We start from the raw sequence: 57,671 nt of genomic DNA, 5'->3' as shown, positions 1-57,671 counted from the left end.
TTTTGTCGGTCTCTCTTTCGCTGTCTCATTACCTCATACGACAAAAGAGTCGCCGATATTGCAGCGTTCAGCGATTCGACTTTGCCCTCCATCGGAATCCTGAGAAGTCTGTCGGCTCTGCACGCCACCTCATCCGTCAGGCCATTTCCCTCATTTCCTATGAGGAACGCCACCCTGTCCGGGAATACTATGTCGTAGAGATCGTCGCCGTCCAGATGTGCTCCGTACACCACAACACCTGACCGTCTCAGCTCCTCCACGGTCCCGGGCAGGTCATCGCACATGACAAATGGCACCCTGAATATGGCCCCCATCGTCGATCTGACTACCTTCGGATTGTACGGATCGCATGAACCTTTTCCTATAAGCACGGCGGTCACACCTGCTGCCTCGGCGCTTCTGAATATAGTTCCCATATTTCCGGGATCCTGGAGCGTATCCAGCACAAGAAATGTCTCTCTGTCATTCCTGCCGAGCACGGAATCAAGCTGATAATGCATGCATTTCACCACAGCCATGCACCCCTGTGGAGTCTTGGTCTGTGACACCCCTGCGAACACTCCGTCGCTGAGTATCCAGGTATTCCTGCCATCAAGCACACCCATGCTCTTGAATTCATCACTGTATTCCTTAAGCGCACTCTCCGACAGATACACCTCCTGAACATTCTGAAGCGGAAGCTCCCTGAACATGCGTATCCCCTCGACCACGAACACGTCTCTGCCCTTCCTGAGCTTTGCATCCTTGTTCAGCTTATTAAGTTCTTTTATCCTCGGATTACTGTTTGCTGTAATTACTTCCACTTTTTTCTCCTTTTACAGTGTCTTATCACACTTTTCTGAGCAATACCCTGTCTTTGCCGTATTCCATCTGAAGTGCATATACAACGCCGGAATTCTCATCCACACAGAATCCCCGGCCCATATTCTTCGCCTGTCTGGACTTCTTGAGCTGCACGTACACCGGACATGTGCCCTTGTACTCCTCAAGGATCGACATAAATGCAGATTCGTTCTTCATATATTCGTCCACATCCTCGAACAATACCCAGAGCTGGCTGTTGCTCTGAACAGGCTTCTGTCTGTTGTTCCATGGCTTTCCCGACTGAAAGCTCTTGCCACCTTCTGCCTCCTCAAAGCTTATCATATCCGACAATATGAGCTTGTTTTCCTTCTCGCCGAGATTCGCCCTGCCCCTGACAAACACTCTGGAATCCACCAGAAGTCTGTCCCTGAACTTCTCGAAATCCCTCGGGAATACTATAACCTCGACCTGTCCGACCAGATCCTCTATAGTCACATACGCCATATTCTGATTGTTCTTGGTGAGCTTCACCGTCACCCTTGATATGAGTCCGCCGATGACATACATTGCATTGTCCTGAAGCTTCTGTCCATCTCCGTCACCCTGATCCTGGCTCATCTCATCGTCATCCTCGGTGTCCACCACGAAATCCGTCGCCTGGGCCGTGCATGTTCTCTGCATAAGCTCGATGTATTTGCCAAGCGGATGTCCCGATATATACACTCCGAGCACAGACTTCTCAAGCGCCAGCTTCTCCTGATCTGAATACTCCTCCACATCAGGGTAAGGCACGAGATTGCTCTGCACAAAATCGTCTCCCATCAGGTCAAACAGAGACATCTGCCCTGACTCCCTGCTCTTTCTCTCCCTTGCGGCTTCCTCCGCTATGGCCGGCAGAGCCATCATCATCTGCTTTCTGTTTGCTCCCATATCATCAAATGCACCGCTGAGTATCAGAGCCTCAACAGTTTTCTTATTTGTGTCCTTTGAAGGCATCCTTGTGAGGAAATCCCTGAGATCCTTAAACGGTCCATTCTTGGTCCTCTCCGCCTCTATCCTGTCGACAACAGCACCGCCGACACTCTTTATACCGGAGAGTCCGTATCTTATCTTGCCGTTGCTTATGGAGAACTTTGCCACTCCCTCATTTATATCCGGAGGGAGCACCTCAACTCCCATCTGCTTACACACACTTATATACTTTGCAACCTTGCCATTGTTGTCAATTACCGATGACATCAGCGCAGCCATGAACTCCACCGGATAGTAATACTTAAGGTACGCTGTCTGTGCCGCAAGTACCGCATATGCCACGGAGTGGGACTTGTTAAATGCGTACTCCGCGAACTTCATCATCTCGTCAAATATCTTATTTGCCACAGTCTCCGAGATTCCATTTGCCACGCATCCTGGAACATTGAGCTCCTTGTTGCCGTACACAAAGTTATGACGCTCCTTCTCCATCTCCTCAGGCTTCTTCTTCGCCATGGCTCGGCGCACAAGGTCACTTCTTCCCAGCGTATAGCCCGCCAGCTTCATAACGATCTGCATTACCTGCTCCTGGTAAATGATACATCCATAAGTCGGCTCAAGTATCTCCTCGAGCTCAGGAGTATCATAGTGAACCAGCTCACGGTTCTCCTTGCCCCTGATGTAGTCGTCTATGAACTGCATAGGACCCGGTCTGAACAGAGCAACACCGGCAATTACATCGTCCAGACTCTGTGGCTTCAGCTTCATCATGAAGTTTCTCATGCCCTCACTTTCGAGCTGGAACATACCCTCGGTCTTTCCCTGTCCCATGAGTCCAAGTATATTCGGATCATCGTAATCTATATTGTCTATGTCTATATCCTTGCCTGTTGTCTGCTTGACAAGCTTGACTGTATCCTGCACAACGGTCGCCGTTCGGAGTCCCAGGAAGTCCATCTTGAGCATTCCCAGATGCTCCACCGTGTTCTTCTCAAACTGGGTTACCACCGCGCCCTCGGCTCCAACTGACAAAGGCGCATACTCCTCTATCGCCTCACGGCCTATAACCACTCCCGCCGCATGCATTCCTGCATTTCTAGGGAGTCCCTCAAGCTTTCTGGCTATGTCCACGAGCTCCTTGATCTCGTCCGAGCCCTCGTACATATCCCTGAAATCCTTGCTCGTCTTGAGTGCTATATCTATGGTCATATCCTTCTCTGCAGGTATTGCCTTTGCAAGGGAATCACACACCGCATACGGGAGATCCATGGCTCTTCCAACGTCCCTTATGACGTTTCTTGCGCCCATGGTCTGATATGCTATTATCTGTGTCACGCACTCCTCGCCATATTTCCTTACGCAGTAGTCGATGACCTCCTGACGTCTGATATAGCAGAAATCTATATCAATATCCGGCATGGATACTCGCTCCGGGTTCAGGAATCTCTCAAAGAGAAGGTTGTACTGCAAAGGCTCAATGGTCGTGATGTCCAGACAGTAAGCAACCACACTTCCAACCGCCGAACCTCTTCCAGGTCCAACCGCAATTCCCTGCGATTTTGCAAAATGAATGAAATCCCACACTATCAGGAAATAATCCACAAATCCCATGCTCTTTATGACAGACAGCTCATAATCTATTCTCTGTCTGACCTCGTAGCCGTGGGTTCCCTCGGCCATCTTACCGGACTCCTCATATGTAAATCCGTACTTTTTCTCCATACCCTCATATACCAGATGATCCAGATATTCCTCCGCGGTATATCCCTCCGGCACATCGAATCTCGGAACCTTCTGCTCGCCAAATACGATATTCACATTACACCGCTCTGCGATCTTATGTGTATTCTCCAGAGCCTCCAGGGCATATGGGAACAGCTCAGCCATCTCCTCCTTTGATTTGAGGTAGAACTGACCTCCCTCATAGCGCATTCTGTTCTCGTCCTGAACCTTGTGATTAGTCTGTATACACAGGAGAACATCATGTGCCTCCCAGTCCTCGGCATAGATGTAGTGCGAGTCATTTGTCACTACCATAGGAATCCCCAGTTCCTTTGACAGACGCATGATACCCGCATTCACGGTTGCCTGCTCAGGTATTCCGTGATCCTGCATCTCCAGAAAATAGTTGTCCTCTCCAAATATATTCCTGTATCTTATCGCAGTCTCCTTCGCACCGTCGTAGTCGCCCTTTCTGAGCTTTGTCGCAACCTCACCGGCAAGACACGCGCTGAGCGCTATAATTCCCTCGTGGTACTTCTCCAGCACCTCCATATCGACCCTCGGCTTATAGTAAAAGCCCTCGGTAAATCCTCTGGTCACGATCTTGGACAGATTATGATATCCCAGATCATTCTCCGCCAGAAGGACGAGGTGATAATATCTGTCATCACCCTTTCCAACTTCCCTGTCAAATCGTGATCCCGGACTGACATACACCTCACATCCGAGAATAGGTTTTATCCCCTCTCTGAGACAAGTCTCATAGAACTCTATAACACCGTACATGACGCCGTGATCCGTTATTGCGAGGGAATCATATCCCAGTTCCTTTGCCCTGCGCACAAGTCCGTCTATCTTCGCCGCGCCGTCCAGCAGACTGTAGCCTGTATGCACATGCAGATGTGTAAACTCCATATGTCTCCTCCTTATTTGTTATGCAGTATCTCCCGCCTTATATAGTCAAATGTATAATCTTCGCCCTTCTCAGCCAGAGTCGTTAGCATGTCCTCCAGCAGATCCGCCGATTCAGGGTGCAGATGATGTCTGGATCTGCCCCTCAGATAATACTCAAGCGGAAATGAATCCGTATACTTATCACCATTATAATTCTTGCTGGCAGCCACCCTGTCGCAGAACATCTCCACAACGTACTTCTCCGGCATGCGCATTCCCACCAGCTCCACACAGTTCCTGTCAACACTGTAGTCTACCCAGTATTCCAGATGGTGCTTGTTTCTTCCCTTGTGGTGCAGCCATGCGCTTGAATACCCCTTGCTCTCGCGCTCCGCATCATTCGGGCTTCTTGTTCCCTGATAATACTTTGCCCCGACTGAGAACTCAGTCCACGAATACTTTGACAGATCGTGCACAAGCCCCTGCCAGTATAATCCGCACTTAAAGCAGTTATGCATGACCATTCTCTTATGTCTGTTTATGGTTTTCAAATGTCTGTACCATTTTGGAGCATCCATATCATCCCGTCCTTTCCCACTGAGTACAAAAGGCTGCCGCAAAAACTTTTGCAGGCAGCCTTCCTCAATATTGAAGCCGAAAAAGGGACTCGAACCCTCGACCCACGCATTACGAATGCGTTGCTCTACCAACTGAGCTATTTCGGCATCTATAAATTACTACCATACGCTATCGGTTAGAAACACCAGATACCATATAGCGGTATATTTACCAATCCTTTATCGACAAACATGTCATCTGTAGATATCCTCACTGAAGTCTGATTGTCATATCTCTGTTTGAATACTCTGGAGCTCTGGGCCTTGGTGTGCGGACTTGTCTGAACATCCACTGGAATGACCTCTCCATCGCCCTCATACACGAAATCAACCTTCGCTGTGGCCGATGAGATCCAGAAATACAGATCCCCGATACTCCTGTTCACATACAGCTCTGCAAGAGCGTACTGCTCTGCTATAACTCCATCCATCATATCAAGAACATTATCTGTGTCAATATCCTGAACCAGAATACCAGCCATGACCCTGAGCAGACCATGATCAAGATGATACAGCTCAAATGACTTGTCATCCTTCTGGTTTGCCAGAGGAAGCACTCCATTCCTGACTCTGTACACCTGACGCACAACGCCCATCCTGACGATCTGATCAACTGACGCCTCGTACTCCCTGGCACGGGCCTTCGGATCAACGTATCCATACATGAACTTCTTGTTCTCCTTGGTAAGCTGAACCGGAATACTGTTCCATATCGCCATGACCTTGGTAAGATATCTCTTCGGAGTGGAGTTTATCAGATATTCAGTAGTTCTGTCAAGTATAGACTTCAAAACCACATCAACTCTTCTGAGATCTCCTGTCTTATAATATTCATCCACCGCCTCCGGCATTCCTCCGGTCACGAAGAAAGTCTCAAGCATTGTCTGGACGCTGTCCCTGACCTCATCCGGCATCGGTGTGATCTTCTGGTTCTCTATAAATGCACAGAGCTTTCTGCCCTTTCCCGCTTTCAGGAATTCCTCAAAGTTCATAGGCATCATCTCATATACGCATATGTCATCCTGGCACTCTTCCTCTCCCGGGATTGGCCCACAGGATGTCGCAATGACACAGATCCTGCAGTCAGTATTGTATCTGCTATACTCAACAAGGTTGCCGAGCAGTCCCACACAGTTCTGCGCATTGTCAAATATAAGAAGCTTATCCTTGAAATCATACTTGTCAAGCGACGTTGTAAGCTTGGCATGAAGCTTCTCCGGCCTCCTCTCCTTTGCTGCATATGCGGCAAAGTCCGGATACTTGTCCATGTCTATTATTATATGATCCTCAAAAAATCCCATGGCAAAATCAGCCACAGCCCATGTCTTGCCAACAAACTTGCCACCACGGACAACTGCAATCTTATCCGCTCCGGTCTCATACCATGTTGCAAGGTCATTCATAACATTTCTAAACAAGCATCTCACCTCGATTCGACCACTTTTTCCAAATCTATTATAGGATACCACTAAAAATTTGCAATGTAAATAGTTAAACCCATATCATTGCACTCTCTGATTTTTTATCACTTTATACTATTCATATAGGAATTTTTCCCTGAAATACGTCTTAAGTGCTGGTTCATCGATATCCATATACTTCATCACAACCTCATACAGGAACTCCTTATAATATTCCCAGTCTTTTCCCGACATATCCAGCTCCTGTACATCCTCATAGAATATCTCTCCAAGCTTATTGCGAAGTCTTATAGTCGCTACATATAAGTTGATATTACCATTTGCATTCTCTGACTTCATCACATCCACCGTCATGTCTCCATACTTCAGATGGGTCTCTCCACGCATGATCCTTACTTCCTTCTCAATGCGCGAAAGGCATTTCTCCTCAACCATATCCCGCAGGAAATACCCACGATTTTCAAAGAGATATTTCTTTATGGACATGAGAATGATCTCATTCTGAGAATAACCGGTATAATCAGATAATCTCTCCAAATCCCTCGCCATTCTGGAATCCATTCTCAAAGGCTTGCTCGTGAGCTCTCTCTTGTTAAGTCCCGGCATAATATGCTCCCTTTCTCTATCCCTATGGGGTAAAAAACCCGGAGGAGATATGTCCTCCGGGATCATTCTGATCTAATTGATATCCTGTTGTATTACTCGCCCTTGCCGATCGACAGGAATCCACTCTCATTAGCCTTCAGCAGGAATGCAAGACCGATGTTCTTCTTGCCCTCCTCTGTCGCCTTGTAGATCTCACCTGTCTCAACAAGAGACTTGGCTATTGCAACTACGACATCCTTGAACTGCATCATCTGACGTCTGTCCTTAGAACTCAACTTAAATATGTACTGGTTCTTGGAGCTTATCAGAAGGATGCTGAATGTATGTACGTTATCCTTTGAAGCCCTTATTGCAGATCCGATCATTCTTGAGTTGGCAATGATGACATCCGCATTCTCATCAGGCAGATACTCTGAAACTATCAGCTTGTAGATCTTCAGGTAATCCTGCTCTGCCGTAGCATTGACAGGCATCTCGGCAACTGCAAACTCAACGACGGAATCAGCCATCTTGATAGTACCGCCATCATCATTGATGACTGCGTTACACTCCTTTGGAACACAGAGTCTGAAGAACTTGTTCTCCACAACTTTCTGTCCCTTGGCAGGTTCTCTGAGTATGAGATCTACATAGTTCATCTCCAGCTTGTTCATCGCAACTATCGCTGACTCATCGCCGGTCTCAGCAAGATCGATAAGAGCGTCGTACAGGCTCCATATCTGCTGAGTAGTTGTAGGAACGAGCTCCATGAGCTTCTCAATAGCAGGAACATATCCCATACTTGCATTCTCTATGTACAGCTTGACCGCCTCATCGCTGGCCAGGCCCTTCTCAACCTTGTAATTAATAACCTTAAATAAGTTCTCCTTATCCCAGTCATCGAAGTTCGCATTGAACGCCTTCTCGAAATACTTGATACTCTTGATCTCGCCCTTGTAGTTATCCTGCTTCTCCTGTACCTGATAGATTCTTCCGAGCTCATATCCGGCACGGGCGCTTCCAAGACCAAGTGCCTCAAGATAAGCCTTCTCAATCTCATATGGTGTTGCAATGTAGAAGATCTGTCTCTGCTTCATCATGGCTATCTTGATAGCCGCTGACTCGCTTCCGGCCTCCACTGCACGCTCCCACTTCTCAACAGCCGTCTGAAGGTCCTCTCCCTTGAGATCCTCAAGATCCTTGATATAGCCCTCAGCCTCCTGAATACCGTTCTCTCTGGCCTTCTTGAAGTAAGACAGTGCCTTGACTCCGTCTCTCTTCGTTCTGAGCAGACCGTAATAATATATTCTTCCAAGATAGAATGCAACTCTCTTGTGTCCAAGACGCTCTGCATTCTCATACCAGTTAACTGCCTTCACATAATCCTTGAGCTGCTGGTCATATACGATTCCAAGAAGGAATGCAAGCTCAGGATCCTTAGTTGCCTCAAACAACTGCTTTGCATAACTTATAGTCTTCTCAACATCCCTGTATGGGCTGTCCTCATCGTAGTACAGCTCTATCAGAAGGTAACTTGCCTTTATGCTTCCAAGCTTAAGAGCCTGCTTTGCGGCTCTCATGGCGCCCTCATAATCCTCAAGGTAGTAGCAGTATATAGCCTCGTTATAATACTGCATATCCTTTCTGTTGGCACTGTGGTCACTGGCCAGCGTAGGATCTACAAACGCAAATGAGTTGGCTGTCTCAAATATGATCTCCTCGTACTGCTCTATGATCTCCATTGTAGCACACACGAATCTCATACATGCCAGTCTACGTCCATGATAGAAGGCAAATGACACGATTCCCTTCTCCATGTCCTTGTGATAGTAAGTTGTACATATTCCATCTGCATACTCTGTGACATACGCCTTGAGCTGCAGCTCTTCGTCAAACGCATCGTTACAGTATCTCAGGTAATTCTCAAGAGTCATCTTGGAATCCTTTGGCACACTGTCATAATATACATACATTGCAAAATCCTTATATGTAAGACTTGGTGCGTAATACTCCTCACCTGTTGACTCGTTGATCGTCTTCACCCAGCCCTTTGGAAGCTTGTGGATGAATCCCTCAACCTGATCATGTACATATGTGTACTGATACTGAAGTCTTGAAGCCTCGATAACCTTGTAACGTGGCTCCTTTCCCTTTGCCTTTCTGGCCTCTGCTATATCCGTGTACAGCTTGTCCTTCTCCTCGAACTCAAGGCTGTCACCGTGGGTACTAATGTACTCAACTCTCTCGTATGAAGCCTTCGCCTTGGCATCGCCGGTATCAGCGAGCTTCTTGTACCACATCATGGCCTTGTCCAGATCGATAGGTACGACATAATCACTCTTGTTGCCATACTCATCCACTCTGTTAAGTCCGCTCTCATATATCGAACCAAGGCTCATATACGCTGCCTTTATACCGTAATCTGTGGCTGCAAGCTCATAATACTTGATGGCCTTTGAGAAGTTCTGGACTTCCAGAAGCATCTTGGCAAGCTTGAATATAACATCGCCGTCATGGTTCTGATTCACATACTTCTCGTAATACTTGGTAGCCTTGTTCAGATCCACATCCACAACTGCGTTGCGGTACTTTCCCTTCTCATAAAACTCTGCAAGTGCAAGAAGAGCATCATCCCCATATGACTTATACTGCGCATCCATTATTCCTATGTCTGCAACCTGTTCAAGTATGTTTACTGATTCCTCAGCATCTCCGTTGTCCATAAGGTTCATGGCTTTGTTGAACTGGAGCTCCACATTGTTGACCGGTTCCTTCTTTTTGGAAAATCTGGATACGAATGGTATCTTCTTTAATAATCCGTCAAAAAATCCCATATCCTGTTCCTCCGACAAATGTCCATTGATAAATTTATTTTACCACATACACATCCGAGGTGCAATAAATCATCCAAATTACTTATTGTTTTTTGTCAGATATTCTGAAAGTGCATTGACTGCTGCCTCTTCGTCGGCGCCGTCTGCAACTATAGTGAGCTCACTGCCATTCTCGAAGCTCATGCTCATCATACCCATAATGCTCTTAGCATTGATTCTCTTATCTCCGGTAACAAGGTGAACCTTGCTGTCATACTGACTTGCAACCTGTACAAGAACTGCAACAGGTCTTTCCTCTGCCTCTCCCATCATTGATACAACAACTGTCTTTTCGATCATTACATCCTCCTTGGGCTCATCAACAGCCCCGCATTTCTTCTGCGATCTCACTTATTTTTCTTAATCTATGATTAACCCCCGACTTACCGATCGGCGGCGTCATCATCTCACCAAGCTCCTTAAGGGAAGCATCCTCATTCTCCAGTCTGGCAAGCGCCAGCTCCTGAAGGTTATCGGGCAGATATCCTATGCCCTTTGTCTCTATTATGTAATTAATGTCATTCATCTGCTTTACGGCAGCGCTCACGGTCTTGTTGAGGTTTGCAGCCTCACAGTTGACCCTGCGGTTGATATTGTTACGGATATCCTTCCTGATCCTTATGTTCTCCATATTCATCAGGGATATGTGTGCGCCCATTATCCCAAGCATATCAACTATCATCTCCCCATCCTTCAGATAGACGACGTAGTATTTCTTCCGCTGTATTATGCGGGCTTCCACTCCAAATCCTTTTATTATCTCCTGTATGAACTGTGCCCTTCCCTCGTTCTCGCACACCACCTCCATGTGGTAGCCCTTGTTCGGATCACTGATCGATCCCGAGGTCATGAACACTCCTTTTATATATGCTCTCCTGCAGCAATCCTGCTGAACATCCATCCTGCTGACCTTCATGAGCTGACACTGTATCAGTCCCTCATATTCATGTTCGTTTTCTATCTTCAAGGTCATCAGTATCGTATTGACAATCTCTGGAGAATTGATCTCCATCCTGTATACTCTGCTGTCAGCTCCGGTCCTTCTTACACTTGAGTCCGGAATATATCTGAACAGCCTCTTTATCAGGGAAGCTATCTCCTTTGCGATAACACTTCTCTCTGTAACTATCACCAGCCCGGCCGGTCTGCCAGCCCAATATCTCACATATGCCACCATTGAAATCATCGCAGCCAGCTCAGCTATCTGACAATGCCTCGCTCCCGGAACATTCCCTGCCAGCTCCATCTTAACGTCTGAAGAAAATGACATATTCCACCTGCTATACTATCTGTTATTACATGCTACAACTTCTTGACTATTGAATCCTTCAAAATATCCCTGTGAACTATCCTCACTGTATACTTTGACTTCTGCAAACGGGCATAGACAGCATTGGCTATCGTGACGGATCTGTGTTTTCCGCCTGTGCAGCCGATGGAAATGACCAACTGATTTTTGCCTTCCTTGATATAATTCGGTATCAAAAATGTTATCAGATCTATAAACTTTTCCAGATACTCAGGACCCTCCTTGCAGTTCATAACATAGTCCTGTATCTCTTTGTCGTTTCCCGTTTTCTCCCTGAGTTCAAGGTCATAGTACGGATTGGGCAGAAATCTCACATCCTGAACTATATCAGAATCCCTCGGTATTCCATACTTAAAGCCAAATGACATGACCGTAATTATGAAATTCGAATACTCCTCATTCTGCACAAATATCTTGTCAAGCTCCGCCTTAAACTCTCTCACAAGGAGGTTGGTAGTATCGATTATATAATCAGCCTCCTCCTTGAGGAAGCCGATAAGCTCACGCTCCTTGTTTATTCCATCTATTATTCGCCCACCCTTGACCGAAAGAGGATGGTTTCTTCTAGTCTCTTTATAACGCTTTACCAGAGTTGCATTGGAACACTCAATGAACAGAATCTCATAATTCATGCCCTCTCTTCTGATATCCGCCAGGCACGAATTTAGCTGTGACAAAGCCCTTCCACTTCTGATATCAACACTGATAGCAACATCATCCACCTGGATCTGCTCATCATAAGCGATCTCGGCAAATCTTTTTATGAGCTGGATAGGCAGATTATCAACACAGAAAAATCCGGCATCCTCAAGCGTCTTAAGCGCCGTTGCCTTTCCTGCTCCACTCATTCCTGTCACAATAACAAATCTCATGCTCTGTTCTCCCTGTCTCACTGAATGCTAGAAATCGCCAAGCATCTTCACCTCGGGCTCCAGCATCACGCCAAACTGATCCATAACCTTCTTCTGTACATCACGGATCAGGCCTGTCACATCAGCAGCGGTTGCACCGCCCCTGTTCACAACAAATCCGCAGTGCTTCTCGGACACCTGTGCTCCTCCCACAGAATATCCCCTGAGTCCTGCATCCATTATAAGTTTACCCGCAAAATATCCCTCAGGTCTCTTGAATGTAGAGCCCGCCGACGGATACTCAAGCGGCTGCTTTGTTCTTCTGGAATCCGACAATTCCTTCATTCTGTCATCTATATCCTGCTGCACACCTGCTGCCAGCTTCATGGTAACCTCAAGAACTATGAGCCCCTCAGCCTCCACAGCACTGTGTCTGTACGAAAAATCCAGTTCATCCGACGACATATCATATATATGTCCATCGGAATCCATCACCTTGACACTGGTGACAACGTCCTTCATCTCACCGCCATAAGCTCCCGCATTCATATACACCGCACCGCCTATAGTACCGGGAATCCCGGAAGCAAACTCAAGACCGGTCAGCGAATTATCCCTTGCCAGTCTGCTGACTCTCACCAGCTTTGCCCCGGCCTGGGCTGTTATCACATCACCATCAACTGTTATCCCATTCATATTGTCCATTATATTGATTATCATGCCCCTGTAGCCAGCATCCGACACAAGCAGATTACTGCCATTACCAAGGACAAAATACGGTATCTCACATTTCCGACAAAGTTCTATAATCCCCGCAACCTGATCTGCATCAGAAGGACTCGCAAAATAGTCGGCAGGACCGCCCACCCTGAAGGTAGTGTGTGCGCTCATCACCTCATCTGCGCTTGCATTCTTCTCTCCGGTTATCTCTCGAATACTGTTCAATATATCTAAATCTGACATGTCAACCTCATACAATCTGTCTTCTATATTTTATTCACATGTGCATGTATTTTAAAACAAAAGTAAAAGCACCCCCTGTCACAGAAAACTGCTTTTTTCTTAACATACACAATAAAAGTCTTTAATATATTGGATTTTACGGCACTATTCATCACCATTAAATTCATCATACATTAAAGACTTTTATAATTCAATATTAAAATTTAATATAAATTTACCATCTTTCGCAAAACCTTTGGATATTTTCACAAATTCTACTGGTAAATTTTACCGAAATTACATTCAGGTCAATTACCTTCCAAGCATGCTGCATGCACTTCCATAAATACCTGCATCATTGCCAAGCTGTGCAAGTGCGAACTTTGTCTGTCTGCATGCATGGAATGCATAATGCTCGAAATACTTCTTTACTGAATCTGTAAGTATGGAGCCCGCCTTTGACACGCCTCCACCGATTACAAATATCTCAGGATCAACTACACATGCTATCTGTGCAAGAGCACGACCCAGGATACGTGCCTGTGTATCAACTATCTCAAGTGCAAGCTCGTCTCCTGCCTTTGCTGCGTCAAATACATCCTTTGCAGTAACAGCCTCGAGCTCACGGAGAGTTGACTTCTTATCTGAAGCTGCCATAGCTCTGCCCGCAAGTCTTACCACGCCTGTTGCAGATGTGTACTGCTCCAGACATCCCTTGTTTCCGCATCCACATGTCTCAGTCTCTGAATCGTCAACACATATATGTCCGATCTCACCGCCGGCACCATTCACGCCGAACAGCATCTTGCCGTTGAGTATGATTCCGCCGCCAACACCTGTTCCAAGTGTTACCATTACCAGATTACTGTGGCCCTTGCCACCGCCCTGCCACATCTCTCCGAGCGCAGCGACATTTGCGTCATTTCCAGCCTTTACGGGATATCCGACCAGCTTCTCCAGCTCGTCCTCAACATTCAGTATTCCCCATCCGAGGTTTACACACTTGAGAACCGTTCCATCCTCCTTGACAGGTCCCGGAACTCCGATTCCAACGCCCTCAACATCTTCCTTTGCAAGCTTCTTATTGTCTATAACTTCCTTTATAGAAGCAGCAATGTCCGGAAGAACATTCTTTCCACCGTCCTCTGTGCGGGTCTTGATCTCCCACTTGTCGAGCAGTTCGCCCTCAACGGTAAAAAGTCCCATCTTTACTGTAGTTCCTCCAACATCAACTCCAAATACATACTTAGCCATGTCTTTTCTCCTTCCACATCTCCGCTTTTATTGTAATATCACGGCCGGCAGTCATCTACTGCTTGTCTCCACCGCCGTTGCCCTTCATAATATTCTGTGTAACTCTGTTGTAAAGCTCCTGAGCTGCATTGTATCCCATCTTCTTCTGTCTGTGGTTTACAGCCGCCGACTCAACTATGATCGCGATATTTCTTCCCGGTCTGATTGGTATGTTGTGACTTACCACCTTATTTCCCAGGAACTCCATATAATTGTCCTCAAGTCCGAGTCTGTCGTATTCTGTATCTTTGCTCCACTCCTCCAGGTTGATGACAAGATCGATATTCTGATCTATCTTAACGCACTCAACACCAAACAGTGATTTCACATCTATTATTCCAATTCCTCTGAGCTCAATAAAATGCCTCGTTATGTCAGGAGCTCTTCCTACAAGAGTCGCATCGCTGACCTTCTTGATCTCAACCACATCGTCCGCAACAAGTCTGTGTCCTCTCTTCAGAAGCTCCAGCGCCGCCTCCGACTTACCGATTCCGCTCTCACCCATGATCAGTACGCCCTCGCCGTATACATCGACAAGAACCGCATGCACCGATATTCTTGGAGCCAGCTCCACATGCAGCCATCTGTCCACCTCATGTACAAATGCAGATGTGACCGCATCGGATGTGAGTACCGGAACCCCGTGCTTCTTCGCCATCTCTATGATAAATGGATATGGCTCAAGACCTCGGCAGAATATAAGGCATGGCGGCTTGTATGAGAAGAACTCATCCATAATGCGCTTGTTTTCCTCCTCAGTATGCATAGCTGCCACATAGGCATGCTCAACATTACCACAAATCTGTATTCTTCCTGCATCAAAGTGCTCGAAGAATCCACCAAACTGTACTGCCGGTCTGTTCATACCCGGATCCTGGATAAGTATCTTATCCGTATCAATCTCCGGAGTATGGTTCTTGAGATCCATCTTCTCTATAAGCTGTGTAACCGTAACACTGTAAACCATATAAACCCTCTGCAACACCGAAACCGATGTTTTTCCTTTCCTAATATAGTCAATATGACTTATTTTATCGCAATTAATTATACTTATGTACGCTCTCTGTTGTCAAGCAGACATGCACAATTACACAGCCAAATATGCAACTCATTTGCGGTCTATTTATTCAGGAATCTCTCCTCATCCTGAACCATGCTGACCTCACTTCCATCCCTCGCATCTATCAGTACAAGCTGTATCGGGTAAGTGTCGGAATGATCCGAATCCAACTGTGCAAATGAGTACACAGGTATAGCCTCATACTCGCCGTCCCCTGTCTTTATCCTGAAATATGTGAGTCTCACATCGTTGAACTCCACCGAATTATATCCGGTATAATCCGCAAAGTGGCTCTCCATGACTCCCTTGAGGCTTGTCACCGCAGAATCCCAGGTGATCAGTGTCCCTGCATCCTGAATATCCCCCGCGGACTTCATCGGCCAGGTGCATGTAAATCCCGTAAGTTTCTCTCCTGTAAATGCGATACTGTATGTGGACTGCTCCGTGTAGTAGTATTTCTCTGCAGAAAACGAACCACTGTCCTCCGCCTTCTTCTGGTTTGAGATGGTGTCTATGCCAAATGCATCCGGCTGATATAGCGGCTGTCCATTCACGGACGCCTGAAATGTCACAGAGTATCCATCCTTCTCATATCCTACAACCTCTCCATACTCATCACTATATTGACGGTAAAGCTCCGACTGCGATGTTGGAACCACATCCTTAAAGCCCCATTTGTCCATGTAGTCCAGTGCTTTTACCATTCCGGCATCCTCGTCCATGCCACTCATATTGGTTTCATCATTCTGAACATCCGACGGATTACCTTCATTTGCAGTTATTAAGTCTGCGGGATCCCATGAAGTATACTCTGTGAATGTCGCACCCTTGTCCGCCATATCTTCAGGGACAGGATCCGTCACCGCAAGCTGGATAGAAAATCCCTCATCTGATATCCACGACAGATCATAAAAATACAGTATGTATTCAACTCCATCTATCTTCCCAATAAAATAATCCTTGCTATAATCCACATCGGCACCCTTATGAGCGAACAGTTCATCTCTCTGCTCCTGTGTCACACTGTCCTTCATATCATATGGATACTCGAAAACTCCATCCTCCTCGTCAAATATGCTTTTGAGTATCGTCTCCCTGTCTTCAGCTCCTATGCTGCCCATGGTGAACTTCTTCGTATACATCTTATCGGCATCCGGAGTCTTGATCTCCGACGCTTTGATGCTTGCAGACTCCAAAGTTCCGCAATTTTCAACAGGAATATCAACATTTACACTGGTCGGAATGCTGAGTGTTCTGGCAAGTCCGCCCACACTGTCATCATAATCTGCATCCTTCTCGGTGTCCCCGGACGTGTCCGTTCCGCTGCTGTATTCCTTGATATCATCGCCCTCTATGACCGCCGTGTTTGCTTCCTTTTTCTTATCCGCGCAGCCACCGCACGCCATCGCAAGGCAAACCAAAGCTGCACATATCATCCATCTTCTCTTCCTCATATTTACTCTCCTTCACCAAGATATATTGTCATATACTCATAATAACCTGCCATTGAACTGCTCGGACTTACCTGCATGTAACAATCCTCAAGCTCACTCTCGTCAACAAGGAAATACACCGTCAGCAAATGTTCTTCGCCATCCCTCTTCAGGCAGCAGTAGCCATCCACGCTCTTTTCAGCAATCTCTGTGCCGTCATCTACTACATACGCAGGTACTCCATATGTCATCCGTCTTCCATAACTCGCACGAGGCTCACCATCTCCGCAATAATAATTCGTGTCAACCGGTGGCGCCAGCTTGTCCCCCGAGAGTTTTTCTCCCCTCTCAAGATCTATAACTATATCGTCATACGGATATGCTCTGTAGTCCGCTTTATATGTGATATCCACCGCAACCATCCGCAAGCTGCTGTTATTATAATCTCCCCAGCTTGTAAAGCTGTTATCTGTCGCTTCGTTCATCCTCCGACATCTGACATCCACAAAGTTTCCGTCCGTATCCACCAGACCTTTCTCCTCGAGATCTCCCACAACACAGAGCATATCCGCAGGATCTATTCCCTGGGTGTCATCGTATACGTTCACACTGTTTACCGTCATCTCTACGCCATCCACAACAAACAACTCGTCCAATCCTATAAATGTGTACTTGTCATCCACCTGGATCGTATCAACATTATCCGGATTGTCATCATAAAATGTTGAGTCAACTCCGACCCAATTAGATGGATCATCACCCTCAGCATCCTTGACATTTATTCCGGTCACGATCTTGTCCAGTTCCTCATCCGTTATATCGCAGCCGATATACACAGTCAGAATAACGGACTCTTCTTTTATCGGAACGTACAGCACTCTATCAAATCCCCAATCAACTCCTCCCCTCTCAAACATCAGGTACTCATAACTTCCCGCCTGTCTGACTGTGGCATCCTCGATGCTTCGGTTTATCACAGTATTCGACTGTCCATTCCACTGGGTTGCCGCTATGGATATTCCCATATATCCTTCCCTGTCCGGGCTGTCATACTTACATTCCTCGACCTGAACCACGCCTTCCGGCAGATAATCAAGAGTGATCTCCACGTATCTTTTGCCAGAATTTATCATGTATGAATTACCATCGCTTCCTTTCATTATGCTCTTTGTTCCATTTTCTTCCTCCTCCGCCATTCTCTTTTTCATCGCGTCCAGAGTCTCCGTGCTCTCGGTGTCATCTGCAGCTGTGGCAACACCATCGTCATTGAGCTCTATCGTTCCACTTGCATAACCACCATTCTTCTCGATCGTAAATCTATACACGCTGACCGCAGCATGGATCGATACCGGTATAAGGATCACACCACACAGCAGCAGTGCTGCAACCTTGATAAATCTCTCCATTCCTCCATGTCTTTTCCTGAGGCCTGTCGATCTGCCGGACTCCTCCATATCTCTCATTCCGGCGAGCAGACTTTCCTTTTTAGCTTTGTATTCTGCCGAAAATTCATGTTCAGACAGCTTGTCCATATTATCCGTATTGTCCGTGTTATCAACATTCTCCATATTCCTATTCTCCATCCAGCATCATCTCCTTCATCAGCAGTTTTCGCGCTCTCTTTACCGCCCGCTCATATTTCTTCCGGACCGCAGCCTCTGTCAGCCGCATCAGATCAGCCGTCTCTCTTACACTGAGCTGCCGCACTATCCTTAGCTGGAGCACCAGGGCATCATCATCAGATAATCTACCAAGTATGCCTGTTATCAACTGCCTGTTCTCCACCTCATCAGCCATATTGCTCTTCACCGATGGATCGGCATGACTCCACAGGATGTTGTCTGCAAGTTCCGCGGAATCGTCATCCCCCTGCAGACTGCACACAGCCTCTTTATCTCTTTTATTTTTCCTGTACATATCAACAGCGATATTTCTTGCAGTCTTGGTTATGTACGCCGACCTCTTCTCCTCCGGCATCCTTTTTATCATGTCCCTGTATCTTATGACTTTCAGAAATGTCTCCTGTACAGCCTCCTCCGCCTGCCATATATCTCCCAATACGGCATACGACAGCCTGTATAACTTCTGTTCGTACTTGTCATAATATTCTGCTATCAATTCGCTGTCTTTCTTATCATTATGCATAATTTCCCTATCCTTTTTCATGTGTTCCCCGCCATAAACACCCCTTGATATTCTGTCTTTTTTGAACGTTCACTATATATAACGATTACATTATCATAAATGTGACACTTTTTCATAAAAAAAGAGGTTAAAGATTTCTCTTTAACCTCTTTTATGGGAAATATCACTATCTTCATGCTTCATGCCTGTTCCGAATCCAAGTCTTCTTTATTCCCTGTATCCTCTTTATCCTTTTCTTCAGCTTCAGCCTCGGCTTCTAACAGTTTCGCAGCAGCTTCAGCCTCCTCCTTTGCCTTCTTTGCCTCTTCCTCGGCTTTTCGGGCGGTTTCCTCCAGTTTCTTCTCGTTGAGTCTGAATATCTTCCTCATCGTCGTACTGGTTCCGTATGCAATCGCACCAAATATGAATAAAACCCACAGGTACCATATATTCACAAATATAATAGGGTATCTCACGCATATAAATATAGGTGCAAACCATGCGATAAATACTTTTAACCATGATCCCTTATATGTGATAGCCAAAGCCAGTGAGTTTCTCACCGTGGTTCCCAGCTTATTGTTGTATCTGGCTATCAACGGGAACAAAAACGGAACAATAAGTCCCATAAATATAAGTTCTGTCACAAGAATTCCTGTGTAGAATGTAGATATGAATCCCGTCACTCTCTTGACAAGCAGGAATTCAAAATACATTACAAATATCGCAAGCAGAATAAAGAAATACGCTATGGTCGACTGTTTAAAGCTTCTCTTAAACTCATGGATAAATCCGGCGACAACCGTCTCTTCCTCATCCTCCTGCAGTCTTATACACATAGCATAAAGAGCTGACAGCGATGCCCCCACTGTAAATATAGGTATACAGCCAACTACAAAGCACACATTAAGTGCAAATATAGTTCCAAACGCATCCATTGCCCGTCTCAGAAGTGGTTCTTTCTCTTTTCCCCTGTCATTCTCTCTGCTCTCTTCCCTGTTGTTTGATATCTCGCTCATTCAAAATGTCCTCTTCGCTTATTGTCTCGTTAGAAAAAAAAATAATATAATGCGGGTATCGATCAACCCGAGAGTCATCGATACCTACATTATATTTAATTGATTACAATATATATTACTCCTTTACACCACCAAGTGCAACACCTGCAATAATATACTTAGAAAGGAAGAAGTACATTACGAGAATTGGAAGAACTGTTGTGAAAAGTCCACAATAGATCTGACCCCAATCTCTTGACTTATCATTTGCCTTTAACGCCTGAACGTACATTGGCATTGTCTGCTTCTTTCTCTCTGTAGCAAGTATGATAGAAGGTGTATACAGGTTATTCCATGATGCAACGAATCCGAAGATTGCCTGAGTTGCCATAGCCGGCTTCAGAAGAGGAAGTACGATCGTGTTGAACGTATGAATTTCTCCTGATCCATCAATTCTGGCAGCCTCTACGATCTCTGTCGAGAGACCTGTCTCCATGTACTGCTTCATAAAGTAAACAGTTGTTGGTGCTGCGATCGCTGGAATGATCATTGCAAGATATGAACCATAAATATGTGTGAGGTTACATACCTTGATAAAACCTACGATAGATACCTGCTGAGGAATCATCATGATAGCATATATGAAGCCCCATGCAAACTTCTTTGCCTTGAAATTGTAAACTGTAACTGCGTAAGCTGTCAGAGAACCGAAGTAGATCTGAAGAGCTGTTGCAGGTACTGTGATAATCAATGAATTGAGCATAGCCTGAAGTACGTTTACTCCACTCGTCTTAGCACTACCCTCTAAAAGTCCCTTGAAGTTAGTGATGAACTGTGATCCAGGAACAAGCTTTATTCCTGTAAGAATATCACTGGACTTAAGTGTTGAGTTTATTACCAAAATATAAAACGGTATGATTGACAGGAAACAAAGTATGATACAAATGACATATCTAAAAACTCTCGTTCCTGTTGCTTTTGATTCTGTCTGATCCAACTTTGTTCACCTACTTTCCTTGTTTTGCTGTTTTCTCTGATGTCAGCTTATAGAACAGTAAGCTTATTATCAATGTGAATGCGAAAAGCATTACTGAGTAAGCTGCAGCTTTACCATAATCCTGTGTAGGACCTGCACTTACATACTTCTTGATAAGCATAACTACTGTTGTTGTAGAATTGACATCTGATCCACCTACTCTTACAACTGGGTTACCTTCGTTGAACAGCTGTGGAATATCGTACATCTGCAGACCACCGATAGCTGATGTTACGAGTGTGTACTGTAAGATCGGCTTGAGCAGTGGAAGTGTTATTTTGAAGAACTGCTGCTTTGATGTAGCACCATCAACACTGGCTGCCTCGTAAAGTGATGGATTGATACCGAGAATACCTGCACAAAGGACAATCATTGTATTACCATACCACATCCAGAACTGGATGAAAGCAATGATTATAAGTGATGCCCAGCCGTGATTCAGGATACCACCATCATCACACCATCCCCAACTTCTGAACAGGCTCGTGATAGGTCCCTGAACCTCGAACATACTGTAGAAGAGAACGGCGATTGTAGCTGCTGTAATGATGTTAGGCATGTACATGATTACCTTGAATGCACCCTGACCCTTTAACTTAACCTTGATGTCTGTGAACCAGGCAGCAAGAACAAGTGCGAGAAGGATCTGAGGGATGAAGTTTACTATCCACAGAACAACTGTTATAGCAAGTGCCTGCCAGAACTCACTTCCGGTCTTTGCAAACACATAATTGGTAAAGTTACCGAGTCCTACGCTTGTTGTCACATATCTACCATTCTTAGCTGAGTAGACAAGTGAATTGTAGAACGTATAGATAAGTGGATACAGCTGAAAGATAAGGAAAACAAGGAAGAACGGAATGAGGAACATCAAACCATACTTGCCGTATTCAACTGTCTTGTTCTTTTTCATAGTGTGATACGCCCCCCTTAAAATATTGGTCTATAGTACACACGCACCAGCAACTTTCATTACTGATGCGTGCATTTTGTTACTTTATAGTTTTATCCTTTATTTTAGGGATAGATTACTTTGAGATACCAAGCTCTGAAGCACACTTGTCCTCGATGTACTTAACAGCATCATCAACTGATGTGTATGTACCTGAGTTGTAAGCTGTAGCTGCCTCATCGATGAATCCCTTGATTGAAGCGTCATTGTATGTTACGTTGCTGAGGTTGATTCCCTCTGCTGCTGCTGCCCATACCTCGATTGGGTTCTGTCCGCCAAGGAATTTCTGAGCTGCATTGTCGCTTGAAAGCTCACCATTGATAAGTCTCTCGTTAGCTGCCTTGTTGTTTACACAGTCACCTGTCTTGTTTGTGATCTCAACACCAACATCTGGATCACATGTTAACTCGTAAAGAAGGAATGCACAAAGCTCTGGGTTTGGTGTATCCTTACCAACCATTACGTATGTACCGCCCCAGTGGTATGATGTAGGGCCTGTAACAGCTCCCCAGTTACCATCTACAGCGCCGTTACCCTGCATTGAACCGATGAACCAAGGACATCCGAAGTAGCAGAATACCTTTGAATCATTTGTCATATCAGCAGCCCATGATGAATCCCAAAGGGCTGTGTTGTTTGAATATCCACCATCATAGATCTTCTTACCTGTCTCAAGGTACTCTGTAACTGCACCATCAAGTGTAAGCTTCTCTGATGAACCGTCATCTGTTACCCAAGGCTGTGACTGAGTATCCCAGATAGCGTACTTAACATCTGAAGGACCAGATACGATCTTGTATCCAGCATCCTTTAACTTGTCTGCTGTCTCGAAGAACTTGTCCCAATCAGCAAGAGCTGCCTGAACTGTCTCAGGATCATCTGATCCAAGAACTTCCTTAGCAATGTCTCTTCTGTAGAATACAGAACCTGCTGTAGCCTGCCATGTAACGCACTTAAGCTGTCCATCTTTTGTTCCATACTGCTTAGCGAAGTCGTATGAATTAGCCATAACATCATCTGTAAATCCAAGATCTGTAAGGTTTGCTGTTGCGTCTGTCTCTGACCAGTACTTAGCTACATCGTTATCAGCTGGGATAAGTGAAGGATACTTGTCTCCACTTTTAAGAGCTGTGTCGATAGCTGTCTTGTACTCATCTGATGTTCCACCAACACCAAGTGTTACGAACTCAACATAATCCTTGTACTCTGGGAACTTGTCAAGAACGACGTTCATCTTCTTTGAGAAATCCTCATCCCATGAGTAAGCGTAGATCTTCTTGCTGTCATCCCAGCCATCTGTGCTAGGTGCTGCAATTGCTCCTGTTGCTGAAGCGTCTGCCTCTGTTGCCTCTGTAGCATCATCTGATGCTGCGTCTGTTGCCTCTGTTGCCTCTGTCTTAGCCTCTGTCTTAGCCTCTGTTGTAGCATCATCATTTCCGCCACATGCAACGAGTGATAATCCCATTGCCATAGCTAATGAAAGTGCTAACGCCTTTTTGATTTTTCTCACAAAAAAACCCTCCTTTTAAATATGTGTGCTATTCCAATGTTATGCTCTAAAATCGCCTTATCGAGCATATCCGGAATGCCGTGTCATGCTTTTCCATGACCTCTGTTGTGATTTTATTGACAACGTCCTTGTCAACATAGGCTTATTATAGGGCATATTATCTAATTTGGCAACCCCTTTTTTGAGCTTTTTTATCTTTTTTGCACATTTGCCTTTTTTTAAGCTAAAAAAATAACTAATTAAACTTTATCTATAAGGCGTGTATTTTATCATTTTTGTCAAATAGTCTATTTTTCGTACATTCCATGCGCCTTTCCGGCTAATATGGCAACTGTACTTTATATATATAAAACAGCTTATTTACAGGGTTTTCTTTTAGTCATTATGTATAGTGCATGCAAAACCGGTCTGTTTTATTGTGCAATTTTAAATTTTAGACTTTTTTCACTATTGGAGGGGTTCTGTTCTCCTCTTCTATATGTTAGTATACTATTATTAAATATATTTGACGCGGAAGACCGGACGCCCTCCGGCTCTTTTCGTGCAGAGGAGTTTTGAATGAGCAAAAAAGATAATACACAGGAAGAGGTGCTGGAAAGCACACAGAAGGATGCCCCGGATGACATTTTGATCCAGCCAAGGGGTGTCAAGCGTGAGGTGGCCGACGGTTTCTCAGATCCTAGATCTGCAGCGCCCAAAGCGGACCTTGCGACCGAAAACAGTCTTGAACTTCACGCCATGACGAGATCAGAGCGCCGCAGATACAGACGGGCGCAAAAAAAGGCTGAGACAGCGGACATGACACGCTCACAGCGTTTTCATTATTTTATAGACTGCAACAAATGGAAGATCATAGGAATACTGATGATCGTAGTGTCACTGGCCTGGATCTCACTGGCGGTATATTCCAATACCCGGCCGACGGTATTTGCATATGCGGTGGTCAACAGTCCTGATCCATGGAGCGTGGACACATCCGTTATAGACGACTATAAGAGCTACTATAATTATAAAGACTCGGACAAGATTAAATATATGCAGAACCTGCATTACGATCCGACTACATTTGACGCTGACTACGATGCAAATGGAACGGAATACTCTTCCTTCCCGCTGCTGTGCGAGGACAATGTATATGATGTGCTGATATCCGACAAGGCCGGAGTTGAGTGCTGCAGTTGGATAAATCTGATACATCCGCTTGATACATATGATGGCACTCTCAAAACTCTCTTCGAGGGAGAGCTCAAGGATCGTGTAGTAACGGCGCAGGATTCCGCAAATCACACTTCCGCATACGCAATAAACATCAGCGGAACGGATTTTGCCAACCGCATGAACCTGGGATACAACGATGTGTATCTCTCATTCCCGGGCAACAGCGAGGAGAATGTTGACCACATTATCAAGCTGTTGAATTACATTTTTGATCTTGGTATAGAATAAGAAAAAATGGCTGTGACATATTGTTGTGTCACAGCCATTTTTTCTGTCATGATCTGTATTCAGGTGATCATATATCAATATATCAGTCCTCAGAATCCATATTCATAACCTGTCTCTTTCTTGCAAGCTCGTCATTAGCAAGATACTCATCATATGTAGTCTGCTTGTCTATGAGACCGGTGTTTGTTATCTCTATAATTCTATTGGCTGTTGTCTGTACAAACTGGTGATCCTGTGAGGAGAACAATACGACTCCAGGGAACTTGATAAGTCCGTTGTTGAGCGCTGTGATCGACTCCATATCCAGATGGTTTGTAGGCTCATCAAGAATCAGGGTGTTTGACCCCATGATCATCAGCTTGGACAGAAGACATCTTACCTTCTCTCCTCCAGAGAGGACTTTGACCTTCTTAACTCCATCCTCACCTGCAAAGAGCATTCTTCCAAGGAAACCTCTTACATATGTGGCATCCTTCTCATCTGAATACTGAGTGAGCCAGTCTACTATCACAAGGTCGTTGTCGAACTCCTTGGTGTTGTCCTTAGGGAAATATCCCTGTGAAGTTGTAACACCCCACTTGTAACTTCCCTCATCAGGCTCCTCCTCGCCTGCAAGTATCTTAAAGAGCATGGTTGTTGACTTTGTATTTGGTCCTACAAATGCTATCTTGTCGTCATGTCCAACTGTGAATGAGATATCATCTAGAAGCTTCTCACCGTCAACTGTCTTAGAAATATGTGACACGGTAAGCACTTCATTTCCGATCTCTCTCTTAGGTCTGAAATCGATATATGGGTACTTTCTGCTCGATGGCTTAATATCATCCAGTTCGATCTTCTCAAGAGCACGCTTACGTGATGTCGCCTGCTTGGACTTTGAAGCATTTGCCGAGAATCTCTGAATGAACTCCTGAAGCTCCTTGATCTTCTCTTCCTTCTTCTTATTCGCTTCCTTCATCTGCTTGATCATCAGCTGGCTCGACTCATACCAGAAATCATAGTTTCCTGCGTAGAGCTGGATCTTGCTGTAATCTATATCTGCTATATGTGTACATACCTTGTTAAGAAAATATCTGTCATGTGATACAACGATGACTGTGTTCTCAAAGTTGATGAGGAACTCCTCAAGCCATGCAATAGCATCCATATCAAGGTGGTTAGTAGGCTCATCTAGAAGAAGCACATCTGGATTGCCGAAAAGAGCCTGTGCAAGAAGTACCTTGACCTTGAGTCCGCCGTCCAGATCCTTCATCAGGCTGTAGTGATACTCTGTGCCTACACCAAGGCCATTCAAAAGTGTTGAGGCATCTGACTCAGCCTCCCAGCCGTTCATCTCAGCAAATTCAGCCTCAAGCTCTGCAGCCTTGACTCCATCCTCGTCTGAGAAGTCCTCCTTCATATATATAGCATCTTTTTCCTTCATTATCTCATACAGACGCTTGTTACCCATGATTACTGTGTCAAGCACCTGGTACTCATCGTATTTGTAGTGATCCTGCTGGAGAACTGAAAGTCTCTCTCCATCATTCATGGTCACATCACCCTTTGACGGCTCTATCTCTCCTGACAGGATCTTCAGGAAAGTTGACTTGCCGGCACCATTTGCACCGATCAGTCCATAACAGTTACCCTCTGTAAATTTGATATTTACATCCTCAAATAAAGCCTTCTTACCAAATCTCAATGTTACGTTATTCGCACTAATCATCGACGTATATACCTTTCACTATTTACTCTGTCTGCACACGCAAACGCCTCCATTTTCAGTGATTAAGTATATCAATACATGTCAGATGTGTCAACTTTACTTTATGTACAGAGCGGCGCTTTTCCTGCCCCGCTCCACTCTTCCATTCTGATATCATTTACCAGAAATTTCCGGCTGCCAGCTAGAGATTCTTGACTATAGGATCATACAGATCAAGCTCACAGTACTCTGTGTCTGTAAAATGATCGCAGTTAAGACAACTCTTACCCGTCACATCGTTTGAAAGACCCTTACAAGAACACTTCTTCTCATACGCACTGCATCTCTCTGCAACTTCTTTGTAGGTTTCTGTTGAACTTCTCATGATGTTCTCTCCTTTTTGCTATGCATTTTTCTGCTGCCTTATTATTGTGTGTCTTTTTCTGCTTTTTATTCCCCATTTCATTCTTCGCTGATTCTTTGCCACATCAAGGTACGGATTCTTGACAATATGCTATATATTAAGTACAATCAGAATTAAAAATTTTTTAAATGATTGGAGATGAAATCTTGGACGCAGGTTCCATAATAAACATTATCATTCTGGTGGTGCTGATCGCACTGTCCGCATTCTTTTCTTCAGCTGAAACAGCACTCACAACGGTGAGTAAATTCTCGCTCAGGTCTCTTGCAGACAACGGCAACAAGCGAGCCTCACGGGTTCTCAAGGTCACAGAGAATTCAAGCAAGCTGATAAGCACTATTCTTATAGGAAATAACATTGTCAACATATCAGCATCTTCTCTCACGACCACATTCGTAACAAAGGCATTTGGAAGCTCTGCTGTCGGTATTGCAACCGGAGCCCTGACACTGATCGTTCTCCTCTTCGGAGAAATCACGCCAAAGACCCTGGCTCAGCGTTATAACCTGAAGATATCGCTGTTATACATTGACATAATCCAGTTCCTTATGATAGTGCTCACACCTGTGATATTCATAGTGAATAAGATCGCTGATTTTATATTCTGGATCATAAGGCTCGACAAGGACGGCGGGAACCAGAAGATGACCGAGGATGAACTCATAAGCATGGTGAACGTCAGTGAGGAGGAAGGCGTCATCGAGGACAAAGAGAAGGAAATGATAACCAATGTGGTGGACTTCGGAGATTCCATTGCAAGGGATGTCATGATTCCAAGAGCAGATATGACCATCGCCTCTGTTGATATGGCTTATGATGATCTGCTGAAGCTCTACATGGAAGTACCGTATACGAGAATTCCTGTATATGAGGACTCCAGAGATAACGTGATCGGTATCCTTCATGTTAAGGATCTCTTCTTCTACAAGGCAACCCATGATATCAATAATTTCAGCGTTCGCAACATCATGAGAAAGCCACTGTATGTATATGAATATCAGAAGACCAATGATCTTCTGCACTCCATGAAGTCGGATTCCAATACCATGGCCATCGTGCTCGATGAGTACGGAATCTGCATAGGACTTATTACCATTGAGGATCTCATTGAGGAAATCATCGGAGACATCAAGGATGAGTACGACACGGAGGAACACAACAACATCATCAAGGTTGACGACACCCACTACAACGTCGATGGCTCCATCAAGCTGGATGATCTGAATGATGCACTGAATCTAAAGATAGAATCAGAGGACTACGACTCCCTCGGCGGTTACATAACCGAGCTGCTGGATCACATTCCAGCCAAGGGCGAGTCCGTCACCGACATCTCATGCATCTACAAGGTACTTGAGATGGACAAAAAGCGAGTCGCCAGAGTGCTTATCACGCTGGCTCCGCAGGAGCCAGGCGACGCCGATGGTGAGTAAGTCAGCGCCGGGTGGCGGGGTTATGCGCAAACAGACATTTTCGTTGAAAAAGATACAATTTTGTGATATTTCTCGAAGGAATTTACGAAAAGCACACAGGCTTGCGAAAGCTTGTGTGCTTTTCTCTTTTTTCGGCTCAAAAAGATACAATCGTCAAGCTTGCAGCCAGCTAGCGTCCTGAGCATTCTCTTTCCTCTTGATTTTTTAACAAATTAATACGTTTTATAGTAAAACAACCTTGTAATGTAGTTTTGAATACTATATAATATGTCGTGTTGATTCAAAATCAACTGTTTATATGCGGTATTACACACTGCATAAACAACACATACTGCACAAAACAGCACATGCTGCGTAAACAATGCATACTGCATACACAGCACGTACAACTGTTGGAATATGTCAATTTGTGAACGGTATTTATGAACAGCATTTTCGCACAGCAGTTCCTGTGCGTGCTCCAACTAATATAAGAGGTGTCTATATGGATAAAAAGACAAATATTAAAGACATAATATCAATGGCCGGTGGCCTTGATTATATAAACCCTAAGGATATTCCTTCCATTGACCTGTACATGGATCAGTTGACCACCTTCATGGAGGATCAGCTTGGAAAGAACAGGCGCAATGACGAGGACAAGGTGATGACCAAGACCATGATCAACAACTACACGAAGAACAATCTTCTGCCATCGCCTAACAAGAAGAGATATTCTAAGCAGCACCTTATACTGCTCATTTATATATACTACCTGAAGAACATGCTCAGCATCAACGATATACAGACTCTGCTTGAGCCTCTTATAGATGGTTATTTTGATTCCAACAAGGACGGAAAGGATATTTCTGATATATACGCCCACTTGTATGAGCATCTATCCCAGCATTACGGTGACATCATCAAGGATATCGTGAGAACAGCCAACAAGGCTGATGCCATGTACGATCCTGAGAAGGACTCCTATCTCCACGATCTCAGCATGATCTCACTTCTCTCAGTTGATATATATGCCAAGAAGAAATATGTGGAGCATCTGGTAGACAAGCTCAGACAGGAATCTGAGGAAGATGCCAAGGCGAAGGCTAAAGCCCAGGCACAGAAAGCCAGAGAGCAGGTAGCAGCCAAAGCCGCAAAGGCTAAGCAGCCACAGGCAAACGCCGCAGCCGAGGGCAAGAAAAAATAGTCAGCTTACGCACAACCAACAAGTATTGCGACCAGATTTCACAGGACTCCAGCCTGTAACACAAAATAAAACCCCTGAACGATTACATTTTATCGTTCAGGGGTTTTGTCTGACTACTTGTCGGTTTTCTCGTTGCTCTGCTTGTCATTCTGCTGGAAGCTCTTCATTCTTGAAAATACAAGCTCATATCCGTCCTTGCCATAATTCAGGGATCTGTTGACCCTGCTTATCGTGGCTGTGGACGCTCCGGTCTTCTCCGCAACCTCCAGATATGTGTTGTCTTCCTTCAGCATCTTGGCCACTGCAAAACGCTGTGCTATAGATAACAGTTCATTCACCGTGCATACATCCTCAAAGAAATTAAAGCACTCCTCTTCTGTCTCCAATGTAAGTATTGCCTCAAACAGATCCTGTACTGCCTCTGTATGTACTGTTTTTCCCATGTCTAAGCTCCTTTTTGACTTTCACGACTTTAGCGTGATAAAGTAATATATACTATATACCACTTTCTTATAATTTGCAATCTTTTTTGATCCAGACTGAAAGGCCTCTTCTGTTGACATAGAACTCGCCACAGCCCTCGTCATCTATCTTGATGTCATACTTGGCATTACCCATGACATCTGCAAAATGTGCTCCCGCAAACTGTCTGCCCACATACATTCTCTTGGTGCCGCCCATTCCATCGGACATGACAACCGCAAGTCCTGAATCCTTGTGCTCCTCGTCGCCCTCTCTGGTCCATCCAACAACCTCGCTGTGATCAAAGTAGTCGTGCTGAGTTCCGTATGCATATTTCTTTCTGAGCTTGAGCAGCTTATTCAGTATCGTCTTCTTCGACTTTACCTTAACCTGTGGTATTCCCGCATAGTCGCCGATATACAGGCACGGATAGCCCTGCTCTCTGAGCAGTATGACCGCATACGCCAGAGGCTTGAACCAATCCTCAACGTACGATTCCAGAACTCCTCCGACCTGGGATTCGTGGTTATCTACAAATGTAACAGCCTTCTCCGGATTGCTCATCATAAGTGAACCCTTAAGCAGATCTGCCATGTTATACTCTCCATCTGCCACAGATGCATCGTGGAAATTGAAGTGCAATGGCACATCGAACATGGATGCCTCATTGTCTGTGGCCTTGATATAGCCATTCAGATATTCTGTATTCCAGTGCCAGAAATCACCGACAGCAAATATGTCCTTATGTACATATTCCGGAGCCTCATCTGTGCCCTTCTTCTTAGCGGCTACAGGGACATCAGATGTCGCTTCAATAAAATCCTTCACAAACCATGCAGGGATAGCCTCCGCCTCCTGGAATCTGAATCCGTCCACATCAGTGGTCTTCTCGTACCACTGAGCCCACGCCATGAGCTCGTCATACACTTCCTGATTGTAGAAATCAATCTCGCTTCCAATTATATAGTCATACTTGGAATATTCCTTGTCCGCCTCGTCATAATCCTTGCCCTCAAGAGCGCACACACGCTTCTTGAATTCTTCCTGCTTCCAGTCTATTCCCGCAAAATGCTTCCAGTTCCACTTGAACTTGGAATACTTTGACTTTCTTCCAGGGAATGTAAACTTTGAAAGTGCTCCCACAGTCTTCTTATTGCCGATCATCTGTGGAATATCTTTGGTGTTGAAGTCGGCTGCTGTAACCTTCTCTATCCTGTCAGCGCCGAGCTTCTGTCTGACCGCAATGTCCGCATAGACATTTATCCCCTGATCCTTCATAGCCTTTATAGCAGCTATATACTCATCCTTAGTTCCGTATCTGGTTCCAACTGAACCCTTCTGATCAAACTCTCCCAGATCATACAGATCGTACGGAGCATACCCCATATCTTCTTTGCCCTGTGCTCCCTTTGTAGCAGGCGGAAACCATACAGCCGTAGCCCCCATCTTCTTCAGAACCGCAGCGTCCTCTGCTGCCTTTTTCCATAAATCCTGGCTGTCGGTCGTATTCGCTGTAAAATACTGTACCAAAAGTCCGTTATCCTTCATCTCAATACCTCCGTTATTGGCTTTTAATCACCCTTATAAGTCATTATATCAAATCTGAATATATGAGTAAAGACCGACAAATAACAAAAAACATGCCCGCAGACTCCCCTTACCGGAGTGCCTGCAGGCATACCAAAGACACTATGTACTGTAACGTATATATCTCGGATCACACACGCTGATCCATGCATGTATACACCACAGCTTATAGCTGTATTACATATTCTTGATTCTCTCTATAGCCTCAACTGTATTCTCATAAGTTCCGAATGCAGTAAGTCTGAAATATCCCTCACCGCTTGGTCCGAAGCCTGAGCCTGGTGTTCCGACTACATTTGCATTCTCAAGCAGATAATCGAAGAAATCCCATGATGACATGTTGTTCGGTGTCTTAAGCCAGATGTATGGCGCATTTACACCGCCTGATACAGTGTAACCCGCATCCTTGAGTCCCTGTGAGATAACCTTTGCGTTGTTCATGTAGTATGCGATCTGAGCCTTTGTCTGAGCCTTGCCCTCGTCTGAGTACACTGCGTCTCCTGCTGCCTGAACAATGTATGGAGCGCCATTGAACTTTGTTCCATGTCTTCTTGCCCACAGGCTGTGCATTGACACGCCATCTGCGTCCTTCAGATCCTTTGGAACTACAGCATAGCCAAGACGTGTTCCTGTGAATCCTGCGTTCTTAGAAAAGCTCTTGAGCTCGATAGCACATGTCTTTGCGCCCTCGCACTCATATATTGTATGAGGAACATCCTCCTCGCTGATATATGCCTCGTATGCAGCATCGTAGATGATGACTGCTCCGACCTTATTTGCGTAATCTACCCACTCCTGAAGCTGATCCTTCTTGATCGTTGCTCCTGTAGGGTTGTTTGGGAAACACAGATATATGATGTCAGGTGTCTCCTTTGGAAGCTCTGGCGCAAAGTTATTGTCCGCAAGACATGGCATGTAAATTACATCGCTCCACAACTCTGTGTTCTTGTCGTATGTTCCTGTTCTTCCTGCCATTACATTTGAATCAACATATACAGGGTATACAGGATCACATACTGCGATCTTGCTGTCTGCTGTAAATATCTCCTGGATATTTGCTGAGTCACTCTTTGCCCCGTCGCTGACAAATATCTCATCAGCAGATATATCCACGCCTCTGTCAGCATAGTCGTTCTTTGCTATGGTGTTTCTGAGGAACTCGTAGCCGAGATCAGGAGCGTATCCCTTGAATGTCTCCGCAACTGCCATCTCGTCTACAGCCTTGTGAAGGCGCTCTATGATAGCCGGTGCAAGTGGCTGAGTCACATCACCGATACTGAGTCTTATAACTTTCTTGTCAGGATGTGCTGCGCTGTACTCTCTCTGCTTTCTTCCAACTGTTGAGAAGAGATAACTTCCCGGAAGCTTTAAATAATTTTCATTTGCCTTAAACATATCTTTCCTCCTAATATATATCAGTCCAGCCTTCAAATACTTCCCTTGCCGGTCCTGTCATGTACATAGTTTCATTCTGCCTGTCGTAATCAATATCCAAAGTTCCTCCAAGCAATGAGACCTTTACCGAATCTCTCGTCCTGCCGGCAGCTATCCCCGCCGCCACAGCCGCACACGCGCCTGTACCGCACGCAAATGTCTCGCCGGATCCGCGTTCCCACACGCGCATCCGCATATGATCTTCGTCAACGATCTGGACAAATTCTACATTTGTCCTGTTCGGGAACATGGGATGCGCCTCCATCTCAGGCCCCAAAGTCTCCATCTGACAGACATATATATCATCCACCCACACAACCGCATGGGGATTGCCCATGGATACCCGGACAAAATCCACAGTTTCATCAGGCAGAACAGCCGTCTCGACAGCCGCACCTATATCAGGTCTGCCCATATCCACACACACCGCAGCCACTCTTCCATCCTGCAGAATGCATCTGAGCCGTTTTATACCCGCCTGTGTCTCCACAGTAAATTCCGTCTTCTCCGTCATTCCATGGTCGTATACATACTTGCCAAGGCATCTTATGCCATTTCCACACATCTCTGCCCTGCTGCCGTCCGCATTGTATATATCCATATTAAAATCAGCCCTGGCCGAAGATCCTATAAGTATCAGTCCGTCGCCCCCAATGCCCCTGTGCCTGTCACTGACAAGCCTGGCAAGGATCTCCGGATCATACACCTTTTCTCTGAAGCAGTTCACGTACACGTAGTCATTTCCAAGTCCTTCCATCTTCGTGAATCGCAATAGAAAGCCTCCCTCTTGATCTGTTTTAGAAACAATCTGAATTATCCAGTATCATATATGCCATCTCGACTATATTTATACCGTTATCCATGCTCTTCTTTTGCAGATATCTGTGAGCGCCCTGTTCATCATACTCAAAGTCATGCATAAGCTTGAGCTTTGCCGCCTTGATGACCTTCTTCTCTTCCTCGGTTCTCTCCTTTGGCCTGGACTTTCTCTTTTTTCTCTCCCACAGAAGATTCTCTATTGTGAGACTTACGGTATTCACAAAGTCCATGGACTTTATCGGCATAGACAGACATACCACGCCGCTATCCCGGACTTCCTCATAATTCTTCTTGCTGCTGAGCACGATCATGTCAAAATATTTTGGAATATAATTCTCAAGATCTGAATACATCATATCCAGGAATTTATATCCACATATTATGACTCCATCGTCACACGCATCCGCAGCCTGCGCCGCCTGGGCTCCGGTTGTACACACCTTTGTAACACTTATACCATTGCGAATGAGCAGGTTCTTTATACTCTTTGCTTCCTCTATTTTCGGAAAAACTATTATAACATTTACCAAATCAAAGCCCTCTCAATCGTGTACGTATAGCTATTATCAAATATATAGGTAAGCAGACCTTTCGCTCCGCTTACCTATACTACTCATCATTTTATATTGTTCGTGTATAAGATCAGACTTTGTACAGATAGTTTGAGATCTCCCAGTCTGTAACCTGTCTTGTGTACTCATTCCACTCATCCATCTTGGCACTTGTATATCTCTCGAAGATGTGTGAACCAACTGCCTCCTTCATGAAGTCGCTCTCGCTCATGGCAAGAGTTGCCTCTCTGAGGTTTGCAGGAAGGCTGTGGATATGACGTGCCTTCTTCTCCTCTGCAGTGAGGTTGAATATATTTGTATCTACACTTGGCGGAACTGGAAGCTGACGCTTGATTCCGTCAAGTCCTGCTCTAAGGCATACTGCCATGGCAAGGTATGGGTTAGCTGTTGGATCCGGACATCTGAGCTCAACTCTTGTTCCTGCACCACGTGCACTTGGAATTCTGATAAGTGGACTTCTGTTCTTTGCTGACCATGCGATGTAAATAGGAGCCTCATAGCCTGGGACAAGTCTCTTGTATGAATTTACAAGTGGGTTGGTGATGGCTGTCATCTCCTTCATATGCTCCATGATTCCGGCGATGAACCAGTAAGCCTCCTGGCTAAGTCCGAGCTTATCGTTCTCATCTGCAAATATGTTCTTGCCATCCTTCTGGAGCGACATGTTCATATGCATACCTGAACCGCATACGCCATACTTTGGCTTTGGCATGAATGTTGCGCAGAGACCATGTCTCTTGGCAATAGTCTTTACAACCAGTTTGAATGTCTCGATGTTGTCGGCGGTTCTCAAAGCCTCACCGTACTTGAAATCTATCTCATGCTGTGCAGGAGCTACCTCATGGTGTGATGCCTCGATCTCAAATCCCATCTGCTCAAGAGTAAGAACCATATCTCTTCTCGCGTTCTCACCGAAATCCAGTGGTCCGAGATCAAAATAGCTTGCTCTCTCGTATGTGTTAGTTGTAGGCATTCCGTTCTCATCTGTCTGGAAGAGGAAGAACTCACACTCAGGACCTACATTCATAGTGTAACCCATCTCTTTTGCCTCAGCCAGAGCTCTCTTAAGTACATATCTTGGATCGCCCTCAAATGGTGTTCCATCAGGCTTATATACATCACATATAAGTCTTGCAACCTTTCCCTGCTGTGGTCTCCAAGGGAATGTCTCATATGTATCATAATCAGGATACAGATACATATCTGACTCCTCAATTCTTGCAAAGCCCTCTATAGAAGAACCGTCGAACATGATCTTGTTGTCAAGTGCCTTCTCTATCTGGCTTGAGGTTATCGCTACGTTCTTAAGGTCACCAAAAATATCTGTGAACTGAAGTCTTATAAACTCAACATCATCTTCTTTGACCTTTTTCAGTATGTCTTCCTTTGTGTATTTTCCCATCGTTATACTCCTTTTCTACACATTGTTTGATCCTCTGCATGTAAATCTCTATGAGATTTTCTCATAGCTAGAGTTATAATAAACTTTGACAGAACTTTTGTCAACACAGATGAACGGTTGAGCAAATGTATATTCTGTCATAATTCTCTATCGAAGATCTCTCTTTCTGAATGTCAGCCATGTTGCCACGATCATCACCGTGCCGTATGCAGCAGCCACCGCCAGCGATATTCCAGCATGGCTCCAGTCTATATCGACCTGACTCATCTCCCTCACAGAACTGAACGGCATATAGCCCAGTATTTTCTCCAGAACATCCGACTGGAACAGCACTGGCATGATCTGCACGCCGAGATCCACAAGGAAAAACAGCAGCAGATTCACTGATACTGACGCAGCCTTGGACGTCAGCGCAAATGCAAGGAATACGCATGTCATATATAACATCGTAAGCACAAAGCCCTCGCACGCCACCGATCTCAGCATATATCCCGCCACATCCATGGTAAATTCCTTTCCAAAGCCTCCACAAATGCATCCTCCTACGGTATACACAAGTATGTCTTCAAGAGAAAGTATCCAGATCGCCACTATATATACTATGATCTTCGCAAACATTATATGTGCTCTGCTGTGTCCCTGGGCTATCGCACACTGGATATCCCTGGACTTGTAATCGCTGGTGATGAGCGACGCCGCAATAAATCCAAACAGCATGCCCGACACCGAGCTTCCGGAAAACGAGCCCAGCAGATACTGGAACTGAAAATCTCCCGTGAGTTCTATTCCGAGAATATCTCCAACCAATCCCACCGAGATCAGATATATTATATCCTGGACAAAGAAAACTATCAGGCACACCCTGAAGCCCAGGCTCTTATACAGCTTATAAAATTCAGCCGACAACAGTTCACGCATAATGAGCACCCCCTATCCTGTGAATAAAGTAGTTCTCAAGGCTCTCCTCCTCGAGATGGTACTCACTGACAAACACCCTCTCATTGTAGAGAACCCATGCCAGCTCGTCTGAGTTTACCGGCTGGTCCACGATTATCTCATCGCCATTCACATACACATTCACTATATTGTATCTCATAGCAAGTATATCAAGAACCTTCTTCACATCATTGGTGCGCAATCTCAGTCTTCTGTGACACTTCGCATCAAGCTGCGCTGCGGAGAGGCAGTCTATGATCTGTCCTCTGTCTATCATTATGTAGTCCGTTGCCAGCTCGTGAAGCTCTGTGAGTATATGGCTTGATATAAGTATCGTCACGCCAAACCTCTGATTTATCTGCTTGAGAAGATTTCTTATCTCAACTATTCCAACCGGATCAAGCCCGTTTATAGGCTCATCCAGGAGCAGAAGATCCGGACCTGACAGCATGGCACAGCCAATTGCCAGTCTCTGCTTCATTCCCATCGAATAGTTTCTGAATTTCTTCTTACCAACACCCTGCAGTCCAACGTTTGCTATGGTCTGGTCGATGAGCTTGTCGTTCTTTATCCCCCTCAGCTTCATATTAAGCTTTATATTGTCTCTAGCATTATAATTGTCGTGCAGTCCGGCATGTTCACACACCGTTCCTATCCTCTTTCTGGCATTCACCAGCCCCTTACTGTCACTGGCGCCAAATAATTCTATCTCTCCCTCGTCAGGAAACAACAGACCATTGATATGATTGATCATGGTCGTCTTTCCTGCCCCGTTCTGTCCTATAAAGCCATATATCTTTCCCCTTTCAAGAGATATATTGACATTGGACAAAACAGTATTCTTTCCAAATGTCTTCGTGAGTCCGCTTACTCTCACAACATTCTCTGCCATTTATTCCCCACCTTTCTGTCCTCATAAAATACGCCTACAGGAAATAATATTCTATGAATTTACACAAAAACCCGTCATCCAGCACATAGCTGAATAACGGGTCCTTTATATACTTATCAATGATAAGAATTAATCCTGAACGTATGGTAATATTGCGATCTGTCTAGCTCTCTTAACAGCAATTGTGATTGCTCTCTGATGCTTAGCACATGTTCCTGTGATTCTTCTTGGAAGGATCTTACCTCTCTCTGAGATATACTTTCTGAGTGCGTTTGAATCCTTGTAATCGATCACAGCCTCTTTATTAGCACAATACTCGCAGACTTTCTTTCTTCTACGGATATTTCTTCTCTTCATTGGAGCGTCAGCTCTATCAGTCTTATTGTAAGCCATTGTATTTACCTCCTATTTTACTTGAATGGTAAATCGTCCTCAATACCTTCCGGTATACTCATGAAGCCCTCAGCTCCTGCATTGCCAGGTGCCGGTCTTCCTGCTGGCTGATATCCACCGCCTGATGCCTGTCCGCTTGCAGCCTTGCTCTCAGCAAACTCCTGCTCCTCAACAACAACATCAGTTGTGTACACCTTGTTACCATCCTTATTCGTATAGCTTCCAGTCTGGATTCTACCTGTTATAGCAATCTTCGTTCCCTGCTTCAGGTACTTCTCTGCAAACTCAGCGCTCCTGCCAAATGCAACGCAGCCGATGAAGTCTGCACTCTGGTCGCCATTTCTATTGAATCTTCTGTCTACAGCCAATGTGTATCTTGCAATAGCCATCTGGCCATCACCTGTGTTTGACTGTGAATATCTAACTTCCGGGTCTCTTGTGAGACGACCCATCAATATTACCTTGTTCATTATAGAATACCTCCTATTACTCGGCGTCTAATCTAACGCAAAGATATCTAAGAACTGATTCCATAATACGAATGTTAGCCTCAAGCTGAGCTGGAACTCCAGCCTCTGCATCAAACTGAATGAAGTAGTAGTATGCTTCGCCCATCTTCTGAATCTCGTAAGCAAGCTTCTTGAGTCCACACTCGTTAACTTCTGTAATTGTTGCGTTAGCCTTCTCAATATAAGACTTAACCTTATCAACTACAGCTGTTCTGGCTTCCTCATCAATCTTTGCACTAACAACTAAAGTTAATTCATATTTGTTCATTACATTGCACCTCCTTATGGTCTCTGGCCCACAGTCATCTGTGAGCAAGGAAAATATGATTAATACATCACAAGTTCAGATACTATCATATTTTTCCAGCCAATTCAAGCATTTTTTCTATGATCATCCCAAAAATTCTGTGGCATGCTTTCTCGACCACAAAGGGAACATGCTTCTCTGGCATCTGTAGTTCTCTCTCTGTTCCACGCTCACCGCGCTGAAGAATGTTCTCCACATATCTGTGTAATCATCCTCCATATATTCTGCACTGCCCAGCGTCTCCATCTCCTGATCTGTAAGCCGCCTCACATACATATCCGAATCCACCGGATGCACCACGGCGTAACGTCTGCCATCATCCACTATCAGCCAGTATTCTGACGGCATCCTGTCCGCAAAATAACTGGCGACAAGAAGCGCAACATCGTCCTTTGGTTCTATATGACATACATACACCCGCCCCTGGACAACAGTGAATCTGGCTATCTCCCTGAATAGATGTGCCTCGTTGCTCACACTCCGCCCAAGCTCCATGATACGCATCACCTCCGGACTTATGAGCATATGTTCCACCTTTCGGCCCTCGGCAAATGCCAGTATCAGATATCTGTACACAGTGTCCAGTGCATCCTCCTGATGCGACAATAGTGCATTGAATACGTTGCGGTACACCAGCCAGGATACCTTCTTCACAGACCGGGTAAACTTCTGCACCTTGTCCGCATCCGGCTCGACATGTATATAGTCAGCGAACATATCCAGTTGTTCCACTGGCTCCTTCATAAGCATCACATGGTCGTGTCCGACCTGCAGTGCCATACTCCACGCCTCATATATGCATGTAGCCATATCGTCATATCTGTCTCTGCATGTGAAAACCTTCATATTGTCCATAACTTCCACCTTCACGCCTTCATTCCTATATCAAATAAAGTCATCTGTCTATACTGTTCATTGCCGTGTGATGCCTGCCAGTTCTCTCCCCGGCTCAGATCCGTCATCTCCCTGACAATGTAATCCCTCTCTATAGGGATCCTGTACATCATACGTCCGCCACACGTTATAAAATAATGTGCTCTCTTAAGCACCACCCCCATCTTCTTCAGATTATCGAAATCCAGACTTCCGTATCTGCGGGCTCTCACTATCCTGCCCGCAGACTTCGGCCCTATGCCGGGAATCCTGAGAAGCAGATCATACGGTGCCGTCTGCACCTCCACCGGGAACTGGTCAAGATGCCTCACTGCCCAGTTACACTTCGGATCCATTCTCTGATCGAGGTTCGGCTCGTTCTCAGACAATATCTCCTCAGCGTGGAATCCATAATATCTGAGCAGCCAGTCCGCCTGATACAATCTGTGCTCACGGAGCAATGGAACCGCCGTATCCAACGCAGGGAGTGCCGAGTCCTCGTTGATCGGTATATACGCGGAGTAGAACACACGCTTCAGATCGTATCGCTGATACAGTCTCTGGGCTGTGTGTATGAGCGTGTAATCCGACTCTCCGCTGGCTCCAACTATCATCTGTGTGCTCTGTCCCGCCGGGACAAATGCCTGTCTCCTGTCTGTATCTCCAAACATGACAGGGAGGGGCGAAGAGGCAGCACCGATGTCTCTTTTATCAGAGGTCGTTCCATCTGTGAGTGCCTCTGCTGCTGACATCTGCAGAGCACCATGTCTTTCCTGCCCTGCCAGCTCTGCTTTGTATGCGGTCAGATCCTTCTGCAGATTCTTCTCGTTGAATATGCTTCCAGTAAGGTATCTGTTGATACCGCTCCTCTCCATACGCGCAGTCTTGCCCACCGCTAGTCTGTGAGATTCTATAGTGCTGGTCAGCTTGCCCATGGGATCAAGTATGGTGTCAAAGCTCTTGTTCGGGGCAAGCTTCTTCAACCCCTCCTCAGTCGGCAGCTCCATATTAACACTTATCCTGTCCGCTAAATATCCCACCATGCTTATAAGCTCATCCGATGCCCCCGGAATGGTCTTCACATGGATATATCCGTTGAACCTGTACTTCGTCCTGAGAAGATACAGAGTCTCACACATCCTCTGCATGGTGTATGTCGGATCCCTGAGCACACCAGAGCTCAGGAACAACCCTTCTATATAATTCCTCTTGTAGAACTCTATGACCAGATCGCACAGCTCCTCCGGTTCAAATGTCGCTCTTGGCACATCATTGCTTCTGCGGTTCAGACAGTACTTGCAGTCATATACACAGTGGTTCGTCATAAGGACCTTAAGCAGCGATATACATCTTCCATCCGCTGCAAAACTGTGACATATACCACATGATACACTGTTGCCCAGGGCTCCCTTCTGTCCCTTCCTGCCCACTCCACTGGATGTACACGCCACATCATACTTCGCCGCATCCGCCAGTATATTCAGTTTTTCATTCGTTGTAAGTCCTGTAATTATCTCGTTCATGCATAATATTATACGAACATTTGTTCGGTATTGCAAGAGGTAATTTCTGGTTGCCGGTTAAAGCATAATATTACTTACTTATGGATGGCGCAGACAAAAAAGACCGGACACACTCTGAACGAATGTATCCGGTCTTCTCTATGCGAAAGGCTCTGGACTATGACAGTTCCTTTCTTCTATATGATCCTAAGCTATATCTTAGAGCTGTGGGCCTGCTGCAACTAATGCCTTACCTGCTGCATTACCCTCGTACTTAGCAAAGTTCTTCTGGAATCTTGCTGCAAGATCCTTAGCCTTTGTCTCCCACTCTGAAGCATCAGCGTATGTGTCACGTGGGTCAAGGATTGCTGGATCTACGCCAGGAAGCTCTGTTGGAACCTCGAAGTCGAACATAGGGATCTTCTTTGTAGGAGCCTCATTGATAGCACCGCTGAGGATTGCATCGATGATTCCTCTTGTATCCTTGATTGAGATTCTCTTGCCTGTTCCATTCCATCCTGTGTTGACAAGGTATGCCTTAGCGCCGCTCTTCTCCATCTTCTTAACAAGCTCCTCTGCATACTTTGTAGGATGCAGCTCGAGGAATGCCTGACCGAAGCAAGCTGAGAATGTAGGTGTTGGCTCTGTGATACCTCTCTCTGTACCAGCAAGCTTTGCTGTGAATCCTGACAGGAAGTAGTACTGTGTCTGCTCTGGTGTAAGGATTGACACTGGAGGAAGTACTCCAAATGCATCTGCTGAAAGGAAGATTACGTTCTTTGCAGCTGGTGCTGATGATATAGGTCTTACAATGTTCTTGATATGATCTATTGGGTAAGATACACGAGTATTCTCTGTTACGCTCTTATCAGTGAAATCGATCTTGCCGTTTGCATCAAGTGTAACGTTCTCAAGAAGAGCGTTTCTCTTGATAGCGTTGTAGATGTCTGGCTCTGAATCCTTGTCAAGGTCGATAACCTTAGCATAGCATCCACCCTCGAAGTTGAATACGCCGTTGTCATCCCAGCCGTGCTCATCATCACCGATGAGGAGACGCTTTGGATCTGTTGAAAGTGTTGTCTTACCTGTTCCTGAAAGGCCGAAGAAGATAGCTGTGTTCTCACCGTTCATATCTGTGTTAGCTGAGCAGTGCATTGAAGCCATTCCCTTAAGTGGAAGGTAGTAGTTCATCATTGAGAACATACCCTTCTTCATCTCTCCGCCGTACCATGTGTTAACTATAACCTGCTCATGGCTTGTGATGTTGAATGCTACACATGTCTCTGAGTTAAGTCCTAACTCCTTGTAGTTCTCAACCTTAGCCTTTGAAGCATTGTACACTACGAAATCTGGCTCGAAGTTCTTAAGCTCTTCCTCAGTTGGCTTGATGAACATGTTTGTTACGAAATGAGCCTGCCAAGCAACCTCAACGATGAAACGGATAGCCATACGAGTATCAGCATTTGCTCCGCAGAATGCATCAACTACGAAAAGTCTCTTGTTTGAGAGCTCCTTCTTTGCAAGGTCCTTAACTGATGCCCATGTCTCCTCTGTCATTGGATGGTTATCGTTCTTGTACTCATCTGATGTCCACCATACAGTGTCCTTTGAATTCTCATCTACTACAATATACTTATCTTTAGGTGAACGGCCTGTATAAATACCAGTCATAACGTTAACTGCGCCAAGTTCACTAACCTGTCCCTTCTCGTATCCCTGAAGGTCAGCCTTTGTCTCTTCCTCGAATAACAATTCATATGAAGGATTGTGTACGATCTCTGTTGTGCCTGTAATGCCATACTTAGTTAAATCAACTGTTGCCATTTTTCTTAACTCCTTTTCTTTAAATGTATTTCATTGATAGGTGCATGTCGCCTGTACCCTGCCGGCACCGCAACTATACAGCACTCAATAATCTGAAAATAAATATGAACACTTTCTCTCATATTCAGTTGAAAGTATACCCAATTAGTCAAAATAAATCAATATGATTATTGAGTTTTTTTTGTAGTTTACAGAAACTTCTCATTTATAATCTCAATTTTATATTTATTACTTGCATAAACTAAGATAATGAGCTTCCACGTCTCTTCTCAAGGAATTTTGACTTCACTATCAGAATATCACCTGTCTGTATCTCCAGATCACCTGTCGGCAGTATAGACATATTATCCCTGAGTACCATATATATATTCACACCATACTCCTCCGTAGCCTGGAGTATGGTCCTGCCGCAAAACTTGCTCACATCATCTACGAGCAGTTCTCCAATCTCGTCCACATCAACAACTTTGGACTCCTCGTTGGCATTGTTTTGATACTGCTCTACAAATCCGGCGCTTATGATACCTGTAGGTATCGCTACCAGCAGAACTCCCATAAATGCTATGACTATCGCCATGCATTTGCCCAGCAGCGTGATCGGGTAAATGTCTCCATACCCCACGGTAAGGACTGTCGATACCGCCCACCATATGCCGCTGAAGGCGTTGCTGAACACTCCCGGCTGTGCGGCATGCTCAGTGCTGTACATACACAGGCTGCTCGCCATCATCAGTATAAATATGATGAACATGGACGATATGATCTGTCTGCTCTTTCTCAGCAAGACTATCTTAATGACATTGAAGCTGTCGTACTTTGAATTGATCCTGAAAAGATGGAATATACGGATCACCCTGAGCATCCTGAACGCCACGAAGCCAGACAGAAAGAACACTGGTATGATCGTGAGCAGATCCACAACTCCGTCATATGATATGAGGAACTTTCCTATAGCCTTTCCTCTGGTGCATGTGGGATACAGGAAATCCGCCGTCCATATGCGGAGAATGTACTCAACACAGAATATGCCTGTAGTCACCCACTCGATAACACTCAGCAGCCCATAATATGGTTCAAGCTGATCGTAGGTCTGCAGGAACATCACCGATATGTTCGACAATATGACACCCACTATGAATATGTCAAATGCCCTGCTCGCCAGATTGCTTTTGTCCCCTATCTGTATTATGTCAAATATTTGCTTTTTGAGTTTTGTCTTGTTTACCGCCATTGCTCTCCTCTTATATATCTATTTGTCCTTGAGAATGTCCATCATCTCATCTATCATCTCTTCGTCCTGAAGCCTGAACTTGATCTCCACGCGTCTCGACGCTGCCATGCCCACTGCTTATGATGCCGTTGCTCTCCGTCAGACAGTACTTTGCCACTGAGAACGCTCGCTGCTGTGAAAGTTCAAGATTGTATATGTAGGAACCATTCGTATCCGTGTGTCCCTCTATGATTATCTCCGAAACGTATTCCCTGTAATCATCGCGCAGAAGCACACTGCAGTACTTCGGCAGGAACTGGTTGATGGTAAGCATACACGAATATACCACCCGTTATGGCAAACATACGCACACTTATAATCGCCCTATCTCCTATCATAATTAAAAAGAGGCTGTTTTACCAGTTGAAATACTTACTCTTTTATCTGTTATTTACATAATTACGCAGGATTTACATGTATTAACAAGTCACTGTGCATACCGCACAAATGGGCATTTAATTTTTGTGCACATTAAAATGTGTGTCATAAAATCTTTAAATTCTGTGGATTTTATTTTGCAAAACGTTTTTTTTCTGTACATATTCTGTTCATATTTTGTGTATATACTGAACTCAGTTGTTCAAGAGAAAGTAATTTACTCTTAGTTGTTTAAGTTGTTGTTTAAAAAAGAACCGCCTAGCAATTCAGGTGGTTCTTTTTTTGCGCACAAAATTATCTCTTATTTAGCAAAAAAGGCTGAAAAGATACAATTTCTTCAGATTTTGTATCTTTTCAGCCTTTTATTTTGATTTAGAGATAATTTTGTGTGCAGACGAACTCATCCGCCACCAAAAGATCCCAGCTTTATAACTAACTCTACACTGCAAATTACTCCGTAGGAAGCTTAGCCTTCTCGAATATCTCAACAACCTTGTCGTCAGGCTTCTTTGTGAGAAGTGATACGACGATAGCTGTAATGAACGCTGCTGCAAATCCAGGAACGATCTCATAAAGTCCTGTTGGTGTTGCAAGGAACTTGTACCAGAGCATGTCAACAGCAAATCCGACTATGATAGAAGCAAGTGCTCCATTGTAATTCAGTCGCTTCCAGTACAGTGACAGAACGATGACCGGTCCAAATGCCGATCCAAATGCGCCCCATGCATTTGACACGAGTGCCATGATACCCTCGCAGTCTGGATTCATCGCTATGGCAAGTGCCACAACTGAGATGATGATGACCACAATTCTTCCTGCCCAGAGCATCTCCTTGTCGGATGCACTCTTTCTGAATATAGGCTTGTACACATCAGACGAAAATGCTGATGATGAAGCAAGGAGCTGTGAATCAGCTGTACTCATGGACGCTGCAAGGATAGCTGAGAGAAGTATACCAGCTACAAGTGCAGGGAACACGCCTCTTACAAGTCTGATGAATACCTGTGAGTTATCTGTAAGTCCACCGCCAAGATACTTAAGGCCGACCATACCAACTACGGATGCCATAACGAGGATGATTCCCGTCCAGCAAGTACCGACTATTCTGGACTTCTTCATCTCCTTCTCTGACTTGATTGAAATGTATCTTATAAGAATATGTGGCATACCCATATATCCAAGTCCCCATGCAAGTCCTGATATGATATTGATCACACTGGTCTTGTCAAATGAACCACTTATAAGGACATTGTAATAATTGTCTGGAATGACAACATCAGGTGCTATAAAGCCAGCGCCCTGCATGGTGATGACCGCAATGATAGGTGCGATCATGAGAGCTGCAAGCATCAGAAGTCCCTGGAAGAAATCCGTCCAGCACACTGCATTAAAACCACCAAGGAATGTGTACACGATGATGATGACTGCAGCGCCGATCATGGCTGTATTCCTATCGATGCCCATAACAGTGTTGAACAGAGTACCGCAGGCCGATATACTTGACGCAGCGTATATACAATATGCAACCACAAATATAACTGCACATATTATGAGAAGCAGCTTATTGTCTGACTGAAAACGATTTGTCAGATACTGAGGTATAGTGATCGAATCGTTGTACGCTATCGAGAATCTTCTGAGTCTCGGTGCTATGAATATCCAGGCACATGCTGTTCCGATGAACAGACCAACTGATATCCACATGTTGCTGAGTCCTGTCGCATAGAATGCTCCGGGCAGTCCCATGAGAACCCACGCACTCATATCAGATGCTCCGGCGCTGAGTGCAGCCACCAGACCATTCATATCTCTTCCTCCAAGAAAATAATCCTTCTCTCCGGCATTCCCCTTGGATTTGAAGAAGAAATAAATTCCTACACCGATTACCAGGACAAAATACGCTATAAACGCAATCATCTCGTAAACATTCATTAGTTAATCCACCTTCCATAATAATTATAATTTATCTGCTCCGCACCAACTTTACCACTGCAGTGCAGTATCTCACTGTCAGTGCACATAACAAAGCAAATTCTACACGGAAACTTGCCAAAATGCAAGATTTTTCAGCATTTGGCTATTATAAACTGAGGCCAGCGCTCTCCAGAATAAAAAAGCGGCCCATGGTGGCTTGTCCGGTCATGATCCCGGAAAGCCCACCATCGAGCCGACTGTTTATATTTGACTACCTGATCTTATAGATTAGAATCCGATATGTCTGTTATCTGTGATTCTCTTTGCCTTGCCCTCTGAACGTGGAATGGTCTTAGGTGGAACCAGCTCAACCTTTGCGCTGATAAGCAGTGTCTGCTTGATATCTGTCTTGATGCGGGATGCAATAGCCGCAAGCTTTGCAGCATCGCCCATATCCACATCTTCCTTGAGCTCTACCTGAACTGTCAGCTTGTCCTGTGAATTCACACGATCAACCACGAGCATATAATGAGTTGAAGCCTCCTCCACACCGAGGAGAACTGACTCTATCTGACTAGGGAATACATTTACACCACGAATTACAAGCATGTCGTCTGTACGGCCTGTGATACGACTCATCTTGACAGTTGTTCTTCCACATGCACATGTGCCGTGTGTAAGTGTACATATATCATGTGTCCTGTATCTGATCATAGGAGTACCAGTCTTAGTAAGAGTTGTAAATACAAGCTCTCCCGGAACTCCGTCCGGAAGCGGTTCTTCTGTGACAGGATCAATAATCTCCGCGAGGACATGATCCTCGTTGATGTGCATTCCATTCTTCTCAAAGCACTCAAATGCAACTCCAGGTCCACCTATCTCAGTTAATCCATATATATCAAATGCATCAAAGTCGAGGAGCTCCTCAAGATGCTGTCTCATCTCCTCAGTCCATGGCTCAGCGCCAAAGCATCCGGACTTAAGCTTAAGTTCGGACGGATCAATACCCATCTCTCTAATCGTCTCTGCAAGATATGTAGCATATGATGGTGTACAACAGAGCATTGTAGCACCAAGCTCTTTCATCATCGTGATCTGTCTCTGTGTATTACCTGATGACATCGGTACCACCATGGCTCCAACCTCGGTAGCCCCCTGATGAGCACCGAGTCCGCCTGTGAACAATCCATAACCGTAAGCTATCTGGATGATATCATCCTCTCCGGCTCCGGCACACCTGAATGCCCTGGCAACCATCTCTGTCCATACATCAATATCATTACGTGTATATCCTGTTACGATAGGCTTTCCTGTGGTTCCTGATGAACCCTGTATTCTGATGATATCCTTCTTGTCCGCAGCAAACAATCCAAATGGGAAATTATCCCTGAGATCTGTCTTCTGTGTAAACGGAAGCTTTGTTATATCATCTATTGTCTCTATATCCTCCGGCTTTACCCCAGCTTCATCCATTCTGGCTCTGTATGCCGGAACATTTGCATATTCAAGTTCTACTGTCTTTCTAAGTCTCTCCCCCTGAAGCTTTCTTCTCTCCTCAGGATCCATACACTCCATCTCTTTATTATAGATGTAATGAATCTTCTTCTGTCTCATAACTTCACTGTCCTCCATAAGATAAATCAAATCAGCATTTGTGCAACCTGCTGATTTTGTATGACACTTTAGTGCGCCAAACAACTAAATTGTACATACATATGTGGGCTGTGTCAAGGAAAAGCCATCAATCGCAGTACATTTTCCGTATATTTTTGAGAGAGCTTCGAATATTTGCGGTCAAATGGCATATTTGCCTGATAGATTACTCTTGCATTCCGGGTTTTCAGGTCGTATATTATTATCTGACAACAAAAAGAGGACGCGGGAGCTTGTAGTACAGGCTGAGAGGAAGGTGTGACCTTCGACCGGAAACCTGATTTGGATAATGCCAACGTAGGGAAGCCTGATAGCAGTCGTTTGTTAAAGTGCAGACTTTATTGGAGTTACCAAATCGGTAACTCTTTTTTTGTGCAGATAAAAGACTTTGGAGGAAAGGGCTATGGTAACAGTGAACGGAAAAGATCTCGACATTGCCGGGCAGAATCTGGCGGCATTTCTTGAAGAATCCGGCTACAAACCGGTGCGCATAGTTGTTGAGATCAACGAAGAGATCATACCGAGAGAGACATACGCAGACATTACATTTAACGACGGCGACTGTGTGGAGGTCGTGAGTTTCATGGGAGGAGGAGCATTATAATGAAAGAAGACAAGCTGATAATCGGAGGACATGAATTCAATTCAAGATTTATTCTGGGTTCAGGAAAGTATTCCATGAAGCTGATCGAATCAGCTATAAAAGACGCAGGAGCAGAGATCATCACTCTGGCCGTCCGCCGTGCAAATACAAAAGAAGAGGAAAATATTCTCGATTTCATCCCGGAGGGAGTTACTCTCCTGCCAAATACAAGCGGCGCGAGGAACGCCGAGGAGGCCGTGCGCATAGCAAGGCTTGCAAGGGCTCTGGGCTGTGGAGACTTCGTCAAGGTGGAGATCATGCGCGACAGCAAATATCTCCTTCCCGACAACCAGGAAACGATAAAGGCAACCGAGGCACTGGCAAATGAAGGATTTGTGGTACTGCCTTACATGTACCCGGACCTGAATGCCGCCCGTGATCTAGTAAATGCGGGAGCCGCAGCGGTCATGCCACTGGCATCACCTATAGGTTCCAACAAAGGACTAGCTACCAAAGACTTCATCCAGATCCTCATCGACGAGATCGAACTTCCGATCATAGTTGACGCCGGTATCGGAAGGCCATCCCAGGCATGTGAAGCCATGGAGATGGGCGCTGCCGCCATCATGGCAAACACTGCCCTCGCCACAGCCGGAAATCTGCCACTCATGGCATCGGCATTCAAGGACGCGATAAATTCAGGCCGAAAGGCTTATCTGGCAGGTCTTGGAAGAGTTCTCACCAGAGGGGCATCCGCTTCAGATCCACTGACCGGATTCCTGCATGACTAAGGGGGTGCACTCAGATGGAAAACCACTTTCTGATAGACTCGGAATATCTTTCGCCGGAAGCGCTGGAGATCAAGCACCGTCTGGAGACAGATCCATCGTCAAGGAAAAGCCATATGGAATACCTTCCGGGCATGGAGGTTATTGAATCTGACATCCGCAGCAAGGTCATGGAGCACATGAACAGCTACGACTACAGCAGTTACACAGGCAGAGACGTCATGGCGGCCCTTGAACACGAGACGTGCAGCATAGAGGACTTCAAGGCTCTGCTCTCCCCCGCCGCCGAACCATTTCTTGAGATGATGGCGCAGCGCGCAAGCCGCGAGACAAGCAGGCACTTCGGCAACACGGTCTACATGTTCACGCCGCTCTACATAGCCAACTACTGTGAGAACTACTGCGTATACTGCGGCTTCAACTGCTACAATCACATCAACAGAATGAAGCTCTCAGCAGAGCAGATCGAGAAGGAAATGAAGGTCATCGCCGACAGCGGTATGGAAGAGATCCTTATACTGACCGGCGAGAGCCGCAGCCAGAGTGACGTAACGTATATCGGCGAGGCATGCAAGCTTGCAAGGAAATACTTCCGCATGGTAGGCCTTGAAATATATCCGGTGAACACCGATGAGTACCGCTACCTCCATGAGTGCGGTGCGGACTATGTGACAGTGTTCCAGGAGACCTACGACGCAGACAAATACGAGACTCTTCACCTGATGGGTCACAAGAGAGTATGGCCATACCGTTTCGACTCGCAGGAGCGCGCCCTCATGGGCGGAATGCGGGGCGTTGCATTCTCAGCACTGTTAGGGCTCTCCGACTTCCGCAAGGATGCACTGGCAACAGCCCTTCACGCGTATTTTCTCCAGAGAAAATACCCACACGCAGAGATGTCACTCTCCTGTCCAAGACTGAGACCGATCATCAACAACGATCAGATCAATCCTCTGGACGTACACGAGAAGCAGCTCTGCCAGATACTGTGCGCATACAGGATATTCCTGCCATTTGCCGGAATAACGGTATCTTCAAGGGAGAGTGCAGACTTCAGAAACGGCATAGTGAAGATCGCAGCGACCAAGGTATCGGCGGGCGTGTCAACCGGAATCGGCGATCATGAAAGCAAATACAGCGGCAAGACTTCCTGCAGTGAGCAGGGCGACGAGCAGTTCGAGATCAACGACAACAGAAGTCTTGAACATATGTATTCAGACATAGAGGGCGAGGGACTGCAGCCCGTACTCAATGACTATCTGTATGTGTAACAACAACTATCAGATCAAAACGATCTGAACTATACAGCATACCGCCGTCTGCCGGCGGAGAAAGAAGTTTGAAATGTATACATTTGATCCTACTTTATATTTTATAACGGACAGCACAGGGTTGTCCGAGGAGGAATTTCTGTACAGAGTGGAGTGTGCTCTGGACGGCGGTGCGACACTCATGCAGCTTAGAGAAAAGGAAAGAACTACCCGTGAGTACATACATCTTGCGGACAAGGTGCACTCAATTGCGCGCCGCTACAACGTGCCACTCATCATAGATGACCGGGTAGATGTGGCGCTGGCGACCGATGCCGAAGGTGTCCATGTGGGGCAGACAGACATGCCAGTCTCCATAGCCAGAAAACTCATGGGGCCTGACCGCATCGTGGGCGCAACCACCAAGACTGTTCCTCAGGCCGTGGAGGCGTATGAACAGGGAGCTGATTATCTGGGAGTTGGAGCCATCTACCCAACCACCACCAAGGTCAAGACAGTGCTCACATCCACGGATACACTGAGAGACATTTGCAAGGCAGTTCCCATCCCGGTAAATGCCATCGGAGGACTCAATCCGACCAACCTGGATGTCCTCTCGGGCATACCTATCGCCGGCATCTGTGTGGTGTCCGCCATAATGAAAGCTGACGATCCAAAGGATGCTGCCAGCCGTCTATTGGCATTATCCAGGCAGTTACAGTCAAAAACCTTTCTCAAATAAGCAAAAATTGCAAAAATACGCAACTTATTTTCATTTTAATGAAAAGAAAGGTTGCAATTAAATGATTTTGCAATTACAATCAATACAAAGTGTAACTATTTTTTTTGTATGAGGTGGTTTTAATGGAAAACGTATTAAACAGCATATATTCCAACAGTATTATGGTTCAGGATCAAAGTAATGATACCGCAAAGGAAGCAGCAGTTGAGGCTGTACATGCAAGAGTCGTTGCAAAGCCGAACTTCATCAGAGGTTCCGTGGAGCTGCTCGTACTCTATCTGCTCAGCCAGAAAGATTATTACGGCTACGAGCTGTCACAGCTCATGGACTCACTGTCAGACGGCGTGATAAAGATTCCTATCGGTTCTCTATATCCTGCACTGTACAAATTGATTGAATACGGTTTCATCTCCGATCACAAAGAGCAGGTTGGAAAGAGAATGACCAGAGTATATTATCATCTGGAGCAGCCTGGATTCCAGCGTATGCATATTCTTATAACTGAGTATACAAAGGTTCACAAGGCTATTTCATCCATACTTGACTATACTCCAGAGCCTGAGAAGAAATAATTTCTTTCAGATTAAAAATACCGTTGTCCATATTTTTTATGAACAACGGTATTTTTTTATTTTACTATTCTGTACTTCTTTGAAACTGTACCCTTATACCTTCCGGAAAACTTTATCTTCACCGTATATGTTCCGGCTTTCTTTCTCGCCTTAGGATATGTCACCTTGTAGTATTTTGATGATATTATCTTACCATTGCTGTCCTTCACAGTCACCTTAGGTGTCTTTGTCTTACCATCATACTTATATCTCGTCTGTGATAATGTAACACTCTTTATCTTCTTGACAACGATATACTTCTTCTGGCCGCATTTTCTGCATGTATGTAACACCTTGCCATCGCTTCTGGTAGTTGCTGTTTTTACTACCTTGCCGGAATATACATGCGCACATTTTCCTGTTACTGTTACCGTATATGATGCTGAACGTGATCCAACAGTGGCTGTGATCTTCACAGTTCCCTTTCTGAGACCTGTTACCACTCCTGTAGGTGACACCTTTGCAATAGCGGAATTCGATGTTTTCCACTTAGCTCCCGCAAGCACCTTATACGATGTACTTCCATACTGTCCAAGGACTGCCTTGAGTGTGAGAGTTACCTTCTGTCCCTCCTGCACGCTCTTATTTCCGGTCATCTTAACCGATGTGATATTGTCCTTCTGCACCTCCACCGTAACATCGCTCTCACCAGTGGACTTAGCCATAGTCTCAGCCTGACTGCCGCTTCCCATGAACTGGGCTGCAGTCGTATTCGGATAAGATGCATTCTTATTTATAAATGTACCAACACCCACATACCTGTTTGCAGGATTTATCATGGATGTGTAATGTCCGGTCACCGCTCCAGGAGTTCCCTTCACATAGGCATCCTTCTCGCTGTACCACTGCTCAATGCCCATGAGCATGCTCTCTGACCAGTTCCACGCAAGCACCTCGGAAGTCGGCCAGCCATTTCCCGGATATTTGAAATCAAATACAGACTTTCCGTTAAGTCTTGAGTGATACATTGTAACACTCGCCTCCGCAGCTCTGATCCTTGCTATCTTCTCAAGTCCTGCCGACCACTTGATCGGCACATAGTCGTCAAGCGTCAATTTCCGTCCATCAATCTTAACGCCCTGCTTACATGCTTCATAACGGATCTGATTGATCCTCTTCACTGCAGCCGAAGCCTCCGACACATACTTGCCCTTCATTGCTATAAACACGCAATTGGCAGATGGTTTTGTCACATCCGCAGGTATTGTCGCCGCTTCAGCACTTGTTCCTCCCGGCACGATCACTGACAATCCAACCGCAACTGCGATCGCCAGAGCCATTATCAGGTGTAACAACTTCTTCTTTTGTACTCCCATAGTTTAAATTTGTCCTCCTCTTATAATATGTATCAGCCTGTTGATTTCATTATAACTCACTATGTGATTTATTGCATGCCTATTTGCTAAACAATACAGTATATCGCATTAATCTATGTACTCAGGCATTATGTTTTCGCCTATAACACAATCCAACATTGTTTTCAATTTACCAAGTTCTTTATTTGAGTTACTCTTTATAAACTGATTTACTACCTCTAATGCCATTGGTATTTTATCTAATTCAAGAACCTCTTCTTCATAATCATCAATAATAATGTCGCATTTTTTGTTGATTTCAGCATTTGGGAACTAAATATGAGGTTTTGATTTTGACTGTCCTTAAGTGCACCCATCCCCAAAATTTTGCTATGGAACTGTCTTTATAAAAACTTTCGCTATTGCCTATTACTTCGTAAGGGCAAGTCGAAAGTTTTTGGTAAAGACAGTTAGTCTTTCATAACAAATTTTCTTGTTACAAAAAGTGCGTTTATATCGGTCAATTGGAACTTAATATGAAGTTTTGCCTTCTGGTACCATTTTCTAATCAATTACTGTGTGATAGATTTTCTTTCAACGTAAAAATTTTCAAAATTAATTTCAAAATTCCAATCGTTTCTTCCAAATGAATCCCTAGTCAAATCATTTATTCCTTGTGCTACTACCATGATATGACCAGCACAATTTTTCAACGAAACAAATATATAACCTTTTGGACAATTTATCTCTGATAAAAAGTCTGCATTATCATCATATATTAAAAGTGACCTTATTTCATTAAACTCCTTTATAATTATTAATTTTCTTTTCTCTTCTTCATAATCAGCTGATATTATTGCACCATTGATTACAGAAATATCCTTATTCCTATAATTAAGATGATTTCCTAAACTCCTATACGAAAATACTAAATTTCCCTCTTCATTATATGCACTAAATCCACTATCTGATGTTTCATATTTTTCCTTAATCATTAGCATACCTTTTCCATGCTTAAATGCATATAAGGTATATTCGTTATAAATCGAGATGGTTTTGCCTCCCACATCCCATTCCACCATTTTATCATTTTTATTAACACGCACATCCATTTTTCATACTCTTTTCGCTAATCTACCCAATATTCATCAACAATATGGACATAATCTTCTCGTTTTATATCACTTCCTAAATTCGAAAACAAATCAACTTCACGGATTCAGGTCTTTACTATGAAATTGGGTGGGATTTTGGTATTTCATCCCTCAATCTTATTCCTCACCAAGTAAGAACTGCAGCGCATTAATTCTCCTGATACCATCGTAATCAGCATCAGGGTCTTCATCCAGTGTTATGATATACTTTGGATAATGGTCTGTAATTTTCTGCAATGGTCTTAGCTCTCTTAAAAGTGTTGATTCCTCTCTGACCGTAGCAGCCACCTGATAGTAAATAATTCCCTTACTGTTCATGGCAACAAAATCCACTTCCTCTGATTCCACCTTGCCGACATAGACCTTATATCCTCGTCTAATAAGCTCAAGATAGATTATATTTTCCAGAATATGACCAGTGTCTGCATTTCTAGAACCAAGTAACATATAACGAAGTCCAATGTCAACCACATAATATTTATCAAGAGTTTTCAAATAATTCTTACCCTTCACATCGTATCGTTTTGCCTGATAAACTACAAATGATTCTTCCAGCGCTGTAATGTATTTCTCAACAGTTTTTACATCCACTTTTCTTCCGTCAGATGTCATAGTGTCACTGATTTTCTTTGTCGATGTAAGATTACCAATATTATCAAACATAAATCGTATCACACTTTCAAGCATCATCACATCGGTAATCTTCTTTCTTGAAATAATGTCCTTTAACATCACAGTGCTATAGATACTCTCAAGATACTGATTAATTACTTCTTCCTTCTCATCCAACATCATAGCATATGGAAATGAACTGAATTTCAAATATTTCTGATACTTTAGCGAAAGTTCTTTTTCATCTCCCGTTGCCTTCACATATTCTTTAAAGGAAAGGGGCAACATCTTGACCTCCACATATCTTCCGGAAAGAAATGTTGCAATCTCAGAAGATAGCATATAGGCATTCGAGCCTGTCAGATACAAATCTACATTTGGCTTTAAATTCAAACTGTCCACAACCTTTGGAAAATCTTCCACATTCTGTATTTCATCAAAGAACACATAGTGCATATCATCATCTACAAGCCTATCCTTGATGTATTTATATAATTCTCTTGGCTGCTTCAAATCTTCATAATCATAGTCTTCAAAATTAATAGCAATGATATGGTCTGCTTGTACCCCAGATTCTTTCAGATAGCCCTGAAATATCTGCATAAGCGTGGATTTGCCACATCGTCTGATACCTGTTACAATCTTTATAATGTCTTTATCTTTAAATTCCTTCAAAGTTTGAAGATACTCGTCTCTAAGTATTATCTTATTCATATAATCCTCCTGTTTTGCGAAACAAAATCCGAGTCCTATGATGAGGAGAGGATTTACCTTCTTTCTTATGAATCTATTTTCGATGACTAATTTATTTTTTATTTGCTGTATTCATTATATCCAAAAACTTGTTTATTTTCAATAGTTATTGGATTTCATTCCAAAAACTATTCTTTTATTGCTTTTTCTTGGATACCATTATTATATTCAATATTTCCAGATACAATTCCAGAAAACGTAAGCGATGTATAATCGCACGGTTTGTCGCCACCAACATTTCATTAGATAATCACTTCAGGAGTGAGTATCTCTCCGAATCAGCTGTATTTGTAGTTGGAGCCGTTTGCTCTAACTGTGATTGATTCCGGTTGAATTCACTCTGAATAACCTTTAGGAGTGAATTACTATGAGTTCAAAAAGACTGCACTACTCTGATTTCGCTTTAACCTATGAATTCCTCTACGGAATTCTGACTCGATTCATAGTAATCGGTCACCGAAAAGTTTTGCCTTCGGCAATGGTTATGGAGGTAGTTGGATTTATTAGATTTTACTTCTAAGGAAGTCTTAAAGTATAACCATAATTAAATATAAACAATCACAATGCCTGTCTCCGATGATTTATTATCATAATATGAAAATATTTTTCCCCATGCATAATCATATTCTATTCCTGTAATACTTTCATTACTTGGAATTCCTAATTCATTTTTCAAAAAATCATTATTATGTTTTCTTAATTCTTTCAGAATATTATCATTCATTGTTTGATAATTCATTTTGTACTTCTCTTCAGCATTACTTAATTCAACTTTTGATATTATCTTATTATCACAAAAAATAGTAGTCCAGAACTTTTCTTTATTTAATTCCATTGGCTCCTTGGATATATATACTTTTCCAGTATTAAATTTTATTACATTGAATTCATCTGCATTTAATATATCAATACTCGTCTTTGGTTCAATAATATATCTTCCCAATTTAATTTTCCCATTTTTCATAGCATTTCTCCTACTTAATTTCATTCATCATACCGAAATATTCCTCTAGTGATATTTTAGTATTTGTTAAACTAATCGTTTGATTATCTAATTTTTCCAGTACTCCATTAGCACAATTAAAATCAAAATTAGGGTCAAATCTTTGCGTTAATCCTCCTTGACCAAATTGCGGATTATTCAAAGCGACTCCATCTACCACATTTAGTTCTCCATGAACTTTGTAAGGAGTTAACTTACTTCTGTATTCTGCATAAGCCATTCCTTTTTCATAATATGGTTTTACTTGCAATCCTCCAAAGACCTTTTGAGCATCATTGCCTATAGTCTGCGCTACTTCTGATGTTGTAGAATACCCCGTTGGGAATGGTTCGCCCATATAGATTATATCACCATCATGTAATGTTATATTCGTATAGGCATCCACACCAGTATAGGGATAACTACCTTGCCAAGCGGACGCTACTTCTGATGGATTACAACTTTCCCAACACACATTTTCTTTCCCATATGTATCCCTATAATAATTATACCAATCCATTCCTGTAACATCGTCTATTGTTGTACTTCCACCCTCACAAGTAATACTTCTTTCAGACTCCACCCGTCCTTTGCTAGTAGAC

52 protein-coding genes, 1 tRNA gene and 1 riboswitch (1 of these 54 running past the window's edge) are annotated in these 57,671 nt (G+C 44.5%); of the genes, 8 read left to right on the top strand and 45 right to left on the bottom strand.

Translation table 11 applies throughout. The features are described 5' to 3' along the window. The 20 genes from DXD11_RS00265 to DXD11_RS00170 all read right to left on the bottom strand — a co-directional run. Positions 1–803: the 5' portion of a TrmH family RNA methyltransferase gene (locus tag DXD11_RS00265; protein WP_118757541.1), read on the bottom strand. 4 nt of this gene lie to the left of the window's left edge; the window shows 803 of its 807 coding nt (coding positions 1–803); its start codon is at positions 801–803; its stop codon lies off the left edge, out of view. Positions 804–828: 25 nt separating this feature from the next. After that, positions 829–4,413 (bottom strand): DNA polymerase III subunit alpha, encoded by a 3,585-nt coding sequence (locus DXD11_RS00260; protein ID WP_118757540.1) that lies wholly within the window; start codon positions 4,411–4,413, stop codon positions 829–831. Between the two features lie 11 nt (positions 4,414–4,424). Next, positions 4,425–4,970, bottom strand: a complete 546-nt coding sequence (locus DXD11_RS00255) for a DUF5662 family protein (protein ID WP_015533282.1) — start codon at positions 4,968–4,970, stop codon at positions 4,425–4,427. Between the two features lie 74 nt (positions 4,971–5,044). Continuing rightward, a tRNA-Thr gene (locus DXD11_RS00250) sits at positions 5,045–5,117 on the bottom strand. 29 nt (positions 5,118–5,146) lie between these two features. Next, a complete protein-coding gene (locus tag DXD11_RS00245; RefSeq protein ID WP_022216601.1) occupies positions 5,147–6,427 on the bottom strand; it encodes a DUF4143 domain-containing protein in 1,281 nt (426 codons plus the stop codon). 117 nt (positions 6,428–6,544) lie between these two features. Beyond that, positions 6,545–7,036 (bottom strand): hypothetical protein, encoded by a 492-nt coding sequence (locus DXD11_RS00240; RefSeq protein ID WP_117548565.1) that lies wholly within the window; start codon positions 7,034–7,036, stop codon positions 6,545–6,547. A 92-nt stretch (positions 7,037–7,128) separates the two neighbouring features. After that, entirely contained in the window at positions 7,129–9,849 is a 2,721-nt protein-coding gene (locus DXD11_RS00235) for a tetratricopeptide repeat protein (protein WP_118016778.1), read from the bottom strand. Between the two features lie 78 nt (positions 9,850–9,927). Further along, positions 9,928–10,188 (bottom strand): HPr family phosphocarrier protein, encoded by a 261-nt coding sequence (locus DXD11_RS00230; RefSeq protein ID WP_117548563.1) that lies wholly within the window; start codon positions 10,186–10,188, stop codon positions 9,928–9,930. A gap of 19 nt (positions 10,189–10,207) precedes the next feature. Continuing rightward, positions 10,208–11,158, bottom strand: a complete 951-nt coding sequence (gene whiA / locus DXD11_RS00225; protein WP_117548562.1) for a DNA-binding protein WhiA — start codon at positions 11,156–11,158, stop codon at positions 10,208–10,210. 32 nt (positions 11,159–11,190) lie between these two features. Continuing rightward, positions 11,191–12,069, bottom strand: coding sequence for an RNase adapter RapZ (gene rapZ, locus DXD11_RS00220; RefSeq protein WP_015533288.1), 879 nt, complete (start codon positions 12,067–12,069; stop codon positions 11,191–11,193). Positions 12,070–12,096: 27 nt separating this feature from the next. Then, entirely contained in the window at positions 12,097–13,011 is a 915-nt protein-coding gene (gene murB, locus DXD11_RS00215) for a UDP-N-acetylmuramate dehydrogenase (protein WP_118757856.1), read from the bottom strand. Between the two features lie 291 nt (positions 13,012–13,302). Continuing rightward, a complete protein-coding gene (locus DXD11_RS00210; RefSeq protein WP_118757539.1) occupies positions 13,303–14,244 on the bottom strand; it encodes an ROK family glucokinase in 942 nt (313 codons plus the stop codon). Between the two features lie 55 nt (positions 14,245–14,299). Beyond that, a complete protein-coding gene (gene hprK / locus DXD11_RS00205; protein ID WP_015533291.1) occupies positions 14,300–15,250 on the bottom strand; it encodes an HPr(Ser) kinase/phosphatase in 951 nt (316 codons plus the stop codon). Between the two features lie 152 nt (positions 15,251–15,402). After that, positions 15,403–16,797, bottom strand: coding sequence for a hypothetical protein (locus DXD11_RS00200; RefSeq protein WP_118757538.1), 1,395 nt, complete (start codon positions 16,795–16,797; stop codon positions 15,403–15,405). Positions 16,798–16,799: 2 nt separating this feature from the next. Further along, on the bottom strand, positions 16,800–18,359 hold the full coding sequence (locus DXD11_RS00195) for a hypothetical protein (RefSeq protein ID WP_118757537.1): 1,560 nt from the start codon (positions 18,357–18,359) through the stop codon (positions 16,800–16,802). Next, complete coding sequence (locus tag DXD11_RS00190) at positions 18,349–18,921, bottom strand: RNA polymerase sigma factor (protein WP_118757855.1); 573 nt, start codon at positions 18,919–18,921, stop codon at positions 18,349–18,351. Before DXD11_RS00190 ends, DXD11_RS00195 begins: the two co-directional genes overlap by 11 nt. Before the next feature lie 179 nt (positions 18,922–19,100). Beyond that, entirely contained in the window at positions 19,101–19,919 is an 819-nt protein-coding gene (locus DXD11_RS00185) for a YesL family protein (RefSeq protein ID WP_118757536.1), read from the bottom strand. A gap of 115 nt (positions 19,920–20,034) precedes the next feature. Further along, a complete protein-coding gene (locus DXD11_RS00180; protein WP_117548555.1) occupies positions 20,035–20,895 on the bottom strand; it encodes a carbohydrate ABC transporter permease in 861 nt (286 codons plus the stop codon). Positions 20,896–20,905: 10 nt separating this feature from the next. Then, a complete protein-coding gene (locus DXD11_RS00175; protein ID WP_117548554.1) occupies positions 20,906–21,847 on the bottom strand; it encodes a carbohydrate ABC transporter permease in 942 nt (313 codons plus the stop codon). 115 nt (positions 21,848–21,962) lie between these two features. Next, complete coding sequence (locus DXD11_RS00170) at positions 21,963–23,396, bottom strand: ABC transporter substrate-binding protein (RefSeq protein ID WP_117548553.1); 1,434 nt, start codon at positions 23,394–23,396, stop codon at positions 21,963–21,965. A gap of 558 nt (positions 23,397–23,954) precedes the next feature. Here DXD11_RS00170 and DXD11_RS00165 point away from each other — a divergent pair. Further along, positions 23,955–24,842, top strand: a complete 888-nt coding sequence (locus DXD11_RS00165) for a hypothetical protein (RefSeq protein WP_022216609.1) — start codon at positions 23,955–23,957, stop codon at positions 24,840–24,842. 82 nt (positions 24,843–24,924) lie between these two features. On the opposite strand, the gene DXD11_RS00160 is transcribed toward DXD11_RS00165, so the two are convergent. Both DXD11_RS00160 and DXD11_RS00155 read right to left on the bottom strand, forming a co-directional pair. Beyond that, entirely contained in the window at positions 24,925–26,550 is a 1,626-nt protein-coding gene (locus tag DXD11_RS00160) for an ABC-F family ATP-binding cassette domain-containing protein (RefSeq protein WP_117548552.1), read from the bottom strand. 181 nt (positions 26,551–26,731) lie between these two features. Further along, entirely contained in the window at positions 26,732–26,914 is a 183-nt protein-coding gene (locus tag DXD11_RS00155; protein ID WP_015533298.1) for a hypothetical protein, read from the bottom strand. 185 nt (positions 26,915–27,099) lie between these two features. Here DXD11_RS00155 and DXD11_RS00150 point away from each other — a divergent pair, with 185 nt between their 5' ends. Both DXD11_RS00150 and DXD11_RS00145 read left to right on the top strand, forming a co-directional pair. Beyond that, positions 27,100–28,386 (top strand): HlyC/CorC family transporter, encoded by a 1,287-nt coding sequence (locus DXD11_RS00150; protein WP_330410571.1) that lies wholly within the window; start codon positions 27,100–27,102, stop codon positions 28,384–28,386. Positions 28,387–28,870: 484 nt separating this feature from the next. Then, positions 28,871–29,572, top strand: a complete 702-nt coding sequence (locus DXD11_RS00145; protein WP_118757535.1) for a DUF1836 domain-containing protein — start codon at positions 28,871–28,873, stop codon at positions 29,570–29,572. A gap of 113 nt (positions 29,573–29,685) precedes the next feature. Here the strand turns inward: DXD11_RS00145 and DXD11_RS00140 are convergent, their stop codons facing one another. The 18 genes from DXD11_RS00140 to DXD11_RS00055 all read right to left on the bottom strand — a co-directional run bounded on the left by DXD11_RS00140 (position 29,686) and on the right by DXD11_RS00055 (position 48,260). After that, complete coding sequence (locus tag DXD11_RS00140; RefSeq protein ID WP_015533300.1) at positions 29,686–30,015, bottom strand: YerC/YecD family TrpR-related protein; 330 nt, start codon at positions 30,013–30,015, stop codon at positions 29,686–29,688. A 67-nt stretch (positions 30,016–30,082) separates the two neighbouring features. Then, positions 30,083–31,582: an alpha-amylase gene (locus DXD11_RS00135; RefSeq protein ID WP_117548549.1), complete on the bottom strand. Its 1,500-nt coding sequence runs from the start codon at positions 31,580–31,582 to the stop codon at positions 30,083–30,085. A 216-nt stretch (positions 31,583–31,798) separates the two neighbouring features. Continuing rightward, the gene (locus DXD11_RS00130; protein ID WP_022216612.1) at positions 31,799–33,016 is read right to left on the bottom strand and encodes an LL-diaminopimelate aminotransferase; all 1,218 of its coding nucleotides are present in this window, start codon (positions 33,014–33,016) and stop codon (positions 31,799–31,801) included. Between the two features lie 10 nt (positions 33,017–33,026). Further along, positions 33,027–33,827, bottom strand: coding sequence for a diaminopimelate epimerase (dapF, locus tag DXD11_RS00125; protein ID WP_118016783.1), 801 nt, complete (start codon positions 33,825–33,827; stop codon positions 33,027–33,029). Between the two features lie 25 nt (positions 33,828–33,852). Further along, positions 33,853–34,404, bottom strand: coding sequence for an ANTAR domain-containing response regulator (locus DXD11_RS00120; protein WP_070098466.1), 552 nt, complete (start codon positions 34,402–34,404; stop codon positions 33,853–33,855). Positions 34,405–34,516: 112 nt separating this feature from the next. Next, positions 34,517–35,848, bottom strand: a complete 1,332-nt coding sequence (gene glnA, locus DXD11_RS00115; RefSeq protein ID WP_117548547.1) for a type I glutamate--ammonia ligase — start codon at positions 35,846–35,848, stop codon at positions 34,517–34,519. Between the two features lie 147 nt (positions 35,849–35,995). Further along, positions 35,996–36,766 carry an ABC transporter permease gene (locus DXD11_RS00110; protein ID WP_118757534.1) on the bottom strand — a complete coding sequence of 257 codons (771 nt, stop codon included), beginning with the start codon at positions 36,764–36,766 and terminating at the stop codon, positions 35,996–35,998. Then, positions 36,759–37,676: an ABC transporter ATP-binding protein gene (locus DXD11_RS00105; protein WP_118757533.1), complete on the bottom strand. Its 918-nt coding sequence runs from the start codon at positions 37,674–37,676 to the stop codon at positions 36,759–36,761. The genes DXD11_RS00110 and DXD11_RS00105 overlap by 8 nt, the downstream gene beginning before the upstream one ends. Before the next feature lie 129 nt (positions 37,677–37,805). Then, positions 37,806–38,069 (bottom strand): 30S ribosomal protein S18, encoded by a 264-nt coding sequence (rpsR, locus tag DXD11_RS00100; RefSeq protein ID WP_015533306.1) that lies wholly within the window; start codon positions 38,067–38,069, stop codon positions 37,806–37,808. 17 nt (positions 38,070–38,086) lie between these two features. Continuing rightward, positions 38,087–38,539 (bottom strand): single-stranded DNA-binding protein, encoded by a 453-nt coding sequence (locus DXD11_RS00095; RefSeq protein WP_022216615.1) that lies wholly within the window; start codon positions 38,537–38,539, stop codon positions 38,087–38,089. Between the two features lie 16 nt (positions 38,540–38,555). Continuing rightward, a complete protein-coding gene (rpsF, locus tag DXD11_RS00090) occupies positions 38,556–38,846 on the bottom strand; it encodes a 30S ribosomal protein S6 (protein WP_015533308.1) in 291 nt (96 codons plus the stop codon). 123 nt (positions 38,847–38,969) lie between these two features. Beyond that, positions 38,970–39,740, bottom strand: a complete 771-nt coding sequence (locus tag DXD11_RS00085) for a TIGR03915 family putative DNA repair protein (protein ID WP_330426595.1) — start codon at positions 39,738–39,740, stop codon at positions 38,970–38,972. An 11-nt stretch (positions 39,741–39,751) separates the two neighbouring features. Then, positions 39,752–41,281, bottom strand: coding sequence for a putative DNA modification/repair radical SAM protein (locus DXD11_RS00080; protein ID WP_118757532.1), 1,530 nt, complete (start codon positions 41,279–41,281; stop codon positions 39,752–39,754). A 198-nt stretch (positions 41,282–41,479) separates the two neighbouring features. Next, positions 41,480–43,084 (bottom strand): phosphoenolpyruvate carboxykinase (ATP), encoded by a 1,605-nt coding sequence (gene pckA / locus DXD11_RS00075; RefSeq protein WP_004849399.1) that lies wholly within the window; start codon positions 43,082–43,084, stop codon positions 41,480–41,482. A gap of 241 nt (positions 43,085–43,325) precedes the next feature. After that, a complete protein-coding gene (locus DXD11_RS00070) occupies positions 43,326–44,315 on the bottom strand; it encodes an ion transporter (RefSeq protein WP_015533310.1) in 990 nt (329 codons plus the stop codon). 46 nt (positions 44,316–44,361) lie between these two features. Further along, a complete protein-coding gene (locus tag DXD11_RS00065; RefSeq protein ID WP_022216619.1) occupies positions 44,362–44,628 on the bottom strand; it encodes an OmpA family protein in 267 nt (88 codons plus the stop codon). Positions 44,629–45,182: 554 nt separating this feature from the next. After that, complete coding sequence (gene putP, locus DXD11_RS00060; protein ID WP_118757531.1) at positions 45,183–46,664, bottom strand: sodium/proline symporter PutP; 1,482 nt, start codon at positions 46,662–46,664, stop codon at positions 45,183–45,185. 270 nt (positions 46,665–46,934) lie between these two features. Then, positions 46,935–48,260 carry a phenylacetate--CoA ligase family protein gene (locus DXD11_RS00055; RefSeq protein ID WP_118649321.1) on the bottom strand — a complete coding sequence of 442 codons (1,326 nt, stop codon included), beginning with the start codon at positions 48,258–48,260 and terminating at the stop codon, positions 46,935–46,937. A gap of 254 nt (positions 48,261–48,514) precedes the next feature. After that, positions 48,515–48,620, top strand: a riboswitch (TPP riboswitch). Between the two features lie 82 nt (positions 48,621–48,702). On the opposite strand from DXD11_RS00055, the gene thiS reads away from it, so the two are divergent. The 5 genes from thiS to DXD11_RS00030 all read left to right on the top strand — a co-directional run bounded on the left by thiS (position 48,703) and on the right by DXD11_RS00030 (position 52,234). Beyond that, the gene (gene thiS, locus DXD11_RS00050) at positions 48,703–48,903 is read left to right on the top strand and encodes a sulfur carrier protein ThiS (protein ID WP_055273666.1); all 201 of its coding nucleotides are present in this window, start codon (positions 48,703–48,705) and stop codon (positions 48,901–48,903) included. Next, positions 48,903–49,673: a thiazole synthase gene (locus tag DXD11_RS00045; protein ID WP_015533315.1), complete on the top strand. Its 771-nt coding sequence runs from the start codon at positions 48,903–48,905 to the stop codon at positions 49,671–49,673. The genes thiS and DXD11_RS00045 overlap by 1 nt, the downstream gene beginning before the upstream one ends. A gap of 14 nt (positions 49,674–49,687) precedes the next feature. After that, entirely contained in the window at positions 49,688–50,941 is a 1,254-nt protein-coding gene (gene thiH / locus DXD11_RS00040) for a 2-iminoacetate synthase ThiH (protein ID WP_055143820.1), read from the top strand. Positions 50,942–51,014: 73 nt separating this feature from the next. Next, positions 51,015–51,662, top strand: a complete 648-nt coding sequence (thiE, locus tag DXD11_RS00035) for a thiamine phosphate synthase (protein ID WP_055143818.1) — start codon at positions 51,015–51,017, stop codon at positions 51,660–51,662. Between the two features lie 122 nt (positions 51,663–51,784). After that, positions 51,785–52,234 (top strand): PadR family transcriptional regulator, encoded by a 450-nt coding sequence (locus DXD11_RS00030; protein WP_015533318.1) that lies wholly within the window; start codon positions 51,785–51,787, stop codon positions 52,232–52,234. A 56-nt stretch (positions 52,235–52,290) separates the two neighbouring features. On the opposite strand, the gene DXD11_RS00025 is transcribed toward DXD11_RS00030, so the two are convergent. The 5 genes from DXD11_RS00025 to DXD11_RS00005 form a co-directional block, all read right to left on the bottom strand. After that, positions 52,291–53,589, bottom strand: a complete 1,299-nt coding sequence (locus DXD11_RS00025; RefSeq protein ID WP_118757530.1) for a CAP domain-containing protein — start codon at positions 53,587–53,589, stop codon at positions 52,291–52,293. Positions 53,590–54,140: 551 nt separating this feature from the next. Further along, positions 54,141–54,680, bottom strand: a complete 540-nt coding sequence (locus DXD11_RS00020) for a hypothetical protein (protein ID WP_015533320.1) — start codon at positions 54,678–54,680, stop codon at positions 54,141–54,143. A gap of 159 nt (positions 54,681–54,839) precedes the next feature. Then, the gene (locus DXD11_RS00015; protein ID WP_015533321.1) at positions 54,840–56,048 is read right to left on the bottom strand and encodes an ATP-binding protein; all 1,209 of its coding nucleotides are present in this window, start codon (positions 56,046–56,048) and stop codon (positions 54,840–54,842) included. A 583-nt stretch (positions 56,049–56,631) separates the two neighbouring features. Next, entirely contained in the window at positions 56,632–57,051 is a 420-nt protein-coding gene (locus DXD11_RS00010; protein WP_055223661.1) for a hypothetical protein, read from the bottom strand. 10 nt (positions 57,052–57,061) lie between these two features. Further along, positions 57,062–57,671: hypothetical protein (locus tag DXD11_RS00005; RefSeq protein WP_199688715.1), on the bottom strand; the 610-nt coding region annotated here is incomplete at its 5' end.

Source organism: Coprococcus sp. TF11-13, from assembly GCF_003481085.1.
Lineage (GTDB): Bacteria > Bacillota > Clostridia > Lachnospirales > Lachnospiraceae > Coprococcus > Coprococcus aceti.
Note: the sequence above shows the minus strand (reverse complement) of the source record. Positions and strands in the feature narration are given on the sequence as shown.

Excerpts from the sequence above, each read along its gene's own strand:
- DXD11_RS00260 (WP_118757540.1), bottom strand. The coding sequence starts at position 4,413 with ATGGAGTTTACACATCTGCATGTGCATACAGGCTACAGTCTGCTGGAC.
- DXD11_RS00255 (WP_015533282.1), bottom strand. The coding sequence starts at position 4,970 with ATGGATGCTCCAAAATGGTACAGACATTTGAAAACCATAAACAGACAT.
- DXD11_RS00240 (WP_117548565.1), bottom strand. The coding sequence starts at position 7,036 with ATGCCGGGACTTAACAAGAGAGAGCTCACGAGCAAGCCTTTGAGAATG.
- DXD11_RS00235 (WP_118016778.1), bottom strand. The coding sequence starts at position 9,849 with ATGGGATTTTTTGACGGATTATTAAAGAAGATACCATTCGTATCCAGA.
- DXD11_RS00230 (WP_117548563.1), bottom strand. The coding sequence starts at position 10,188 with ATGATCGAAAAGACAGTTGTTGTATCAATGATGGGAGAGGCAGAGGAA.
- whiA (WP_117548562.1), bottom strand. The coding sequence starts at position 11,158 with ATGTCATTTTCTTCAGACGTTAAGATGGAGCTGGCAGGGAATGTTCCG.
- rapZ (WP_015533288.1), bottom strand. The coding sequence starts at position 12,069 with ATGAGATTTGTTATTGTGACAGGAATGAGTGGAGCAGGAAAGGCAACG.
- murB (WP_118757856.1), bottom strand. The coding sequence starts at position 13,011 with ATGTCAGATTTAGATATATTGAACAGTATTCGAGAGATAACCGGAGAG.
- DXD11_RS00210 (WP_118757539.1), bottom strand. The coding sequence starts at position 14,244 with ATGGCTAAGTATGTATTTGGAGTTGATGTTGGAGGAACTACAGTAAAG.
- hprK (WP_015533291.1), bottom strand. The coding sequence starts at position 15,250 with ATGGTTTACAGTGTTACGGTTACACAGCTTATAGAGAAGATGGATCTC.
- DXD11_RS00200 (WP_118757538.1), bottom strand. The coding sequence starts at position 16,797 with ATGAGGAAGAGAAGATGGATGATATGTGCAGCTTTGGTTTGCCTTGCG.
- DXD11_RS00195 (WP_118757537.1), bottom strand. The coding sequence starts at position 18,359 with ATGGAGAATAGGAATATGGAGAATGTTGATAACACGGACAATACGGAT.
- DXD11_RS00190 (WP_118757855.1), bottom strand. The coding sequence starts at position 18,921 with ATGCATAATGATAAGAAAGACAGCGAATTGATAGCAGAATATTATGAC.
- DXD11_RS00185 (WP_118757536.1), bottom strand. The coding sequence starts at position 19,919 with ATGAGCGAGATATCAAACAACAGGGAAGAGAGCAGAGAGAATGACAGG.
- DXD11_RS00175 (WP_117548554.1), bottom strand. The coding sequence starts at position 21,847 with ATGAAAAAGAACAAGACAGTTGAATACGGCAAGTATGGTTTGATGTTC.
- DXD11_RS00165 (WP_022216609.1), top strand. The coding sequence starts at position 23,955 with ATGAGCAAAAAAGATAATACACAGGAAGAGGTGCTGGAAAGCACACAG.
- DXD11_RS00160 (WP_117548552.1), bottom strand. The coding sequence starts at position 26,550 with ATGATTAGTGCGAATAACGTAACATTGAGATTTGGTAAGAAGGCTTTA.
- DXD11_RS00155 (WP_015533298.1), bottom strand. The coding sequence starts at position 26,914 with ATGAGAAGTTCAACAGAAACCTACAAAGAAGTTGCAGAGAGATGCAGT.
- DXD11_RS00145 (WP_118757535.1), top strand. The coding sequence starts at position 28,871 with ATGGATAAAAAGACAAATATTAAAGACATAATATCAATGGCCGGTGGC.
- DXD11_RS00140 (WP_015533300.1), bottom strand. The coding sequence starts at position 30,015 with ATGGGAAAAACAGTACATACAGAGGCAGTACAGGATCTGTTTGAGGCA.
- DXD11_RS00135 (WP_117548549.1), bottom strand. The coding sequence starts at position 31,582 with ATGAAGGATAACGGACTTTTGGTACAGTATTTTACAGCGAATACGACC.
- DXD11_RS00130 (WP_022216612.1), bottom strand. The coding sequence starts at position 33,016 with ATGTTTAAGGCAAATGAAAATTATTTAAAGCTTCCGGGAAGTTATCTC.
- glnA (WP_117548547.1), bottom strand. The coding sequence starts at position 35,848 with ATGGGAAAATACACAAAGGAAGACATACTGAAAAAGGTCAAAGAAGAT.
- DXD11_RS00110 (WP_118757534.1), bottom strand. The coding sequence starts at position 36,766 with ATGCGTGAACTGTTGTCGGCTGAATTTTATAAGCTGTATAAGAGCCTG.
- DXD11_RS00105 (WP_118757533.1), bottom strand. The coding sequence starts at position 37,676 with ATGGCAGAGAATGTTGTGAGAGTAAGCGGACTCACGAAGACATTTGGA.
- rpsR (WP_015533306.1), bottom strand. The coding sequence starts at position 38,069 with ATGGCTTACAATAAGACTGATAGAGCTGACGCTCCAATGAAGAGAAGA.
- DXD11_RS00095 (WP_022216615.1), bottom strand. The coding sequence starts at position 38,539 with ATGAACAAGGTAATATTGATGGGTCGTCTCACAAGAGACCCGGAAGTT.
- rpsF (WP_015533308.1), bottom strand. The coding sequence starts at position 38,846 with ATGAACAAATATGAATTAACTTTAGTTGTTAGTGCAAAGATTGATGAG.
- DXD11_RS00085 (WP_330426595.1), bottom strand. The coding sequence starts at position 39,740 with ATGGACAATATGAAGGTTTTCACATGCAGAGACAGATATGACGATATG.
- DXD11_RS00080 (WP_118757532.1), bottom strand. The coding sequence starts at position 41,281 with ATGAACGAGATAATTACAGGACTTACAACGAATGAAAAACTGAATATA.
- pckA (WP_004849399.1), bottom strand. The coding sequence starts at position 43,084 with ATGGCAACAGTTGATTTAACTAAGTATGGCATTACAGGCACAACAGAG.
- DXD11_RS00070 (WP_015533310.1), bottom strand. The coding sequence starts at position 44,315 with ATGGCGGTAAACAAGACAAAACTCAAAAAGCAAATATTTGACATAATA.
- DXD11_RS00065 (WP_022216619.1), bottom strand. The coding sequence starts at position 44,628 with ATGCTTACCATCAACCAGTTCCTGCCGAAGTACTGCAGTGTGCTTCTG.
- putP (WP_118757531.1), bottom strand. The coding sequence starts at position 46,664 with ATGAATGTTTACGAGATGATTGCGTTTATAGCGTATTTTGTCCTGGTA.
- DXD11_RS00055 (WP_118649321.1), bottom strand. The coding sequence starts at position 48,260 with ATGAGACAGAAGAAGATTCATTACATCTATAATAAAGAGATGGAGTGT.
- thiS (WP_055273666.1), top strand. The coding sequence starts at position 48,703 with ATGGTAACAGTGAACGGAAAAGATCTCGACATTGCCGGGCAGAATCTG.
- DXD11_RS00045 (WP_015533315.1), top strand. The coding sequence starts at position 48,903 with ATGAAAGAAGACAAGCTGATAATCGGAGGACATGAATTCAATTCAAGA.
- thiH (WP_055143820.1), top strand. The coding sequence starts at position 49,688 with ATGGAAAACCACTTTCTGATAGACTCGGAATATCTTTCGCCGGAAGCG.
- thiE (WP_055143818.1), top strand. The coding sequence starts at position 51,015 with ATGTATACATTTGATCCTACTTTATATTTTATAACGGACAGCACAGGG.
- DXD11_RS00030 (WP_015533318.1), top strand. The coding sequence starts at position 51,785 with ATGGAAAACGTATTAAACAGCATATATTCCAACAGTATTATGGTTCAG.
- DXD11_RS00025 (WP_118757530.1), bottom strand. The coding sequence starts at position 53,589 with ATGGGAGTACAAAAGAAGAAGTTGTTACACCTGATAATGGCTCTGGCG.
- DXD11_RS00020 (WP_015533320.1), bottom strand. The coding sequence starts at position 54,680 with ATGGATGTGCGTGTTAATAAAAATGATAAAATGGTGGAATGGGATGTG.
- DXD11_RS00015 (WP_015533321.1), bottom strand. The coding sequence starts at position 56,048 with ATGAATAAGATAATACTTAGAGACGAGTATCTTCAAACTTTGAAGGAA.
- DXD11_RS00010 (WP_055223661.1), bottom strand. The coding sequence starts at position 57,051 with ATGAAAAATGGGAAAATTAAATTGGGAAGATATATTATTGAACCAAAG.